Raw genomic sequence first — 57671 nt, forward strand, 5'->3', positions numbered from 1 at the left:
GTTCCGGTTATTCATCGGCGTTACCCTCGCGAATTTCGCGAACGTGGCCTATGTGCTGAAGTTCGGGTTGCGCCAGGATTATTTTATTCCGAACGGCAACGGATTCATGAACATTGTCGCTTTAGCCAACGTCTGCCTTGCTTTGTACGCCGTCTGGTTAGGTTATGAGCTTCTAATCAAGAAGCCGAGCACTGCGGAGAGCGCCGCGCCCGTCGCCAAGTCAAGCGAGAAATCGAGAGCGCAACGATCAAATGAATTAAAGCCTGCTGCGACCCCGTCCGTAACGTCATCCTCGATGAAGCGCAAGGATTACATCGCGATGGCAAGCATTACGGTCGTTTATGCCGCCATCGCCTTATTCCAGCTCGGATCGACCGTCGCGCCGCAAACCTTCTGGAAGTCGGAGCAGGAAGGGGAGATCTCCATTGCCGATTTCGGACAATCGCGGCAAGTGGAATCGATCCTATGGTACGGAGGAATCGGGAACGGCAGCTTTCAAGTGGAAGGATCGGAAGATGCGGATACTTGGACTCCGGTCGCGACGGTCGATTTGAACGATGGAACCGTTTTTCAATGGAAGAAGGCTCAAGCTGCGTTCACTGCTCGATATGTTAAAGTGTTGGCAATCCAACCGGGGGGCTCATTAGGAGAGATGGGATTCCAGGGAACGGATCGACGAATCATTTCCCTGTCCGAAGAGACCAACGTGACGCCGGCTTTCGATGAACAGGGAACGGTTCCGGAACGCGGTTCTTACCGGAATGGGATGTATTTCGACGAAATCTACCATGCCCGAACGGCTTACGAAAGCATTCATCATATGGAACCTTACGAAACGACCCACCCGCCTCTCGGGAAAATAATTATTTCCGCGGGAGTAGCTTTGCTGGGGATGAATCCATTCGGTTGGCGAATCATGGGCGTACTCTTCGGAATAGCGATAGTTCCGCTCTTGTACCTATTCGGCAAACGTTTGTTCAGAGAAACAAGATATGCGGGACTGGCATCGTTTTTGGTTGCCTTCGATTTCTTGCTCTTTACGCAAAGTCGGCTCGCTACCGTCGATACTTTCGCCGTGTTTTTCATATTACTGGCCTACGAGCGCATGCATCGATTCTTTGAAATGAATTTTTACAAAGACAAGCTGCTAAAGACTTTGGCGCCGCTAGCGATTAGCGGGCTCGCATTCGGCCTTGCCACGGCAACCAAATGGATCGGTTTGTACGCGGGTGCGGGACTGGCGATTATATTTTTTCTCTCGCTTTGGCTTAGGTACAAAGAGCATCGGGATAATCGCGAACTGCCTTTCGCGAATCTCGCGCTCCGGTCGATCCTATCGTGCGGTATATTTTTCATCATCGTTCCAATGACGATCTACTTTGCATCGTATATTCCCTTTATGCTCATACCGGGTTCGGGGCATGGCTGGAAGGATGTCATATCCTATCAGAAGTTTATGTACGACTATCACAGCAAGCTTCATGCGACCCACCCATTCTCCTCGACCTGGTGGGAGTGGCCTCTCGTCCGTAAACCGATATGGTACTACGGAGGGTCGGAATTAGCGCCGGGCAAGATGGCTAGCATCGTTGCGATGGGAAATCCGGCAGTGTGGTGGGTGGGTACGATAGCGGTTATCGCTACCTTTCGAATGGCATGGAAGAAACGGGATAACAGCATGACGGTCGTGTTGATCGGAATTTTGGCGGCATACCTCCCGTGGGTACTCGTCTCCAGGCTCACGTTTATTTATCACTTTTTCGCTTGTGTGCCTTTTCTTGTCTTGTGTATCGTGTATTGGATTCGGAAGATGGAGGAAAGAAAACCCGAATATCGGAAATGGACGCATTTGTACGCAGGTGCGGTTCTGCTGCTATTCCTTTTGTTCTATCCGGTCTTATCGGGAACCGAAATATACGTTTCATACTCGGACGGCTTATTGAGATGGTTCAAGAGCTGGGTGTTTCACGGGTAAGCGAATAGGAGCACGGAATGCGGTAAAAGGACCTCGATGAGGTCCTTTTTTGCATATTAAGAAGTAAATTCCGAAAAGTCGGTCAAGACTCATCCATCGGAGAATGCTGCGCCATAGTCGGTTATTCCGACTATGAGAAGAGCGAACCTGCGGAATGCCGTGAGATAGTCGGTTTATCCGACTATGAGGAGAGCGAACCTTGGGAATGCCACGCCATAGTCGGTTTATCCGACTATGAGAAGAGCGAACGTCGGGGAAGCCGCGAGAAAGTCGGTTTAACCGACTGTGGGGAGAGCGAACCGCCGGGAAGCCGCGAGAAAGTCGGCTTTTCCGACTATGAGAAGCGCAAACCTCCTGGACGCCTCGGCATAGTCTGGCTAACCTCAAGTCGACGCGATCACGGGCGACATTGTCACAATCTTGATCGACCTGAATGACGAGGAATTCCAACGATGATGCGCTGGCTAGAACGCGAAAACAGGTATTAAATTCATGATCTTGGAAACGCATACATATTCCGTAGGATTACGTCTTAACTGTTGGTCGCCTTTATTTCTATAATGAGGGTGTATTTACGATGAAAGGAGGGTTTGAAGCCTTTACTTTAGGCGTTTTATGAGAATCGCAGAATTGCCCGCAGTCCACTTTATTGAGGAGGAATATAATGAACAAAAAGGTAGTCGTATGGTCGCTAGTCGTATCCATGCTGTTATCAAGCTTTTTTCTGTCTTTGGGAGCTCCTGAATCGGTTTCCGCCGCAGGAGGAACGAATCTGACTCTGGGTAAATCCGTGACGGCAAGCGGCCAATCCGACGTATACACGCCGAATAACGTGAAGGACGGAAATCAAGCTACGTATTGGGAAAGCACGAACAACGCGTTCCCGCAGTGGATTCAAGTCGATCTTGGTGCAAGTACTAGCATTGACCAGATCGTGCTGAAGCTTCCCGCGGGTTGGGGAACACGGACGCAGACGCTAGCCGTACAAGGTAGCGAGAACGGCACGACGTTCTCGGACATCGTCGCTTCAGCGGCCTACGTGTTCAATCCATCGGTTTCCAACAACTCCGTTACGATTAATTTCACGGCTTCAAGTACGCGCTACGTTCGCTTGAACGTCACGGCAAATACGGGCTGGCAAGCAGCTCAATTTTCAGAATTCGAAATTTACGGAACCGCAGGTCCAACTCCAACTCCAACTCCTACACCAACGCCAACTCCAACGCCAACTCCAACGCCGGGCGCTTACCAGGCTGAGTCGGCTGCATTATCCGGCGGAGCGCAAGCGAACACGGATCATACCGGTTACTCCGGCACGGGATTCGTTGACGGTTATTGGTCGCAAGGCGCCACGACGACCTTCACGGTCAACGTCCCGGCTGCAGGTAATCGCAACGTGACGTTAAAGTACGCCAACGCCAGCGGCAGCGCAAAGACGATAAGCGTCTACGTCAACGGAGCGAAAATTCGCCAATCCTCGTTACCTAACCTTGCGAACTGGGACACTTGGGGAACCAAAGTTGAATCGCTTAACCTGAATGCCGGCAACAATACGATCGCTTACAGATACGACGCCGGCGATTCCGGCAATGTCAATCTTGATCAAATCGTAGTAGAATCGACGACTTCAACGCCAACGCCAACGCCAACACCAACACCAACGCCAACACCAACACCAACACCAACACCAACACCAACACCAACACCAACGCCAACGCCAACACCAACGCCAACACCAACACCAACACCAACACCAACACCAACACCAACACCGACACCGACACCGACACCGACACCGACACCGACACCAACACCGACACCGACACCAACGCCACCTCCGGGCGGCAACATCGCTATCGGTAAGGCGATCGTCGCGTCCTCGACGACGCAATCATTCGTCGCTACGAACGCGAACGATAATAGCACAAGCACGTATTGGGAGGGCGGGGGTAATCCGAGCACGCTAACGCTCGATCTCGCGGCCAACCACGATATTACGTCGATCGTGCTGAAGCTGAACCCTTCTTCGGAATGGGGCACTCGCACGCAAACGATTCAAGTGCTCGGTCATAACCAGAATACGACGACTTTCGGAAATCTGGTAGCGTCTCAAACCTACAGCTTCAATCCGGCAACCGGCAATACCGTGACAATCCCGGTTACGGCAACGGTTAAACGATTGCAGTTGAATATAACATCCAACTCCGGCGCTCCGGCCGGTCAGATCGCAGAGTTCCAAGTGTTCGGGACTCCAGCTCCGAACCCCGACCTGACGATTACCGGCATGTCCTGGACTCCGGCTTCTCCGGTCGAGACCAGCGCGATTACGCTGACCGCCACCGTTAAGAACAACGGTAATGCGGGGTCGGCCGCTTCTACCGTGAACTTCTATCTGAATGACGCGTTGGCGGGCTCCGCTCCGGTTGGAGCGCTTACCGCTGGAGCCTCGGCAACGGTATCGCTGAACGCCGGCACGAAAGTCGCCGCGACATACCCGGTCAGCGCTAAAGTCGACGAGAGCAACGCGATTATCGAACAGAACGATTCGAATAATAGTTTCTCGAATCCTTCGCCTCTAGTCGTTGCACCGATATCAAGCTCCGACTTAGTCGTCGCTACTTCCTGGACGCCTAGTAATCCGGTGGCGAACAATACGGTGAGCTTTAACGTAAATCTGAAGAACCAAGGTAATCTCGCTTCGTCGAGCGGTTCGCACGGCATTACCGTCGTTCTTAAGAATGCCGCAGGCTCGACCATTCAAACCTATAACGGTTCATATAACGGAGCCCTGGCAGCGGGAGCAAACGTCAACGTTGCTATTCCGGGGTCTTGGACGGCAGCTATCGGGAACTTCACGGTAACGGCTACCGTTGCCGCGGATGGGAACGAGGCAGCCGTCAAGCAAACGAACAACGCTACTACGGCAAGCCTAATCGTGTATTCCCCGCGCGGAGCGAGCATGCCTTATACTCGTTACGATACGGATGACGCCACTCGCGGCGGAGGTGCAACTCTGCAGACCGCACCGACATTCGATCAGGCGCTGACGGCGTCGGAAGCTTCCGATCAACGTTACGTGGCTCTTCCGTCGAACGGTTCCAATCTTCAATGGACAGTTAGGCCCGGTGAAGGCGGCGCAGGCGTAACGATGAGATTTACGATGCCCGACTCCGCGAACGGCATGGGTCAGAACGGGTCGCTCGACGTTTACGTGAACGGCGCTAAGGTCAAGACGGTTCCGTTGACGTCCTATTATAACTGGCAGTACTTCTCCAGCGATCAACCCGCCGATACTCCGTCGGGAGGACGTCCGCTATTCCGCTTCGACGAAGTGCACTGGAAGCTGGATACGGCCTTACAGCCCGGCGACACGATCCGCATCCAGAAGTCCAACGCCGATAGTCTCGAGTACGGCGTCGACTTCCTAGAGATCGAGCCCGTTCCGACGGCTCTGGCCCGCCCTGCCAATTCGGTATCCGTAACGGATCACGGAGCGGTCGCGAACGATGGCCAAGACGATCTTGCCGCGTTCGATGCAGCCGTAACGGCAGCGGTTGCCGCCGGGAAGACATTGTATATTCCCGAAGGAACGTTTCACCTAAGCAGCATGTGGAAGATAGGTTCCATCAGCAATATGATCAACGACATCACGATCGTGGGGGCGGGTATCTGGCATACGAATATCCAGTTCACCAACCCTAATGTGTCAGGCGGAGGAATCTCGTTCCGTGTCCAAGGCAAGCTTGATTTCAGCCATATTTATCTGAATTCGAATTTAAGGTCGCGGTATCACGAAGGTGCGATCTACAAAGGATTTATGGACAATTTCGGAGTGAACTCCAAAGTGCACAATGTCTGGGTAGAGCATTTCGAGTGCGGTTTCTGGGTCGGCGATTACGGACACAGCCCTCGGATCTTTGCCAATGGGCTGGTCATCGAGAACAGCCGCATCCGGAATAACCTCGCCGACGGCGTTAACTTCGCTCAAGGGACCAGTAATTCGACCGTTCGCAACAGCAGCGTTCGCAATAACGGCGACGACGGCCTCGCGGTATGGACCAGTAATGATGGCGGCATCTCGGCAGGCGTCAACAATACCTTCTCCTTCAATACGATCGAGAACAACTGGCGCGCGGGAGGCATCGCCTTCTTCGGGGGAAGCGGTCACAAGGCTACCAATAATATTATTAAAGACACCGTCGGAGGTTCGGGTATCCGAATGAACACCGTGTTCCCGGGTTACCATTTCCAGAACAATACCGGCATTCTGTTCTCGGATACGACCATTATCAACAGCGGTACGAGTAAAGACCTGTACAATGGCGAACGAGGCGCAATCGATCTGGAAGCATCCAACGATTCCATTAAGAACGTAACGTTTACCAACATCGATATCATCAATACGCAGAGAAGCGCGATCCAATTCGGATACGGAGGAGGCTTCGAGAATATCGTATTTAACAACATTAACATTAACGGTACCGGTCTTGACGGTATCACGACTTCGCGGTTCACGACGCCGCATCCTGGCGCGGCGATTTACACGTATACGGGTAACGGCTCGGCAACGTTCAACAACTTGACGACCAGCAATATCGCCCACCCGAATGTGTATTTTATTCAAAACGGTTTTAATGCGATCATTCAGTAAGTAGCGGTATCGCACTACTCCAGTGGAGGAGTTCTTAGGAACTCCTCTTTTTTATATGGATTGACTTGGAGTAAACTCCATAAGATACGTTGGGAACAAACTCCGAGCAAGCTAAGTCGACGATTCGAATAGCAGAAAGGAGCAATTTTAGGACCGGTCTTAGCTTCGATACGATAATATACGAAAATTAGGTTCAAAGCTTAATCATCATCAATAAAGGAGCGAAAACGAATGAATGAAAATATAACCGCACAATCGCCGATCCAATCCGGCTTTGGAGCGGATACGACCGCGAAGGAAGTTATCGGCGATATTGATTTGAGGGGAAAGGTCGTCATCGTAACAGGGGGATATTCCGGAATCGGGTTAGAAACTACGCGTATATTGGCTAACGCGGGCGCAAGCGTTCTCGTACCGGTTCGCAACGTCGAGAAAGGTCGGGAAGCGCTTGATTGCATTCCCAACGTATTGATGGATACGATGGACTTGATGGACCCGGCTTCGATCGACGCATTCGCTCAACGCTTTCTTGATACGAAGAAACCGCTGCACATCCTCGTCAATAGCGCCGGAGTCATGGCTACGCCGTTGAGACGTGATTCGCGCGGATATGAATCGCAATTTTCAACGAACCATCTTGGTCATTTCCAGCTGACTGCCAGACTTTGGCCGGCTTTGCAGCAAGCAAACGGGGCGAGAGTCGTCGCGGTTTCCTCGCGGGCTCATCGTCTTGCAAGCAGCGATTTCAAAGATCCGAACTTCGAGCATAGGGAATACGACAAGTGGAAGGCTTATGCCCAATCCAAAAGCGCTAATATTTTGTTCGCGCTCGAGCTGGACAAGCTAGGTAAAACGGAACATGTCAGAGCATTCTCCGTACATCCGGGATTGATTCCCGATACCGCCCTTGGCCGGGATTTAGCGGAGGAGGATGCAGTTCCTCGACCGATCAAAGACGAGAATAACGAACCGACAGTATCCAACCAAACCAAACCGAAGTTCAAGACGGTTGAACAGGGGGCGTCTACTAGCGTATGGTGCGCCGTAAGCGAGCGATTGAACGGACTTGGAGGCGTGTATTGCGAAGATACGGATATTGCGGAAGCCGTCCCCGCAGACAGTCTCAAGGAGTCGGGCGTGCGACCGTGGGCAATCGATCCCGAATTAGCTAACCGACTATGGAAGTTAAGCGAGGAATATACGGGCGTTAATTTCAAGATATAGTCCGTTTCGTTATTTCGACTTATTTTGCACTTGGGGGGTGTCTTAAGGTACAATCTGAGTAGCTAAAGCACGATGCTGGTTTGCTACTTCTAAGGAGGAATTATTTCATGAGCACATTTTCTCAAAGATTGTCCTCAATGCGTCAAGGACTGAAGGATCAGGTAACTAAGTTCAAGAATAAAGACTTTATGGATGCGGTCGTTGCCGGTTGCGCGATCGTGGCTGCGGCCGATGGTAAGATCGACGGCGTCGAGAAACAAAAAATGGCCGGGTATATTAACCACAACGAAGAGCTTAAAGTATTTGAAATGCCGAAGGTCATCGAGAGATTCAACCATTTCACGAGTAATTTCGACTTTGATCATATGATCGGCAAAGCGGAAGCCATGAAATCGGTCACTAAGTTCAAGGACAAACCGGATGTGGCGCGCGTTATCATCAGCGTTTGCTGCGCGATCGGCGCTGCTGACGGGGACTTCGATGAGAAAGAGAAAAACGTCATCAGGGAAATGTGCCGCGAGCTTAAGCTTCCCGCGAGCGATTTCGGACTATAAGCTTTCATTTAATAAACGCGAAAAAATCCAATTCTTTCCGAATTGGATTTTTTTTGCGCTCAGCGCTTGCCTGAAATGATCGCTAGCCGAAAAGTATTGACGATATTCGGGACGTCCGCGTTTACCATTCGTTTCAGCAGACGAATCGGTCTGCCGTATTTTTTGTAATCGTAGTCTTCCTTAGATTCGTTGAGGAAATCGTCGGGAAGCTCGCTCGGCGTACTGTAGGCAAATACGAGACCGCTTCGTTGAGCGAGGAATTGAATGGGCGAGCCTTCGTAATATTCGCGCCATCGTTTCAAAGGCATCCGGTACACGAGTATGGTTAACGCCTCTTCATACACCTTTCCTTTGTATTTGAATAGGAAAAATACGGCATATTTCGCTTCCGAAATTCGCTTTGTTCTCTTCACGACAATATAGTTTCGCCATCGGCAGGGAAGGCGCATAAGGAATCCATACTTAGGATCGCGGTAAAGGAACTTCTTCTTTTTCGGCAAGGTCATATCACGCCCTCTGGAATAATAAATAACGAAAATGATTCGGATAATCGTTAAAATATTCATGTAACCAAGCTAGTGATTGTGCAAAGTGAATTGCCAAATTGGATTTAATGAGATAACTTTTATTTAATTGGAGCTGATCAAAGTGGGAGGGTAAAGCCATGGTAATCATTCCAGGCGGCGAGATCGAATTAAGGGACGATCGGATTAATCGCAAATGGACGGTAGAGATAAAAGCGTATATACTTGCCTCGATTCCCGTAACGACGGAGCTTTACTATGCGACGATCGGAGGATCATCCACGACTCATGTCGGAGATCGCACGCCGGTCGTGAATATTTCTTGGAACGACGCGGTATCGTTTTGTAATCTTCTCTCGCGAAACGCAGGCTTGAAAGAGTGTTATTCCGGAGGCGGAGATGGCGAAGAAGAGATCCAGTGCGACTGGGAAGCCGACGGGTATCGTCTTCCTTCGGAAGCCGAATGGCAATATGCATGCAAAGCGGGAACTAGCGGATATCGATACGGAGAACTTGACCGAATTGCTTGGTATGAGGAAAACTCGGGTGCCGTAATCCATGAAGTCGGAAAGAAAGAACCGAACGCGTGGGGGCTATACGACATGTTAGGAAACGTGTGGGAGTGGTGCTGGGATCTGTACGACGAGAAGGTATACGGCTCCTATCGGATATTCCGAGGCGGAAGTTGGGCTGAAGAAGCCAGGGGTTGCGGGTCGACTTGCCGACGTCGCAGCCATCCGAACTTCAGCATCGACGATCTTGGATTCCGGTTGGCCAGGAGCGCGACCGGATTGGATATTTGAGTATAGATCCGATAAAACTTATACTAGTATAATCATATATAGATTGCGAAGTGATCGTGTTGCATATCAAAATAGATGATTTAACGGGATCCGAAGTGGCTGAATTGTTGGAGGAGCATCTTCGAAGCATGGCCTCGCTTTCGCCGCCGGAGAGTACCCATGCGCTAAATCTCGAGGAATTGAGAAAACCGAATATTACGTTCTGGAGCGTATGGGACCAAGATGAATTAATGGGTTGCGGCGCGTTGAAAGAGCTTGACGGTCAACATGCGGAGATCAAATCCATGCGAACTTCTACGCGCCATCTCAGGAAAGGCGTTGCCAAACGACTGCTTGAACACATGCTGGAGGAAGCCAAGCGACGAGGTTATGTGCGCTTAAGCTTAGAGACGGGTTCAATGGAAGCTTTCGAACCGGCTAAGCGGTTATATGCGGGGCTTGGGTTCATTGAATGCGGACCGTTCGCGAATTACGTAGAGGATCCATACAGCGTATTTATGACCAAGGAGTTGTGATTTTATTTGCGGAGCATTCCTGCCAGTTGGGAATGCTATTTTATTATTGGAGGCGGTATAAACGCATGTTATTTTATGGAATAGCTATCCTTGTCGTTCTCGTCGATCAAATAACCAAAATTTTAATACGCGCAAACCTGAAGCTTGACGATAACTTTACCTTGTGGGGAATTCAAATGACCCATATCGAGAATAGCGGAATGGCCGGCGGTTTACTCGAAGGCTATGCTCGGATTTTTGGAATCGTAGCCGTACTTTTCGTTGTCGGCGTGATCTACTATCGTAGGGCGGGCACGTTTAAGGGGAAGTTAAGCGAGATTAGCTTCGCCTTCTTAGTCGGAGGCGCTATCGGCAACGGAATCGACCGCTTGTTATTCGGGCGGGTTACGGACTTTTTGGTTTCGCGTTCCGGGAACGGCGTGCTTAACTTAGCGGATCATGCCATCCAGATCGGAGTATTGCTGCTAATCGTTAGCTTTGTGCTTCCGTTATTGAAACGCCGAAATTATAGACGATGCTTCTAACGAATAAACTTTAGGCAACTATAAGGATGCAGCATTCGCCGATACGGAATGGATTATATGAATTGGGACATGTATAATGATACAATCACAAGCGACGAGGGTGGAATACGAAATGGATAGAATCGAGACGCAAGAGCAATTTCAAGAGAAAATCGGCCAAGATAAATACACGATAATGAAATTCGATGCCACTTGGTGCTCGGACTGCAAAAATCTGGATCGTTTTATCGGAGACATCGTAACCGAGCATTCGGATAAAAACTTCTTCGCCGTAGATTCGGAGCAATTCGAGAACTTGGCGGAGAAATACGAAGTAAAAGGAATTCCTAGCCTGTTGGTGTTCAAGAATGGTCAGAAGCTGGACCATCTGCACAGTAAATTCGCGAAAACGCCGTCGCAAATTCGGGAGTATCTCGAAAAATTGCAATAGACTTTTGTTGACGATGGGCGATAAGCACCATGTCATTCCAAAGGAGGAGTCCGCATAGACGGGCTCCTTTTTTTTCCATGCGCACATAAAAAGAATCAAGGAAGCTAAAGCTACTTTCGAAGATCCGATTTACATAAATTGGGGGAACGAGAGCGGTGTTTAAACAATTATTCGGAAATAGAAAAAAGCGATCGAACGTCTTCCAAGATAAAACAATCGGATCGACGGAAGGCGAAGATTTGGTCTCGTCCCTTAATGAAAACGAATCCAGGTTAAGGGCTATTTTCAACGGGTGCTCCGACGTTATTTTCCGCTCCTTTCAAATACGCGGTCAACAGAACGCCTTTATTGTATATATCGCTGGACTAGTCGACGAGAAGCAGCTGGAAGAATCATTGCTGAAGCCTCTTATGCTAGGAGATTCAACGGAGTCGTCCGATTCAAACCCAGAGCTTCTCTCCTTTCTTCGAAATCGGTTGATCACGAACAGCCAACTGATCCAATCATCCCGATTTCAAATAATAGAGCAAGAGATACTTAGGGGTTCCGTGGCGATATGTATCGAAGAGCAAATGGAAGCTTTGCTAGTCGGCATTCAAGGCGGCAATATCCGTTCCGTTGAACAGCCTTCCACGGAAAATACGGTTCGCGGACCTCGCGATTCGTTCACGGAAATACTAAGGACGAATACAAGCTTGATTAGAAGAAAAGTCAGATCCTCGCGCTTGAAAATCGAAATGCTTACGATAGGCGAAATTACGCAAACCGAAGTAGCGATCGCCTATATGAAGGGGATTACGAACGAGTCGACCCTGAAAGAAATCCGATCGAGAATTCAGAACATACAGATCGACGTCGTTCTGGAATCCGGCTATATCGAACAATTAATCGAAGAGAAGTCTTATTCGCCGTTCCCGCAGTTTCTCGTAACGGAACGGCCCGATTATTTGGTTGCCGGATTATTGCAAGGCCAAGTGGCGATTATCGTGGACGGCTCCCCCTTCGCGATCAGCGCTCCGATGACCTTCTGGGGTTTCTTGCAAGCGGGGGAAGATTACTATGAACGGGTGCTGTACGCCAATCTAATCCGATTAATTAGGCTATCCTTTGCGATGATCGCTTTGCTTCTGCCCTCCCTATACGTCGCTCTAACGACCTTCCATCAGCAAATGATTCCAACGAACCTTTTACTTAGCATCGCGTCCGCAAGGGAGGGGGTTCCTTTCCCGGCACTGGTAGAAGCGCTCATGATGGAGGCTACCTTCGAAGGATTGCGGGAAGCGGGTGTTCGCCTGCCGAAACAAGTCGGACAAGCGGTCAGCATCGTAGGCGGGTTGGTAGTCGGTCAAGCGGCCGTACAAGCGGGAATTGTATCGGCCCCGATGGTTATCGTCGTTTCACTGACCGGCATCGCATCTTTCACCATTCCACGCTATAATTTTTCCCTCGCTTTTCGGATATTGCGGTTTCCACTGATCCTGCTTGCGGGGATGTTCGGGTTATACGGAATATCGGTGGGACTAATGCTGATTCTGGTCCATCTTTGCTGTTTGAAATCTTTCGGCGTACCGTATTTGTTTCCGACGGCTCCGGTTAGTCTGCAAGGTCTGAAGGACTCCTTATTTCGCGCTCCGTTATGGACGTTATACCTCCATCCTCAACCGACCGGGAAAGAGAAGGGAAGCGGATGAACAAGCTCTACCGGATACTGTCTTTGCTCCTAATAATCCCCTTGCTAAGCGGGTGCTGGGATAGGGTTGAAATGAACGACGTTTCTTTTTTTATGGCGTCCGCATTGGACCTGACAGAGGATGGTCAATTGAAAACATCGATTCTGGTGCCGATCCCTGTCGCCGCGGGAGGAGACAACGGCAAGGTTTCTCCTTCGGGTACGTTGGGAAAGACTTATTTCGTGGTTTCGGCCAAGGGATCGAACATTCACGATGCGGAAAGAAGCATCCAGCAGAAGATTTCGCGCCGGTTTTTCAAAGGCCACCGAAGAGTCGTTTTCATTGGAGAAGCACTCGCCCGAAAGGGAATAAAGGATATATTGGATTACTACTCCAGAGATCCCGGGAGTCGTCTACGAACCTATATTGTCGTTACTAAAGGTAAAGAAGCGATTGAATTTCTTAAAAACGATCATCCCATAGAACGCATTCCCTCCGAAGAAGTTCGCGAGCTCGAACGTTCGGGCGTTGGCGTGTCCGCGACTTTTCGGGATTTCTTAATGATGCAAGCCCGCGATGGAATCGAACCGGTTACGGGAGCCGTTGAGCTGGTTTCACCTACGGGAACGGTAAAAGAAGAAGAAAAGTATAGCCTATATCAGCTTTCTTCGACGGCCGTGTTTAAGAAATATAAGTTAAAGGGCTATTTAAACGACATTGAAACGAGAAGCCTCAGATGGATAAAAGAAGAAGTGAAGCAAGAGATAATATCCGGATCTATAGCCGGAAGCGGCGGGAATGTAGGCGTCGTAATGAACAAAATGAGCAGTACGATCCAAACGACGATGAATGGCGAGAAAGCCAGGATTCGAATTGTGCTTAAAGGGACCGGCGTCTTGAATGAAGCCAACGTCAAATTGGACCTTAATCAGTCGGGAAGTCTAATCTTAATAGAAGACGAGTTGGGAAAATTGGTCGCTGATCAGACTCTTCGCACAATAAGGAAGGCACAAACCGAATGGAAGGCCGACATATTCGGGTTCGGGCTGCAGCTGCATCTCTTTCATTATCGGACATGGCAGAAGATTCGTCCGAAATGGGATGCGATTTTCTCCGATGCCGACGTCACCGTAACGGCACAGATTAGTCTCCGAAGAGCGGGAATTATCACGAATTCACTATCCGAGAACGGAGTCGGGGAATCATGATCATGGAGCGACTAAGCAACAGACATCGTAGAAGGGACGGATGAGATGATTAACTTCGGGCAAAACGATCGGATCTCTAATATGGAGCTGTGGACGCTCATGTTCGTGTATGTGCTCGGCAGTCTGTTGACGCTTCCCGTCGGTTATGCCGCCGGACATGATTCATGGATATCCGCAATCATCGGAACGATCGCGGGGATAGGGATCAACTGGATATACGCATTCCTATGCGCGAAGTACCCGCAAAAGTCGCTCGTGGAAATCGCGCATCTTCTTATGGGTACATGGATTGGTAAAGCGGTCGGGATCATGTACTTCTGGTATAGCTTTTACCTCGGGGCTTACGTACTGCGGAGTTTTACGGACATGACGGGGGCCGTTCTGCTACCGAAGACGCCGACCATCATAGTCGGTGCGATAATGATTGCCGTCGTGGCTTGGACCGCGTTTAAGGGGATCGAGGTCATAAGCAGGTGCTCGCTCATTTTATTTCTGTTCGTCGTGATTTCAACGCTCATGGGTAGTTTTTTATTAATACCCGATATGGAGCTGAACAATTTATTCCCGATACTCGAAAGCGGTTGGTCGCCTATCCTCAAGGGTGCCGGACAGATCGCCTCCGTGCCATTGGGTGAAACGATCGTATTCGCCATGTTGATTCCCTACGTGAATCGGACGGCCGCCGTGAAGAAGACCGTCGTTAGCGTAATCGGAGTTGCCGGCGCCATGCTCGTGTTTACCCACTTCGTCAATATATTCGTATTGGGGGAAATTGCAAGCAAACAGCTGTTTCCATCCTATACATCCGTCATGTATATCGCGGTCGCCGACTTTTTCGAACGGATCGAGCCGCTTGTGTTCACGGTTTGGGTTTTCAATGAATTCACGAAGCTGAGCGTTTGTCTATTGGTATCGGCACTAGCGCTGTCCCAGACGATTGGAAGCCGGAATTTTCGGTTTTATCTCGTACCTATAGGGCTGCTCATGCTCTTGCTGTCTCTGTTCCTACATCCCGACCAGTTGAACCTTATGTCCTTTCTTAAAAATGTATGGCCTCTGTACTCTATCCCGTTTATAATCGTTATTCCTTTGACCCTGCTGGCGTTGTCGATGTTAAAAAGAAAACCGGTAAACCGTCTGAATTGATGTTATCGAATTTACTATTTCATGCGAGCATGATATAAGAGAACTATGAATAATCCAATCGCGGGTTTGGCTAAGGAGATAAGAAATGACGAAGAATAAAGCAATTACGGAAGCAGGATGGAACTTCGACAATAGTTATGCTCGTCTGCCTAAATCGCTTTTTACCATTATAAATCCCACACCCGTAAGTGCACCCAAGCTGATCGTTCTTAACGGTCCGCTGGCAACCTCCCTGGGGTTGAAAGCTCAAGCGCTTCAAGCCGATGATGGCGCGGCGGCGTTTGCCGGTAACGAAATTCCTGAAGGCGCGCTGCCATTAGCGCAAGCCTATGCGGGACATCAATTCGGACATTTCAACAGATTAGGGGATGGTCGGGCCATCCTGCTCGGGGAACAGATCACGCCTACCGGAGAGCGATTCGATATCCAGCTTAAAGGCTCTGGCGCAACGCCGTATTCTCGTCGAGGCGACGGACGTGCGGCGCTTGGACCGATGCTTCGCGAATACATCATCAGCGAAGCTATGTATGCCCTCGGTATCGCCACCACGCGCAGCCTAGCGGTGGCGACGACCGGCGAGTCGATCATCCGCGAAAGCGAGCAGCCCGGCGCAATCATGACCCGGGTGGCCGCCAGCCATTTGCGCGTGGGTACTTTTCAATACGCGGCAAACTGGACAACGGCAGAGGAGTTACGAGCTCTTGCCGATTATACGATAGAGCGACATTATCCGGATGCGGCGGAAGAAGATAACCGCTATCTTTCCCTGCTTCGGAAAGTGATCGAGAGGCAAGCCGCGCTAATCGCTAAATGGCAACTCGTCGGCTTTATTCATGGGGTAATGAATACCGACAACATGGCTATCAGCGGTGAAACGATCGATTACGGTCCTTGCGCATTCATGGATGCGTATGATCCGGCAACGGTATTCAGTTCGATCGACGTTAATGCCCGGTATGCTTTCGGTAACCAACCGAATATCGCCGGTTGGAATCTGGCGAGATTCGCCGAGTCCTTATTGCCGTTGCTCCATGACGACGAAGCGAAAGCTATCGAGATGGCGGAGGGTGCCCTTGCCGGTTATACGGAATCGTATAGCCGGAATTGGCTCTCGGGAATGAGGGCGAAGCTGGGAATCTTTAACGAAGAGCCCGAGGATGAATCCCTTATCGAAAGCTTGCTCGGAATGATGAAGAACAATCGCGCGGATTACACCAACACCTTTCGCGCGTTGACTTTCGATAAACCGGAGGATTCCGTTGTATTCGGCGTTGCGGGATTCGATCAATGGCACGAGTTATGGAAGGTGAGACTTAGCAGGCAAGACGAGCCGAAAGCTTCTTCGCAGCTGTTGATGCGCAATAGCAATCCGGCGGTTATTCCTCGCAACCATCGAGTAGAAGCCGCGCTGGAAGCTGCCGTTAACGGGAATTATGAAGTGATGGATCGGTTGCTGGATGTTCTTTCGAGCCCATATGCCCACACCCCGGAGCAAGTGGAATATTCTAAGCTGCCGGATGATACATCGTTTCCTTACCAGACCTATTGCGGTACGTGATATTGCCTCTAACGAATATGATGTAAGATATGGAAAGAAACAAGCTTCCGCGATAATTTCGATCCTAACGGGTCCAGAAGGAGTGCGTAAACGTGGAAAATAGTCTGAATTGGGCTGGTAACTACAGGTATAGCGCCACTGAAATCCATGTTCCCGACAACATGGAGCAAGTACGGGAGATCGTCGCCCGAAGCGCTCGGTTGAAGGTGCTGGGCACGCGTCATTCGTTTAATGGAATCGCGGATTGTACCCAATCCCAAATCTCTCTTCAGAAGCTTAATCGAGTGACGGAGTTAGACCGTACTCGAAATAGGGTGACGGTAGAAGCAGGAATTCGGTACGGGGAGCTGTGCCAATTTTTACACGCTAACGGATATGCGTTGCACAATCTGGCGTCGTTGCCTCACATTTCGGTCGCAGGGGCTTGCGCGACTGCCACGCATGGTTCCGGCGATCTGAACGGCAATCTAGCTACCGCTGTACACGCAATGGAAGTCGTTAAAGCGGACGGGGAAACGATCCGGTTTTCCCGCGATCAAACGGACGGCTTCATCGACGGAGCGATCGTCGGGCTCGGGGGATTAGGCGTGGTCTCGAGTCTCACTTTGAACGTTGTACCGGATTATCGAATGAGTCAAACCGTTTATGACAACTTGCCATTGGCCCAACTCGAAGACAACTTTGACGACATTTTCTCAAGCGCTTACAGCGTCAGTCTCTTCACGGATTGGAAGGATGCGACTTTCAACCAAGTCTGGTTAAAGCGGAAAATATCGGAGCAATTCGACGATCGGACTGAGCCCGAGTTTTACGGCGCGACGCGGGCAAGCGGACCGCGTCACCCGGTGCCGGGTTACGCAACGGAAAACTGCAACGATCAGATGGGGATACCGGGGCCTTGGTTCGAGAGATTGCCCCACTTTCGGATGAATTTTACTCCAAGCGCCGGGGAGGAACTGCAGAGCGAATACTTCGTGCCGCGACAAGATGCCTATCTCGCATTGTGCGCGATCGAGCGGATACGGGATCGTATAGCTCCGCTCCTCTACGTCTCGGAAGTACGCTCGGTCGCGCAAGACAATCTATGGATGAGCCCTTGCTACGAGCAGGATTCGGTTGCGATACACTTTACTTGGCATGCGGATTGGCCCGCGGTTCAACAAGTATTGCCTATCATTGAACAGCAGCTTGAACCTTTCAACGCCCGACCGCACTGGGGCAAGCTGTTCACGATGCCGTCAACGCGCTTGCGTTCCCTCTATGGGAAACTGCCCGACTTTCAACGACTGCTTCTTCGTTGCGACCCCGGAGGAAAGTTCGTAAATGCCTTTTTGAATGAATATATCATAGACAATTAGTACCTGAGGAAAAGTATAGCTAATATACCGGGCATCATTTAATGAACATATTTTCACTACTTTCGGTTCCGAGTCAGGATTCTTATAATGAAGATGCATAACAATGGAAACCAATTCTTGAAAAGAGGTGCGATTGGATGAAATATCGGCGTTTGGGCGGAAGCGGCTTGAAGGTCAGCGAAATCAGCTTGGGAAGCTGGCTGACGTACGGCGGTTATGTGGAAAGGGAAAACGCGGTGAAATCGATCGAAACCGCTTACGATTTGGGAATCAACTTTTTCGATACGGCAAACGTGTACGAGCGTGGAGAAGCGGAGATCGTCGTCGGGGAAACTCTGAGGGCTTACCCGCGGGAGTCTTACGTATTAGCTACCAAAGTGTTCGGGCAGATGGGCGACGGTCCCAATGACCGCGGACTCTCTCGCAAGCACGTGACGGAACAAGCAAACGCAAGCTTGAAGCGGCTCGGACTCGATTATGTGGATATTTTATATTGCCATCGCCATGATCCAGAGACGCCGGTCGAAGAAACGCTGCGCGCGATCGACGATCTGATTCGCCAAGGCAAGGTGCTCTATGTCGGCATCAGCGAGTGGACGGCAGCGAATATCGCCGAAGGATTGGCCGCGGCAGATCGATATTTGCTGGATCGCATCGTCGTCAATCAGCCGATCTACAATCTGTTCGAGCGTTATATCGAGAAGGAAGTCATTCCTCTAAGTTCTCGTAACGGCATCGGACAAGTCGTCTTCTCTCCTCTGGCGCAAGGCTTATTAACCGGCAAATACAGCTCGGCTACCGATATTCCGGAAGGCAGCCGGGCCGCGAAGCTGGAATGGGTTCGCAAAGGAATCACCGAAGAGAAGATCGAGAAGGTAAAGAAGCTGGGAGCTATCGCTAAGGAGCTAGACCTCACGATCGGTCAGCTCTCGCTGGCTTGGATCCTGCGCCAATCGAATGTCTCCAGTGCCCTGGTCGGAGCGAGCCGTCCGGAGCAAATGACGGAAAACGTCGGCGCCTCGGATGTTACGCTTTCGAACGAAGTGCTGGAAAAGATCGAAGAAATACTAGCATAACGCAAATGCCTCCATCACCGTGTTTAGACGGGATGGAGGCATTTTAGCATTCGTTAAGCCGCAACGTCGCGTTTCGTAAACAACAGCCAAGAGACAAGCTGGAACAGGACATAATAGGCGACAAGCATCATGATCGAGAAGGTGAGCGTCATCTCCGGCCGAATCGGATCGTTGCCGGCTAAATATCGGGTCAGATCGATGTTGGCGAATAACAAGTATTTCACCCAGCCGTAGCTGCTGAAGAGCATCGTTAACGAGTTGCCTACTAGCATGAACAATAGAGAGAAGGCGATGGCCATCGAGGAGCTCCGAAAGGCGGCCGAGATCATGAAAGCGAAAGTTACATACATAAGAAGCGATACGATGGCGAAGCCGTATTGTTGCAACGAGTCCGCGATCATGGAGCTTTCGTGGATGATACCGTCCGCGCTTACCGATAGATGAGGAAGACTTAATCCGCCGAAGCCTTGCAACGCCGCTCCCGCCGCGAAGGCGACCGTAAACGAGAGAATTAGCAACAATAGAGCGAATCCCATCGTCGCGACATACTTGCTGAGCATGACTTTGGTTCGGGAAGCTGGGCCGACCAGCAAGAGCTTGATCGTTCCCCAGGAGAATTCCGCGGCGATCATGTCGGCGGCGACGATAACCGTCAGAATCGTTACTAGCAATATGAGCATGGCTGAAGTGTTGACGTAATCCCACATGGAAAGTTCGTTCGGATTAAGATTGTGCTCCAAGTAATATTCGTTTAACTTTATCTCGTTTTCCATATTTTTTACAAAGTCCGGATCAGCTGTAGCGTTATTTTGAATTTCTTGCTGTAAGACTTGATTTTCCTCTGTTACTTGCTGTTTCCAATCGGAGCTATCGTTACGAACTTCATCGTATTTCATCAAACCGCTCATCAGGAGTAAAGACAGAATGAGGAACCCGATCATTAACCAAGTACGGGGTCGACGGTAAATTTTCATATTTTCGTTTCTCAATAAGTCTCTAAAATTAGACAACCATCTCGCCTCCCGTCATTTCCAGAAATTGATCCTCCAATGATTTATGAGACGAGTGTATGCCATAGATATCAACGTCGGCTTTGACCAATAACCTTGCGATGTCCGGAATAAGCGCTTTGTCCGACTCTATTTCGAGCTGTTTGCCGAGGATGGAGATCTTCAAATCCGAGATGGAATCGGTCAATACTTGATAAGCAAGAGCCGTATTGCCGACATCGATCATAATTCTGGCTTGCGGGGAATCCGTCGTATCTTGCAAAGAGCGGACGTCGATAAGCTTGCCGCCTTGGATAATCGCCACGCGGTCGCACATTAATTCCATCTCGGACAGAAGGTGAGAGGAAACGATAACGGCAATTCCTTCATCCCGAGTTAGCTTTCGCAGATAGTCGCGCAGCTCGCGAATACCCGCGGGGTCGAGTCCGTTCGTCGGTTCGTCCAATATGAGGACGGACGGCCTATGCAAAATAGCCTGAGCGACTCCGAGGCGTTGCCTCATGCCAAGCGAGTACCGTTTGACCTTCTCGTGAATCCGATTCTGAAGGCCGACGAGCTTCACGACTTCATCGATTCGTTCTTTCGCGATCCCGGAATGGCGACGGGCGAAATGAACCAAATTCTGATAACCCGACAGAAATTTGTACATCTCGGGGTTTTCGACGATCGCTCCGATATGCGTCATCGCTTGCGCGAATTGTTTGCGAACGGAAACTCCCTTAACGATAACCTCGCCTTTCGTCATCGAGATCAATCCGACGATCATTCGAATCGTCGTTGTTTTGCCGGCACCGTTCGGGCCTAGAAATCCGAATACTTCTCCCGCGGGGACATCGAAAGAAAGATTGTCGACGATCGTTCGTCCGCCGATTTTCTTGGTGACGTTCCGTAGCTGCAATACGGTTTCCATTGTCGTTGCTTGCATGAACCTTCAGCCTCCTGAAATCACTTGAATAAATGAAGTATACCGTCGCAGGTTCGATCGGATATTGGGCTTGGGGTGAGTATCTAACCTATACTTTGGTCGAGTGTCAACATAGCAAAATCAATGTATAAGCGTAGATGAAATCATCGGAGACGAAAATTAATAATCATAATATGACATACAGTCGTCGTATTACGCGTCGTATAGTAAACCTGTTACCACATTCAATATCAAGGAGAGATAACAGTGGAGAATATACAATCCAAAGTCGTCATCATTACGGGAGCGTCCAGCGGCATCGGAAAAGCTACCGCGAAGCTATTGGCTAAATACGGCGCGAAGGTAGTGTTGGCAGCGAGACGGGAAGAACGGTTGCAAACGATAGCGGGAGAAATCGAAAGAGAAGGGGGAGAAGCCAATTATCTTAAAACAAACGTAGCTTCATTGGAAGAAATGAATCGATTAGCGCAATTCGCGTTAAAGAAATACGGACGAATCGACGTGTTGGTGAATAATGCGGGCGTTATGCCTCTATCGCAATTAAACGAATTAAAAGTCCACGAGTGGGAGCAAATGATCGACATCAATATCAAAGGGGTTTTATATGGAATAGCCTCGGTTATCCCGTCCATGAGGGAGCAAAAGTCGGGTCATATCATTAATATCTCCTCGGTAGCGGGTTACAACGTATCTCCCACCTCTTCCGTATACAGCGCTACGAAATTCGCCGTCCGAGCCATATCGGAAGGACTGCGTCAAGAGGAATCTCCGGCATCCCGTATTCGCTCCACGATCGTTTCTCCGGGTATAACGGATTCGGAGCTGACGAATGGAATCACCAATCCCGACATTAAAGCCATGGTGAGTCAACTGGGCCAAATAGCCATTTCTCCGGACGGTATTGCGAGAGCTATTGTTTATGCGATTAATGAACCAGACGATACCGGAGTGAACGAGATCGTGATTAGACCGACGGTACAGCAGTCATAACTTTTAGTTTCACAATACGGTCGTCCTCGGCGCTGCCTCTTTCGGGCTTGCGGAGGACGATCGTTTTCGTACATGCGAGTTCGCTTAATGTGACTTTGTAATGTCATATTAATGGCGTATACTGTCATTGAGGTGATAGGGATGTCGATTAGCCGCCATTTCGAAATCGTGTATTTGCTGTTGCATAAGAAGACTTTGACCGCATCCGAACTGGCGGAAAGATTCGAGGTTTCTACGAGAACCATATATAGGGACATCGATATATTAAGCGAAGCCGGCATCCCGATCTTCAGCAGCAGAGGGAAAGGCGGAGGTATATCGTTGATGGAGGGTTTTGTCTTCAACGCCTCCTTGCTGTCCGAACGGGAGCAAGACGATATATTGATGGGCCTTCAGAGCCTGACCGCCGCAAGGTTTCCTGAAATAGAAGAAGTATTAGGTAAACTGAGCAGATTGTTCAAGAAAGACGGGAATGGCTGGATCGAAGTGGATTTCTCCCCGTGGGGGAGCGAGGAACGCGAGAGACGGCTTTTTCCGCTCCTTCGCAAAGCGATTGCTACGAATCGCGTCATTACGTTTCGATATTACAATACGTTCGGGAACCAGAGCAACAGAAGCGTCGAACCGGCGACATTGCTGTTCAAGAGCAAAGCTTGGTATTTAATGGGTTATTGCCTGACAAGTAACGGGAACCGCACCTTCAAGATAAGCCGAATGAAAGACATAGTCGCCACCGACACTAAATTCGAATCCAGGCAGGCGATAAGTTTCTCGGAGGCTGAGGACAACGTCATGGTCGAATCACTTGACGTCACTCTGACGATCACCGCAGCGGGAGCTTATCGGGTTTACGACGAATTCGACGAAAAGACGATCACGCTTAATCCGGACGGTTCTTACGTAGTCAAAGCGAAGTTTCCCGAAGGCGCCTGGCTGGAAAGCTATTTGCTTTCGTTCGGGACCCTTCTTGTGAACGTTGAACCCGAGCATTTGCGCGCGAAAATTTTGACGAACATAGACGCGATCCGTAGAAAATTGGAGCAACGCTCGGATTAAGGATTGCTCTATATTGGATGGATTATTTCGTTACCGTGGCGACGGCCGGAAGTTATACATGTATAAGATGGGCGCGTGGAGAGGAGTACGGATCTATTCCTTTGCTCCTCTCTTTGCCGTTGACATTTCTGATTATCCTTACTATAATATAAAAATGAACGGTCGGTATTATTTATTATCACATATCAATTGAGGAGTGATCGACATGGAAAGATTAAACGGAAAAGTAGCCTTCATTACAGGTGGAAATAGCGGTATCGGACTGGCGACCGCGAGATTGTTCATTGCCGAAGGTGCGAAGGTTGTTATTACTGGTCGTAACGAAAGTAAATTGGCAGCCGCGGTTGAAGAGCTAGGCGTCAATTCATTTGCCGTGCGGATGGATACAAGCGATCCGGCAAGCATGGATGCTGCGGTTGCCGCAGCTATCGATAAATTCGGCAAATTAGACGTCATATTCGCGAATGCGGGTATTGCAGGGAGTACGCCATTAGGCAAAACGACGATGGAAGCTTTCGATGAAATTATGAAGACCAACGTTACGGGGGCATTCTTTACCGTTCAAGCTGCATTGCCTCAGCTGAAATCGGGAGCTTCGGTCATCTTGAACGGTTCAGTGCTTGCATCGCTGGGATTATCCGGAAATGCTGCTTACGCGGCCAGCAAGGGGGCTGTTAGAAGTATGGTAAGAGCGTTGGCTTCCGAGCTGTCTCCTCGCGGAATCCGAGTAAATATGGTAGTTCCCGGCGCGACCGTCACGCCGATCTGGGGGGAAACGACAGGAGATGCCTTGACTAAATTGGAAGCCTCGCTCGCTCCCAGCATACCGTTGAATAGAATGGGAAACCCGGATGAAATCGCCAATGCGGTCTTGTTCCTTGCCTCGGACGAGTCTTCTTTCGTCCATGGAACCGAAATCGTAGTGGATGGAGGCGCGACTTCTTCTCCTATGGGAGCTCCTATCTATCGCCAAGAAGTAGCGGGTTGATTAGCGTGCAACAATGAAGTTGAATTCGATAATCAGCAACCGAGAGCATTAACTTCTCGGTTGCTGTTTCGGCATGCATTCCGGCTCGCAGCGCCAATCGCGGTATATTGACAGATGTACCCGAAACGTCTAAAATAAATGAACGGTCTGTCCTAAAATGCAAAGAGGGGGTGGGTACGATTAGAAAAGGCGAAATTACAAAAAAGCATATTATCGAGCAATCCGCGAAATTGATGAATCAACACGGATTTTTGTCTACTTCGCTTTCGGAAATCGTGGAAGCAACCGGAATGCAGAAAGGCGGCTTGTATAACCATTTTAAAGACAAGGAAGAGTTGGCTCTTCAAGCATTCGATTATTGCTGCGACTCCATTGGACAATATTTAGAAGAGTCGATTAGGTTGAAATCCTCCGCAGAGGATCGAATTTTGGCTTATATAGAAGCGTATCTGAGTTTCACGGAGAACCCCAGGATGCCGGGAGGCTGTCCGATTATGAACGCGACCATTGAAGCGGACGACGGTCGGTCGGAGAAACTACTGGATCGAGCGCAATCCGCCATGCGCGTGTTCATTCAATCTCTTGAGGACGAAATCGCCAAAGGAATTCAAAACGGAGAAATTCGTTCCGATACGGATCCTCGTAAGACGGCGACCATGATGATGGCGACGACCGAAGGCGGTATACTATTAAGTAAGATGTTCACCGACCTGTCCTATATCGCCATGATTAAAGGTCAATTGAATCAATACGTGAAAAACGAGCTCTGCTTGAGATAAGTTCTAAATAAAATACCCCTTATGCGGTGTTATAGTCCGCATAAGGGGTATTTTTCCGTTTTGACCTGTAAGATTGGATCACCGAGCGTATACGTCATGTTTTTCGAATAGCTTCCATAGTTGCTCGGCCATGTATTGCGGAGAGTGCGGCATATGATTACGAATCCACCACTCCGTCGTGCCGACGAAAGCCGAAGCCGTAAATTGAACGATCAGCTCCTTATTCATGCTCCGATGAATATCCCGTTGGTCTAGCTTTTCATTTAAGTTGGCTACGACGATTTGAAGCATGCGCTCCCGGAATACCGATGTTCTTTGAGTGGATATCATGGCGGAGAAGAACAGAAAGTTGGCTTCGAAATAGTCGAATACCGACGTCAGCTCGTCGATCAGATCTATTTTATCCCGATTAAAATCGATGGAGACGGAGCAAGCAACGAACATATTGCTTAAATGATCTTCGATGCATTTATCGAGCAAGTCGTATTTGTCGGTGTAATGGAGGTAGATCGTTCCGCGGTTTACGTTAGCTCGTTCGGAGATGTCGTTAATCGTGATTTGCTCGAGCTCCTTCTCGGTAAATAGTTCGAGAAATGCTTTGTTTATGGCTTCCTTCGTTCTCAGAATTCGTCTATCCGTTTTCGTTTCGGTAACCATTCCGGAATTCCCTCCCCAGTTATTGAACATTCGCGGCGAAGTTGTCGCATATGGAACAAAACCGCGCGTATTAACGATTGAATAAATCGCCTTATAATATATGATAATAATCAACAACTGTTAAATAAGCAACTTCAGTTGAATAATATTATTAGGGGCGATAACATTGGACAACGTAAAATCCAAAGTAGTCGTAATTACCGGAGCATCCAGCGGAATCGGAGAAGCTACGGCGAAGTTATTGGCTGAGAACGGGGCGAAGATCGTTCTGGCGGCAAGAAGAGAAGATCGTCTGCAAACCATCGCGCAAGAAATCGAACAGAACGGAGGCGAAGCGGTTTATCTACCGACGGATGTCGCTTCCAGGGATGATATGCAGAAGCTGGCGCAATTCGCGTTGCAGCAATACGGTCGCATCGACGTTCTAGTGAATAATGCCGGAATTATGCCCGCTTCGTCGCTTCATGAGCTTAAGGTCGACGATTGGGATCAAATGATCGACGTCAACATCAAAGGAGTGCTGTACGGAATCGCCGCGGTATTGCCGACCATGAGAGAACAGCAATCGGGACATATCATCAATATTTCTTCGGTTGCAGGGTATCATGTTAGTCCGACTTCGGCCGTATATAGCGCAACGAAGTTCGCGGTTAGAGCGATTTCGGATGGGCTTCGCCAAGAGGAATCCCCTACCTCCGGTATTCGATCGACGATCGTCTCGCCGGGATTGACCGATTCCGAATTGGTCCATACGATCAGCAATCCGGAAATCAAAGCTTTCGCAAGTCAGTTGTACAATAGTATGGCAATATCGCCATATAGCATAGCCAGAGCGATCGCATTCGCCATTAACGAACCCGATGATGTCGGCGTGAACGAGATCGTGGTTAGACCGACCGCATTGGCATAAACCATCGTCATAGTCCAAATAGAGAGGAGATTAGGATGATGAATAATTGGACAACCGATCAGATGCCGAGTCAGCAGGGCAAAAGGGTCGTCATTACGGGGGCGAGCAGCGGAATCGGTTATGAAACCGCTCGGGCTTTTGCCGATAAGGGTGCGGAAGTAGTAATGGCAATCCGGAATATTGAAAAAGGGGAGGAGGTCGCTAGACAACTGAAGAAAGAGTTTCCCGGTGCCGGGATCAAATTAATGAAGCTAGATCTAAGCGATCTCGCCAGCGTTCGTAAGTTTGCCCAGGAGTACCGGCAGTCTTATGATTCGCTCGACTTATTAATTAACAATGCTGGGGTTATGACGCCTCCGTTTCAACAAACCAAGGACGGTTTCGAGCTCCAGTTCGGGAGCAATCATCTCGGCCATTTCGCGCTTACGGGACTTCTATTGCCTGCGCTTAATAATGCCCCGTCTTCGCGTGTCGTTACTTTAAGCAGTACGGTTATGAACGGAGCCCGAATTCAATTCGATAATCTGGATGGCGGCAAAGGCTATAAGAGGGTGAAATTCTACGGTCAAAGCAAGCTGGCCAATTTCTTGTTCGCCATGGAGCTGAATGCGCGGCTGAAGGCTAGCGGATCCTCTGCGATAAGCCTTGGGAGCCATCCCGGCAGAGCCAATACGAATCTGTTCTCGCTCGGTTCCGGCAAACAAACCAGCCTGCCGATGAAAATAGTTATGAAACTGATTGGAACGCAATCCGCGGCGATGGGAGCTTTACCTTCTCTGTACGCGGCGACTTTTCCAATACTCAAAGGCGGGGAATACATCGGACCGGATGGGAAAGGCGGCAACAAGGGTTATCCTAAAGTAGATAAGTCCGTATTAAAAGTATACGATCCGCAAGTCGCCAAGCGGTTATGGGACGTCTCGGAGACTTTGACGGGAATATCGTATTTATCGTAAACATCCTGGTCTTATTTTGAAGTCCGCGTAGACCGCGGACTTCTTTTTTTATCGAATTAATTCAATGAATCGGCTTGCGGCGCTCGTTAGAGGCATGTTACGCATCGTCATGATTCCCACGTGGGAAGGGGGCAACGGCACGTCCAATCGTATCTCGAAGAGGGATTCGTCTTCGAGCTCTTTGGAAACGAATTCCCTGGTCACGTAAGAAATACCGAGTCCCCTGCGAGCGAACTCAATAAGAAGATCCACGCTTCCGACTTCGATTTCCGGTTTAATCGTATAGCCGTAGCTCTGGAACAGCTCCGTTATCGTCATACGTGCCCGGCTATTCCTAGAGAAGAGGATGATGGGGTATTGAAGCAGCATTTCCAGCGATATCACCGAGTTCTTAAGTTTCGCGTAACGCGCACCCGCAACGAAACAATCCTGCAATTGAAAGCTCTCTTTTACTTCAAGCTGCGAATCGACGATCGGCATTCTAACGACTCCTAGATCGATTCGGCCTTCCTTAAGGAAGGTGATGACTTCCGGAGTCGTTCCGTGATTCAGATGCAGCTTGATGGCGGGATGTCTTTCGTGGAATTCTTCCAAATACGGTAGTACGTAATGTTTGAACAAAGAATCGCTTCCCCCGATTCTAAGCTCGCCGTTGTCCAGGTTTTTGAGCGCGGTCATTTTCTCTTCCGCCAACGAAATCATGATCTGCGACTGCTCGATATAGGAATACAGCACGGACCCTTCTTGCGTTAGCTCGACCCCTTTGGAATTTCGATAAAACAACACGAGACCGAAGCTATCTTCAAGCTGTTTGATGGCGTGACTGACGCTGGGCTGAGTGAGGAACAATACCTTGGCGGCCTGGGTCAGGCTACCCATTTTCGCTGCCCAATAAAAAACCTTATATAACTCGTAGTTATTGTTCATAGATGTGGTCTATAGCTCCTGTTAAATATATTAATTACTTGTATGACCTCTAAACGTATTATAGTGGAACTACGAAACAGAAACCAGAGTTATGCTGGAAAGGAGAAAGGATTATGGACTCTACTACGTTTGTCTTATTTGGAGCCACCGGGGATTTAGCCAAAAGAAAAATATACCCTGCCCTTTACAATTTATTTATCGACCGAAAGCTTGTGCCAACCTTCTCCTTGATCGGTCTTGGAAGAAGAGAGCTGTCGGATGAAACCTTTCAGGCCAACGTCGAGCAATCTCTCCGTATGTTTTCCAGACGGCAAGCGGAAGATCCCGTCTTGATGAATAGCTTCTTGAGCGCATTCCGTTACCGCGTTCTGGACGTAGGCCGTAAAGACGACTATAAAAAGCTACTTAACCAAATAGAGCTACGCGAAGAAGAGCTTGGCATTTCGCCGAATCGATTGTTTTATTTGTCGGTCGGACCCGAATTTTTCGAAACGATCGCCGCCAACATCCAAGAAAGCGGGCTCGGTTCCGCGAATGGCTGGAAGCGTCTCGTGATCGAGAAACCGTTCGGACATGATCTGCAATCCGCCCGGGACTTAAACGAGAAATTGAGCAAAGCTTTCGCGGAAGACGAAATTTTCCGGATCGATCATTATCTCGGCAAGCCTATGGTGCAGAAACTTGAGGTGCTGCAACAGACGAATCCGGTTCTTCGGGCATTATGGACCAATCGTTACATCGCCAACGTACAGATTACGGCGAACGAAACGGTCGGAGTCGAAGAGCGCGCGGGTTATTACGACCATGTCGGCGCCGTAAGGGATATGTTCCAGAACCATATGCTGCAATTGCTGATGATGCTGGCGATCCACCTTCCGAGCGACAGCACATCCTCCGAGAACGTGCGCTATAAGAAAAAGAAGATCATGGAAGCTCTCGAGCCGCTGCAGAAACAATCCGTCGGCGCTAACGTCGTTCGGGCTCAGTACACGGCGGGAGTCATCAATGGAAAACCGGTTGTCGACTATACTTCCGAGCCGGGTATTGCCGCTACTTCCATGAACGATACGTTTATTGCCGCCAAATTGCAGATCGACGATTTCTTCTGGCGGGGAGTACCTTTCTATATCCGTACCGGTAAAAGAATGAAGGAGAAATCGACGCGGATCGTGATCGAATTCAAAGGTCCGTTGAAACAGCCGAGCTCGACGCCGGAGGATAGCAAAGTCCCGAATCTTCTCGTATTCGAAATCAGTCCGAACGAAGGTATCACCCTTCAATTGAACACGAGAGATCCTGATCATAAAGAGGAATTCAAGCCGATTCTTATCGACTTCCATTCCAAGAAGGATGACGTTCCGGAAGCTTACGAAAATTTGATTCACGACGCCTTGCACGGCGACCCCACATTCTTCGCGCACTGGGACGAAGTAGAATTATCCTGGCAGTGGGTGCAGCCTATCTTGGAAGCCTTCGAAGAGAACGTCGTTCCGCTTCGCAAATACGCAGCCGGATCATACGGTCCGACCGAATCCGATGCGTTATTAGCCGAGGATGGTTATCATTGGTGGTTCGACGCAAAGACGGAACAAGACACAGACACGGATACGAAAGAAGGAGAACAATATGCCTATCACGCAAACGCAAACCATTGATCAATTATCTATCGACACGATCCGCACATTGTCCATCGATGCCATTAACAGCGCCAATTCCGGTCATCCCGGGCTTCCTATGGGAGCGGCGCCTATGGCATATGCTCTCTGGTCCAAGCTGTTAAATCATAATCCCGGCCATGCGAAATGGTTCAACCGCGACCGATTCGTTCTGTCTGCGGGTCATGGATCGGCCTTGCTCTATAGCCTCCTGCATTTGTCCGGCTACCAAGTGTCCCTAGACGATCTGAAACAGTTCCGCAAGCTGAACAGCAAGACGCCCGGACATCCCGAATATGGTCATACGGACGGCGTTGACGCGACGACCGGACCTCTAGGTCAAGGAATCGCAATGGCGGTCGGAATGGCGATGGCGGAAGCTCATTTGGCCTCGAAATTCAATCAAAACGGCTTCCCGGTAGTCGATCATCATACTTACGCGCTTGTCGGCGACGGTTGTTTGATGGAAGGGATCTCTTACGAGGCGATGTCCATGGCAGGCCATATGAAGCTTGGCAAATTAATCGTATTGTATGATTCCAACGACATTTCATTGGACGGGGACTTAAACCTTTCCTTCGGTGAAAACATTCAAAAAAGAGCGGAATCGGCCAACTGGGAATATCTTCGGGTGGAAGACGGCAACGACGTATCGAAAATCACCGAAGCGATCGCCGCAGCTAAGCAAAACGCTTCGCAACCAACGATTATCGAAATCCGGACGATTATCGGCTTCGGCAGCAAGGTAGCGGGAACGAACAAAGCGCACGGCAACCCGCTCGGCAAAGAAGAAGCGAAAGCAACGAAAGAAGTTTACGGCTGGAAGCATGAAGAAGAATTCACCGTTCCGGATGAAGTGAGAGCTCATTTCGAAGAGCTTAAACGGAATGGCGCGGCTAAAGAAGAACAGTGGAACAAACTGTTCGCTTCTTACAAATCGCAACACCCGGCGCAAGGCAAGGAGCTTGAGCAAGTCATCGAGGGTTCCGTGGTGATCAATGCGGCGGACGTTCTTACTTTCGATTCGTCCAAAACCGTGTCGACCCGCGTCGCAAGCGGTCAAGCGATCAATCATTTCGTGAAATCCGTTCCGTCCATCTTCGGAGGCAGCGCCGATCTATCCCATTCGACGATGACGGACATTAACGGGGAGCAGACTTTCGCCGTCGAGTCATATTCGGGACGAAATATCTACTTCGGCGTTCGCGAGCATGCCATGGGAGCAGCCGGTAACGGTATGGCTCTACACGGAGGAGTTAAGTCTTTCGTAAGCACCTTCTTCGTATTCAGCGATTATTTGCGGCCTTCGATCCGTTTGGCCGCCATTCAGAAGCTGCCCGTTATTTACGTATTTACCCATGATTCCATTGCCGTCGGAGAGGACGGACCTACGCACGAACCCGTCGAGCATCTAGCCGCGTTACGCACCATCCCGGGTCTTACGGTCATTAGACCGACCGATGCCAATGAAACGGCAAGCGCATGGGCATACGCCTTGCAGCAAAAAGAAGGTCCGGTAGCTCTCGTGCTGAGCAGACAGAATTTGCCGATCTACGAAGCGACCAAATCGAACGTCGAAGAGGTAGCCAAAGGAGCTTACGTCCTGACGGAAACAAACGACAAACCGGATATCATCCTGATCGGAACGGGCTCGGAAGTTTCCCTGGCCGTGAATGCAAAAGCCGAGTTAGAGAAAGCTAAGGTTTCAGTTAGAGTCGTAGCTATGCCTAGCAGGGAGCTATTCGAACGTCAGCCCGCAGCTTACAAAGAATCCGTTCTTCCTTCCGCCGTCAGCCGGCGCGTTTCCATCGAAGCCGGAATTTCGCTGGGCTGGGACCGGTACGTGGGTCCGCAAGGTCAAGCGATCGCTATCGATACGTTCGGAGCTTCCGGATCCGGTGCCGAAGTCATGGATTATTTCGGCTTCTCCGTCGACAATGTCGTTCGGATATCGAAAGATGTACTCGCGTCAAAATGAACCGATGCATAAAATAAATACCGCATAATTAATCACATTAAACTTATGGAGGTAATTCAAAATGAAATTTTTCATCGACAGCGCGAACGTAACGGATATCAAAAAAGCTTATCAAGTAGGTGTACTAGCCGGCGTAACGACGAATCCTTCCTTAGTGGCTAAAGAAGGCGTGAAATTCGAAGATCGTATCGAGGAGATCTTGAAATTAGTGCCCGATGTGGAATCCGTTTCGGCTGAAGTTACGCCCGATGCGGTAACCGCGCAAGAAATGATCGCCCAAGCGGAAGAGCTAATCAAAATCAACAATAGCGACAAGAACATAACGATCAAGCTGCCGATGACGTTGGCTGGTCTGGAAGCGTGCCGTTATTTAACTAAAAAAGGCGTCAAGACGAACGTAACCCTCATCTTCACCGTAAACCAAGCCTTGTTGGCTGCTCGTGCCGGAGCCACTTATGTCTCCCCGTTCCTAGGCCGGTTAGACGATATCTCGGAAGACGGCGTGTTATTAGTTACCAAGATCGCGGAATTGTTCCGCGTCCACAACTTGGATGCCCAAATCATCGCCGCATCGGTTCGTCACCCCGATCACGTCACTCGCGTAGCCATGGCGGGAGCTCATATCGCGACTGTGCCGTTCAGCGTAATCGAGCAAATCTCCAAGCACCCTTTAACGGAACAAGGCCTGGAGAAATTCGCGGCGGATTGGGAAAAAGCGGTTAAGAACTAAACGAGACAAAGCAACATGACAGGAATGACAGGGAGGAAATCGTCTTGAGTAAACAGCAAATCGGCGTAGTAGGATTAGCCGTAATGGGGAAAAATTTAGCTTTGAATATCGAGAGCAAAGGGTTCTCGGTCGCTCTATATAACCGTTCTCCGGACAAAACGAAAGAACTTGTGGCGGAATCGCAAGGAAAGAATCTTGTTGGCACCTACAGTGTCGAAGATTTCGTCCAGTCTTTGGAAGTCCCGCGTAAAATTTTAATTATGGTTAAAGCAGGTCAGCCGACGGACGATACGATTAATCAGCTTGTGCCGCACCTCAGTCAAGGAGATATTCTGATCGACGGAGGAAACGCCTTTTTCCCCGACACGCAGAGAAGAAATAAAGAACTGCAGGCCAAAGGGTTCCGCTTTATCGGCGCTGGCGTTTCAGGCGGCGAAGAGGGCGCCTTGAACGGTCCAGCGATTATGCCAGGAGGTCAAAGAGACGCATACGAGCTGGTTGAACCGATCTTGACCGCCATTTCCGCCAAAGTGAACGGAGACGCTTGTTCGACCTATATCGGAGAAGACGGCGCCGGTCATTACGTTAAAATGGTGCACAACGGCATCGAATACGGCGACATGCAGCTGATCGGCGAAGCGTATCACTTGCTGAAGGATGTACTGAAATTAAACACGAACGAGCTGCACGACATTTTCTCCGAATGGAACAAAGGCGAGCTCGATAGTTATTTGATCGAGATCACGGCCGATATTTTCGCGAAGACGGATCCGGATACCGGTAAACCGATGGTGGACGTCATTCTGGATTCCGCGGGACAGAAGGGAACCGGCAAATGGACGAGCCAAAGCTCGCTGGATCTTGGCGTTCCGTTGTCCATTATTACCGAATCGGTGTTCGCGCGGTTTATCTCGGCGATGAAGGAAGAACGCGTGGCTGCAAGCAAGCGTCTTACGGGTCCTGCTGCATCCCGTTACGACGGGGACCCTAAAGAATTCATCGAAGCCGTTCGCAAGGCTTTGTATACGAGCAAAATCGCATCGTACGCGCAAGGCTTCGCTCAAATGAGAGCCGCATCCGACGAGTATGGTTGGAATTTGAATTATGGCAGCATCGCTATGATATTCCGCGGAGGATGTATTATTCGCGCAAGGTTTTTACAGAATATCAAAGATGCTTATGACCGGGATCCGGCTTTGAAAAACCTGTTGTTGGACGAATATTTCGGCGAAATCGTTAAAAACTATCAGGATGCTTGGAGAAAAGTCATCTCGATTGCCGTAACCAGAGGTATTCCGGTTCCTGCGTTCGCATCCGCTCTGGCGTATTACGACAGCTATCGTACGGAAAGACTGCCTGCGAATTTACTTCAAGCGCAACGGGATTATTTCGGGGCGCATACGTTCGAGCGACTCGATCAAAAGGGCAGCTTTCACTTTCAGTGGATGGATAATTAACGAGTAATCGATCACTGAATGACAAGAAGGCTGTTCGAAAGAAGTCCGCGAAACAACGCGGGCTTCTTTCTGTTTAAACGTTATTTATCACCAGAGCTGTAAATCCTCGACTATCAATTGAACCTTCGGTTATTCCAGATGGAGCTAAGGCAATAATCGTAAACGTATAATTATAAATTCCCGGGCCTGGGTTATCCACCCAAGTCAGACTGGTCGTGACGATGATCTGTTCGAAATTCGGCTGGTTTGGATCTTGAAAGATCGCGTCGTTATCAGTCGTGACAAAGTCTCCAGGGTTTCGGGATATGAAGCTATTCACCGAATAGCTTTGAACGCTGCTGAAACTAATATTAGAAAAGGCATCTAATTTCACGACTTGATTCGCTACTAGAGTGATAGGGGGGAGCGTTAGTTCCACCATAGCAAACGGTATTTCATCGGGGTTACTAACGAACGGAACAGGATCGTTGCTTCCTGCAAATCTAACGACCACAATTCCAGCAGGTCCAACTGGACCTGCTGGACCTATCGCTCCCGCAAGACCAGCTGCCCCAAGTGCTCCCGCAAGACCTGCCAGACCTGCAGGCCCAGCTGCTCCAAGCGCACCCGCAAGTCCCGCAAGTCCCGCTGGTCCAAGCGCTCCCGCAAGTCCAGCTGGTCCAGCTGCCCCAATTGCGCCTGCGAGTTCTTGAAGTAATTGCGGTCCCGCAGCAGGTGGGCCTGGCGGACCTGGAGGCCCTTGCGGTCCTACTGGTCCGGGAGGACCGGGAGGACCGCTTAATTTACCCATAAGGTCAGCTCCTTAGCAGTGATTAATCGGTAACGGTAGTTGGCAGTTAAATAACAACCGCCGTTACTTAACGAATGCCAGCATTCCTATTATGGAGAGGGATATCATTCCGAACAGGATGTGCTATTAAAGAGGAGTATAAGAAAGGCTGGCGCTGAACGAGAGTTGAGTGATATCCGCTGCCGAAGCATCTGTCGATTGAAGAGTTCTTACGCGAATACCGATTCGATCCCCCGCAGCAACGACTAACGATCCACCGACATTTAAATTCGTTGCGGTTCGGAAGGTACCCGCTGTAATGATATTATTCGGAAACCCGAATCTTACCGAACTAGTTAGCGGAGTTGTCAGATAGGCTGACGAAATATGATCAATCCCGTTATTAGGAACTGACGGTGCGCGGAAAACCGTAAAATCATATTGAAGACCAAGAGTATTAATGGACACTACGGAAGCAACCAATAGATCTGCGCTTATCTGTAAGTTTTGAACGATACCCGGGAAGGGAATCGGGAAAGCAAAACCGCCTGCTTCAGGAGGGCTTGTCGATTCACCCGAACCATCGATCACTTCAACCGTGCGATTACCGAAACCCATTAAAATGGGAGCGGCTGAAACCACAGCAGCACCACTGAGGATGATTCCCGTCGAAAATGGGATGATTCCTCCAGCGCCAGGAGGACCGATTGGGCCAGTTGGCCCCAATGCTCCCGTAGCTCCGGCAGGACCAGGCGGCCCCGCTGGTCCGGCAAGTCCAGCAGCACCGAGTGCTCCCGCAAGTCCTGTAAGTCCTGTAGGTCCAGCAGCACCGAGTGCTCCTGCAAGACCTGCGAGCCCGGCTGGTCCTAGTATTCCCGCTAGACCAACGGGTCCTGCAGCGGCAATTGCTCCTGCGAGTTCTTGAAGTAATTGCTGTCCTTGCAATGGGGGGCCGGGCGGTCCTTGCGGTCCCCCTGGACCAGGAGGACCGGGAGGGCCTGGAGGACACTTAAATTTTCCCACATTATCATCTCCTTCGTTTGATCGCAATCTATAATCTGTACCTTATCAACAGCACCTATGTTGTGTGTATATTTTAAGTTATGTAGTGATGCAAAAAAATAATGCATGATTTATCCCCATCCAATAGAAGAGAGGGGCTTCGTTGTGTTGGATCTACCTGATCGGTAAACGAGAGCGCGATTCCAGAAAGGAGGACCTTGAAGCTGCGACAAGGACAAATGGTGGATTACGAACAACTATCGTCGCTGTTACGACAGGCATCCTCGACGCTGTAACCAAGACGGAACACGGGATATTCATTTGAAGCAAAAGGGGTGCTACGCGGCACACCTTTGCTTATGATTGCTACTTCCTCTAATTTAAAAATAGGCGTTCACCTATGGTTCTCTTGTTGCGTATATTATTAGAGCTACCACTATAATTAATGGGGGAGATATCATGGAATACTATGTTACTGTTGAGCCCGGCGTAAGGATTTTCGTAGAGGATCTAAACCCGGACTCGAAAAAGGTAATTTTATTTATACACGGATGGCCATTAAACCATAATCAATATGAATATCAGTATAATGTTCTTCCATCCATGGGATTTCGGTGCATAGGCATGGATTGGAGAGGTTTCGGTAATTCCGATAAGCCCTACACGGGGTATCATTTGGATAGATTGGCCGATGACATCCGAGCCGTAGTCGAGGCATTGCAGTTAAAAGATTTCACACTCGTGGGGCACTCCGCTGGCGGAGCGATCGCGATTCGATACGTAGCAAGACATCAAGGTTACGGCGTATCTAAGCTTGTTCTTGTTGATGCTCAGTCTCCCCATTCCGTACCGCAAGCAGCCGCAAATCAATTCATTACAGAAACGCTAAACGACCGCCCTAATATGCTGCGGGGATTAGGGGATCAATTCTTCTTCCAGTACAAGACTATTCCGTTCATGGATTGGTTTTTTCAGCTTGGCCTACAAGCGGCAGGATGGTCGACGGCAGCGATCATGGTTACTTTAAGGGACGAGAACGTTTACGGCGATCTGGGTAAAATAGCGGTACCTACGTTAATCGTTCATGGCATCCATGATAAAATCGTTCCGTACGTTAATGCTCAGGAAACCAATAAGCTAATCAAAAATTCGGTGCTAGTTCCCTTTCAATACAGCGGACATGGCTCTTTCTATGAAGAACGCGACAAATTTAATCACTTATTAATGCAATTTATAGGTTGAAGGGATATACTTATTTATCGTTAAGCAACCGGATGGACAAGTTATAGAATATATGGAACCATCTTCGAACTAAAAAGGAGAATTAATTCATGAGAGCGATCGTATTGAACGCACCCGGCGAGCCGCATACGTTAACCTTGCAGGAGCTCCCGATCCCCGAACCGGGATATGGAGAAATCAGAGTTCGCATTAAGGCTGCCAGCTTAAATCCGGTAGATTATAAAATGGCGATGAACGGACATCCCGATTGGGTTTATCCATTCGTTCCGGGCGTAGACGCGGCCGGCATCGTGGACCTGGTAGGGGAAGGGGTTACGCAGTGGAGTAAGGGAGACCGCGTCGTGTATCACGGCAGCTTCGTTAGGCCGGGTAGCTTCGAAGAATATAATATCGCCAAAGCTCATGCGGTTGGCCGTATCGCGGATGGCATTTCATTCGAAGAAGCAGCGGCGTTTCCGTGTGCGGGATTGACGGCATATCAGGTATTAAATCGGAAAATGAATATGAAAGCCGGAAGCAGCATTCTTATCCATGCAGGTGCGGGTGGAGTCGGCGGATATGCGATTCAACTGGCTAAGGCGTATGGAGCTTCCCAAATTCTAACGATTGCGTCTCCCGACAATTTTGATTACGTTAAATCATTAGGCGCGGACATTGTCATTGATTATAACGTCGGGAACATACACGAAAGAGTCATGGAGTTAACGAATGGACTTGGCGTGGATTATATTCTGAATTCCATCAACCGCAAGTCGGCACAGGAGGATCTGCCGATGCTGTCTTTCGGAGGCCAGCTTGCCTGCATTGCAGGCGCACCCGAGATCGTAGCGGATTTCCAACCCTCCCACAAAACCTTCACGATTCACAAAATGATGCTAGCGGGAGCTCATTTATCGAACGATAAGAGAGCGGAAAGCGAATTAGGCGTAATGGCGGAAGAATTTATGGAATTGATGGTTGCCGGTAAAATACGGTCGACGATAAGCAAGCGAATTTCGCTAGATGAAGTACCGCAGGAACTTACACGGTTGAAGCAGCGACATGTGATGGGTAAAATCGTGGTGAGCTTATAGAAAATGTAAAACAGGTATGATAAAATAGTCGCTAACAATGAAGTTAATCGTCAGTATGATAAGGAGGGATAAAGCGATGATCGAGGTTGTAGATGTTAACGTGAACCTGTCTTTTCAAATGATCTTAGACACGGTTCACCAAATAACAACGCAGCTATCGGAGCTTTATCCTTCTATATATAGGAACGCTTAGCGAAGCAATGGCTGTAATATTGCTTTGCGCTTCTTATTGTATAGCTTGGTTAATGTAAAACGCAGAAAAGCGCCGATACGTCTGGTGCTTTTCTGCGTTTTTTCTCCGTGCTAAGAGGAGAAAAATAATGAAGCCAATATCGAAATACGATAAGATTCGGCAAATCATAACGAGCCTGAAACAGCCGGGTTATAGATATCTTCAAATCATTGACGCTATTTTTAAGCAAAAGATCGCTGAATATGATCAAATGACCATGATACCAAAGATATTGCGTGAGGAGCTGATCAAGGAGCTTGGAAATCGCGTGTCGAGCATTACCCCGGTTGTAGAAAAGAAATCCAATCAGGTCAGCAAGATCCTGTTTGCAATAGCTGGCGATGAGCGCGTTGAGACAGTTAGGTTAAGCTACAAACGCGGATGGGAATCCTATTGCATTTCCTCTCAGTGCGGATGCGGGTTTGGTTGTCGCTTCTGCGCGACAGGCACGATAGGCTTGAAGAGAAATCTTACGCCAGATGAAATAACCGACCAATTGCTGTACTTTAACTTGAACGGCTATCCCCTGGACAGCGTATCTTTTATGGGGATGGGAGAGGCGCTTGCGAATCCGCATCTCTTTGACGCGTTAACGATACTGACGGACCCGCAATTGTTCGGATTAGGTCATCGAAGAATTACCGTTTCAACTATCGGAATATTACCTGGAATACACAGACTGATGACGGACTTCCCGCAGGTTAATTTAACATTTTCGTTGCATTCGCCATTCGATGATCAGAGAAGCGAACTCATGCCCATAAATAATCGATTCCCGCTGCGCGAGGTGATGAAATCGTTGGATAATCATATTCAGCATACGGGTAGAAAAGTGTATATCGCTTATATTTTGTTGAAAGGGATAACCGATACATCGGAACACGCGGAAGCTGTCGCCGATTTGCTGCGGGGAAGGGGAGAATGGGAACATCTCTATCATGTTAACTTGATTCCTTACAATTCAACGGATGAGACGCCCCAAAGCTATGGGCAATCCGATCGAAACAGCGTCGCGACGTTCGTTCGAATATTACAGGCTAAGGGAATCAATGTCACCGTTAGAACTCAATTCGGGACGGATATCGATGCAGCCTGCGGCCAGTTATATGGATCCAAGTAATTCAATGGACTACAATGGAGGAATACGATAGTCAGGAGGAACAAGGATGCAGATTATCGCCATGCTGACCATGTTGATAGATCACGTTGGCGTGTTATATTTTCCGGAATCGGAAATATGGAGAATTATCGGACGTATCGCGTTTCCGTTGTACGCTTACGGTATCGTCCAGGGCTTCGTTCATACAAAGAACCGTCGAAAATATTTTAACCGTCTATTGATGCTTGCCAGCATTTCGCAGTTACCCTTCATGTTCGGCCTTCAGGTCATCGGAATCAACGTGATAGCCACATTTGTAGTATGCCTAGGCATACTCATCGTTTGGGAAGTCGTACCATCCAAATGGGCTAATCTCGGGATCATTGCCGTGGCATTCGTAGTTCTAGAAGCGCTGCCGTTCGACTATGGAGCGTACGCGTTGCTACTCATCCTGACGTACCGATTTATTCCTCGAAATTATTGGATAGCGACTCATATGGCTTTGAACGCGGCTATTTTCTTCTATCAGGGCTGGGAGATTCAAATCTTTAGCATTGTACCGACGGTGTTCCTGGTCTATGCCAAGCATCTCAGAGGAATCGGGATGGAGATTCGGGTTCCCCGGTGGTTATGGAGAGGGTTCTACCCAGGACATTTATTCATACTAGCAATGGTAACCGCGATAACGGAAGTGAGCTTGAGCGTGGAGTAATATCATTATTCCTATAGAAATGCAAAGAACCCTTCGCAGGGTTCTTTTGCATACAGGATTAAGGAAGTTTGGATATTAACTCAATCCTGCTTTCGTTAGTCCGAAGGCAACGTCAGCGGAACCCGGCACGTATTTAAAGCCGATGTTGACGCGGTTCCACGCATTGATCGCCATGACGGAGAAGGTGAGGTCGGACAATTCCTTTTCCGATAATTGCCCGCGAACGCGATCGTATACTTCGTCTGGAACGCCATGCTCGGGAATCTTGGTCAGGATTTCGGTCCATGCCAGCGCTGCGCGTTCGCGCGGCGTGAATAGATTCGATTCCCGCCATATCGGAAGATGATAGAGGCGAAGCTCGCCCTCTCCGTGGATCTTGGCTTGCTTGATGTGCATATCGAGGCAGAATCCGCAGCCGTTCATTTGCGAAGCTCTAATATGAACGAGATGGAGGATCTTTTGTTCGATCGAACTATCATTCTCGGCGTTGCTTAACCCCATCATTGCTTTGAAGAACTCCGGCGATTGCTGCATATAGTTGATACGTTGCGACATTGTTTATTACCTCCAATAGTGTTTTTGTTTCACATACATATAACGACGCTAGGGTTCAATCTGTGACATTGTCTCCGAGAACAAGGGAGTTAACCGATACTTTTCGCTTTACCGCGCTGTCTTATACTGCTTATCATCCATAGGATCAAGGGCATGACAATATAGATAAAGGGATAGAAGAATCCGATAAGCAACGAGTTCTTGAGAGTAAACGAAATCCGAATGTTATACGAGCTATAAAGCACGTACGATAGCCAGAGGCAAGTCGTTAACCAGGCGATGAGCTTCCAATTCTTGAAGCCGGTCCACTCGGATAAACCATAGCTAAGGATGAACAAGCAAACCGCTAATTTAATAAAGGCGCCAAAAAGCCATAGCGGGATATAAAAAGCGTCGATATTCTGTACGAAGTTCAGGATAGATACGAATTTCGTAAGAGTATATACAGGAACTACTAGATTAGCGGCCATCTGAGGTCCGGTTACGAACAGAAGCACCAGTGTTGCCAAGATGCCCCAAAGCATAGAAGTCGCCGTTCCCCATAAGATAGCTCGCGAAGCGGTTCGCTTGTTCTCGGCGAAAAAGAACAGCATGAGAATGATCGAAGGATCAACCAAATAATTAAACGATATAAAAGTACCTTTCAGTATGTGAATCCAGCCTGAGTCCGTATAGATGGGCAAAATTCGCTTAATATCCATGTCCTGAGGGTTCAGGAATAGCTGAACGAATAAGATGACCACGAAAAAGGGACCAATAACCTCAGCGCACCTGCTAATTGCCGTAATTCCGCCTTTATATACAGCGTAAGCAACGAGGAATAACAGGCATATTAAGATGACGATCATAGGCGTGTTATGGAGCATAACTAGATTTTGAAATTCCACGGTTCCTTTAGATATCAAAGACAACTGCATGAACCAATTCAGGAAATAAACCGCGACGATGATCTTGCCCAGCACGGTACCTAGAAGGTCTTTAATGAAGTTTACTAACGTTTTGTCTTTATTTTGCTTACATACCCGGAGAATGACCCAAGTGGCGATCATCATAATCATGCTTCCAAGCACAATGCAAATCCATGCGTCTTGGTGCGATATCTCAGCGGCTAACCTGATGGGGAGGTAGGATACTATGATCATGGAAGAGATGTTAATCAACCAAAACATTTGATAGTTGCTTACTTTCATGATTAGCCGCAGCTCCTTGCCGATTTCATTTGATTTGCCCGCCGCTCGTTCCGACTGATTTTAGTCGAATATTCGACTTGACAGTAACTTGGACTTTCTTAAAATTATCATCCCAATCGTCTTTTTGCGCCTTCCACCAATAAGGATATTTGCGATGAAGATGCTCTCCGATACCGATTACGTCGGTTTCCCATTGCTGGACTTTATTCATCGTTATCTGAAATTCCTTTTGAATTTCCTCGTTAACGTACTTTTGAACTTCAATCATGTTATCTACTTCGGACATGTCCAACGACGTCGTATTTTCAATCAAATAGGCTTGCGCCTTAACGGTTAATATAATCCTTTTTAGATCATTGCCATGAACGGATCGAATCCTTCTTTGAAGATGGGTTAATCTAAAAGCTAAGATTCCTTTGCCGTTTTTCCATGGGATCGTTATTGCATGGAAAGAGCCCTTACCCGCCATCCAGATGACTGCGGAGCTTTCGTCAACGTCCAGAATACCTTTGACTTTAAGCTTCTTGTTCAATGCGGCAAAGCCGGATAACACGGCAATCGGGTCCGTTTTTTTGTCGTTCTCCTTGAAATCTTTGATTTCAAGAACCGGCAACAGCGGTCTAATTCCTTCGGAGAGACTGTCGAGAATGAATTGCCTCGTCGAGAAGCGCCTCAACCCGTTGATCTGCAGCTCCTTGCCGGAAGAAATGCTAGAGAGGCGTTCAATGGGATGCTTAAGCATAAGGTAGTCTTTAGCGCTTCTTCCTTTAATTAAAACGGTTATATCCCGTAGATTATTCGCAGGATCCCTGTTTAGCTTGTCGAATAACTTTCTTCCATCGTTTTTAATGAGAAATTCCTCGCTAATGGCGTTCAGTATTCGATGGCTGGTCATCACTCTGCGGGACATTTTCTTTTGGATTTTCTGACTGGCTTCGAAAATGCCTCTACCTTTCGCCGACATGACGACGAAACTATTCGAATTGCCGGAGCTTTCTGCCTGACCGCTAAGCTGAGAGGGGATTACGATCTGTTGGCTGACTTCCATCGTCCCGTCCTCGACATGATCAACACCCGTCCCTATGACAAAAGCCAGTTGATTCGGTTCGACAAAATCCGTGCAGCCGGAGGAGGACAATACAAGGAGTAGGAAGACGATCGTTAGGAGGACGCTTCGGGTCATCTCTGACGCCATTTCTTGTTGCGGCCATTCTTGATCCAAAATGGATAGCGGATGATCATGTCTTTGATTCGCCTGCCGTCGAAAGGCGCTACAGGACTCAAGTACGGCGTTCCGAAGGATTCCAGCATGACCAAATGGATCAACAAAAAAATGATGCCGAACGCAAAGCCGACGAAGCCGAGCATACCGCTTATGAACATCAAGAGATACCGGACTAATCGAAAGGGAAGGGTGGCGCTATATCTCGGAATCGTGTAAGCCGCGATGCCCGTCAACGAAATGACGATGATGATCGGCGTGGATATAATTCCGGCCTCCACGGCGGCTTGTCCGATGACCAGCGCCCCGATAATGCTCACGACCGGTCCGAGTTGATTAGGAAGATGAACGCCGGCTTCCTGCAACCCGTCGAAGATGAACATCATAATAAATACCTCCATGACGGAAGGAAACGGGGAGTTTTCCCTTGCGGTCGCGATACCGATCATGAGAGAACTGGGGATCATCTCCGGATGAAAAGTCGAAAGCGCAACGTATAAAGCTGGCAGCGCTAAGGAAATGAAAGTCATGACGTATCGGATAAACCGATTTAGAATAACGAAGACGAACCTCTCGAAATAGTCGTCCGCCGATTGAAGTCCCGACCAGAAGGTAATGGGAAGGATGAGGGCAAACGGAGTTCCATTTGTGAGGAGTGCGACCTTCCCTTCTATTAAAGAAGCGGCTACGATATCCGGACGCTCCGTATTCTGGATCTGCGAGAAGATGGAGAAGGAGTTATTCTCGAGCCATTCTTCGATATAGGCGGATTCGATAACCCCGTTCAGTTCGATCTTGCCGAGCTTTCCCCTAACTTCCGATAACACCTTTTCGTCCGCAATACCTTGCATATAGGCTAGAATAACTTCCGTTTGGGTGAATTTCCCTATCGTATAGGATTCCATCTTTAGATCCGGATGAATTATCCTTCTTCTTATCAATGACGTATTCGTGCGGATATTCTCTACGAAGCCTTCCTTGGATCCGCGCAAGGTTGATTCCTTCTTCGGCTCTTGGATGCCTCTCGTCTCGTAGCCATGGACCTGAGCGATGAGCGCGGATGCATCGCCGTCCACCAGAATCCCCAAGTTCCCTTGCAGAATATGCTGGACTAGATCTTCCTGGGTTTCGTCCGTAAATAAGTTCGTTAAGGGGAGCCATTCGCGCCTGAACGTCTCGGCCAGCGTGGATAAGCGGTCTATACCTTGCGGAAGTCCGTTGAAGATTAGAGGTTTCAGAATATTGTCCTCAATGCCTTGCAATCGGGTCATTCCATCCAAATACACGAGTAAGAGCACGTTCTCGTCGTTTAGCGCAAAGGAACGAAAGACGATGTCGGAGCAATTGAAGAATCGTTCTCTAAGAAAGGCTTCATTCTCTTTGAGGTTCCGGCTTATGGCACTCATGGATGTCGCCCCCGCTGCGAATAAATATGGATAGGTTCATGGGATATTATGGGCAAAGCGAGGATCAACTATGCAGAATTCGGATAGGGATAAGGCGTTGTCACAAATGAACCCCGTATCTCGTTTTATTTATAAGGCAAACTATGCTGTAAAACAAAGCGATAATAAGATAAGGATGGTTGCGAACAGATGCAGGAGTTGTATAAGAAATATAAAGCGTTGCTATTTAAGCTTGCTTATCAATTAACCGGTTCGGTTTCCGATGCGGAGGATGTCGTTCAGGACGTATTTCTGAAAATATACGACGTTCCTCCGGAGAAGCTAGCAGAACCGAAAGCTTATCTTTGCAAAATGGTCACGAATCGCTGCCGGGACTTACATAAAGCCGCGCGCAAGAAACGCGAAGAATATTTCGGAGAATGGCTTCCCGAGCCTTTTCTTAATTCGGGAGAGGACGCCATGGAATCCGTTGTCCGCGACGACCTCTTGTCGTATGGAATGCTGGTGCTATTGGAACGATTGTCGCCTTCGGAACGGATCGTTTTTGTTCTACGAGAAGCGCTCGACTTTGAGTATCGGGAGATAGCCGAGCTTATCGAGAAAAGCGAAGTGAATTGCCGTAAGCTATTCAGCAGAGCAAGCGCGAAGATGGGGCTTGATCCCGAGGAGACCGTTCAGCCGGAAGCCGCTAACCAAGAGTGGGTTAATGGCTTTCTTGATGCTCTTAAGCAGGGGAACATGAATCAAATCTTATCCATGCTCGATCAAGACGTCGTACTGGTCACCGATGGGGGAGGCAAAGTACAAGCTGCGGTTAATCCGATTAAGACGCGAGAATTCGTGGCGCGGTTTCTTCTTGGTCCTATACGCCAAGCCGCTACGATTAATGGAGAAGTTGCCATTGAAATACTTCGAATCAACGGACAACCCGCCTTTGTTCTTCGTTCGGAACAGGGAATTCATACGATTGGAATGTTTCATCTCGAAGGAGATTCGATTCGCAATTTATATGTTGTTAGAAACCCGGATAAGCTGAAGCATTTAAAAGAGCTTTAAAACATAAAAAAATATCCGGAATAGGCAAGCCGGATATCCTATACTGAACTACCCACGCGATGAACTCATGCACAAATACCGCGCATATTGCATCGGCCGCTTGTAAATAACAGCCATTCATAGCAAGTCGACTAAAGACATTCGTAATGGACCATAAGATTTTCCCGTTTTTTTATTGTAAAAGCACTCTGAAGTCGAAATTTTGATTGTTCAATTGCTGCACTTGAACTCCTCCGGATTTAGTTAACTAAAGCCCTCATATAGACAGGGTATTTAACGGAAAAGGAAATGCATGGACAACATTTCAGCCGACGAGAAATAATAATTTAATGCTCATGAAGGTTCTACCTATTAAAGACGCACGACGCTTCTAGCAGAATCACGCCTGTTGCATTGGAAATGTTCTCGTAAGACGCCAAGCAGGCCTCTTCGGTTGACGTGAAAGAGTACGCATAACGGCTAGCCGAACGAAAAAGCCGCCAGGGATATCTTCCTGGCGGCTTTATTTATTCAATGATCAGTCACGCCCGGCTGACGAATTCAGGTAATATATATGGGTTCTTTAGCGAGATAGGAGTCTATAAATCTAGTTATCCGTCTAATACATGTCCTGCACAGGGATCATATGATAAGGCAACACTTTAAGGAGGTACATGAATGAGCTGTCCCGTTCCCGTTAGCAAGAAAAAGCATAGAAACTGTCGAAAGCTCACTCGTCGCAAGGGATCCGCCGTTAAGCTCGCTCGTGGCAAGCTGAAATTCATTGTCGTTTCACCACAAGGTGCGGCGGGGTTAGAAGGCCCGCAAGGTCCTCGTGGCTTAGTGGGACCGCAAGGCCCTACCGGCGCTATCGGACCGCAAGGTCCTGCCGGACCGCAGGGGATTCCAGGAATTTCAGGTGCCGGATTGCTAGCCTTCTACAATTTCTTCGAACTTCCCGACCCGATGGTCCCTGGAGGCCCGAGCATTACTACGCTTACGCTGCCCGTTTTACCCGCGACACTTGGACCCGAACAGCAAGTCAGCGGGCAATTCCTATCTCTAAGCGGTATTGATGCGAGCTCCAGGATTGCACTGACGGTTACATTGGTGTGGAGTTTTACATTCATAACCGAGGTAGCGCCGCAAGTTAGTGTAGCGAGTCAGATCATGGAATTCAGCATCTTTCGCGACGCTCCGCTTACAGGGATTCGGATTTGCACGGTCAGGGATGCCGGAAGCGTAACCCAGATTAACAACGAAGGCGTAGCGACGACGTTCGTGACTGGTACGTTTACGACCGCTTTCGATTACACGGATGTTGCCGTACCCGGACCGACGACCAGGTATTACTTGACTGCTGCAGCGGGAGCGGCTGCAGGATTCGGAGCGCCGCAAAACAATTTCCCCGTACCTATTACTAATTTCACCAATCCGACCATCAATGAAGTTTTCTTTAGCGGTAAAGTGATAAGACGTTAGTTCGACTAATCTGCGGGAGATGAAATGAAATGAAAAAACTGAAATGCGCTCCTCCCCATCCTAAACGTAAGGCAACCAAAAAGATCTCTCGCAAAGAAGAGGTCGTGGAAGTCGTTGCCAATCCGGGTCCTATTGGGGTGATTGGTCCTATCGGTCCTATTGGCCCTCAAGGACCTGCAGGACTTGTCGGGCCAATTGGTCCGCAGGGAATTGTTGGTCCACAAGGTGTCCAAGGCGCACCGGGAGTGGGACTTCTTGATTTTTATAGCTTTATCTCTGCTCCCGATCCGATGGTCCCAAGCGGTCCGGCCATTACGACTGTTACGTTACCAGTACCTCCGGCAACGCTCGGTCCCGAGCTCCAGCTCAGCAATCGGTTCTTGACCGTGAGTAACGTCATTCCGGCAAGCCGGGTCGCCTTAAAGGCAACCGTCGTCTGGGGTTTTACATTCATCAGCGGGACTGCTCCGCAACTTGCAGTAGCAAGTCAAATCATGCGTTTCGGGATTTTCCGAGACGCTCCGCTAGTAGGCATTCGCTTATGTACCGTCATAGATGCCGGAAGCGTCACACAGATTAATCTTGTAGGTAGTGAAACAACATTTGTAAGCGGGAATTTCACGACGACTTTCGAGTATACCGATAGGGGTATCGCCGGTCCGAGCGTGAATTATTTTCTCACCGTCGCCGCAGGTCCGGCTTCCGGCTTCGGGGTTGGCGGTGATGGCGGACCGACGCCGATTACGAATTTCACCAATCCGGTCGTAAACGAGTTTCACTTCAGCGCCGAGGTCATCGGTCCCAACGTTCCCTAAATCAACTTGACCAAAGAGAAATCCATATCCCAAATTTCACCAACTGCTTGAAAAAACAAAACGACTATGATAAAGTTTTTTTAGTTTAAGGAATGGAGCTGAAGAGAATAATGTGATTTTTCTTGCTAATAATAAAACGACAAAAGCGATATTTTTTTCGTATGTTTTATTTAATAGGCAAGAAAGTTACTTATTCTTTTTACTCAAACAATATATCCTTGTCTAACTCCGCTTGCGGGTTAGATTAACTGTATTTATTTGAGCTACGAGAAAGTAACTTTCTTGTAGCTCTTATTTATTTGCGGGAGGATTATTTCATGTCATTAATTAACGTAACAAATCTAACCTTCGCCTATGACGGAAGCTACGATAACATATTCGAGAATGCGAGCTTCCAAATCGATACCGATTGGAAATTAGGATTTACGGGAAGAAACGGTAGAGGGAAGACGACGTTTCTCAACTTACTGCTCGGTAAATACGAATACGGCGGACATATTTCCGCGAGTGTCCGTTTTGAATATTTCCCTTTCCATGTCGAGAACATGGAAAATCATACTCTGGACGTCATCAACGATATAAATCCGGACTATGTTCACTGGGAATTATTACGCGAGCTTTCGTTGCTTAAAGTTTCCGAGGATGTTTTATATCGCCCTTATGATTCATTATCCAACGGAGAGCAAACGAAAGTTATGTTGGCTGCTTTATTTCTGAAAGAAAACAGTTTTCTGTTAATCGATGAGCCGACCAATCATCTGGATAGTCATGCAAGAAAGCTTGTCAGCGATTATTTAAGAGCCAAAAGCGGATTTATACTGGTGTCTCACGACAGATCCTTTCTGGACAACTGCGTAGACCATATCCTGTCGATCAACAAGTCCAACATAGAAATTCAAAGAGGTAACTTCTCCGAATGGTGGGAAAATAAACAAAGACAAGATAACTACGAGCTTGCCGAGAACGAGAAGCTGAGGAAAGACATTAAACGGTTGTCGGATGCTGCGACGAGAACGAGTAACTGGTCGCACGAGGTGGAAAAAACCAAAAACGGTACAAGAAATTCCGGCTCTAAAGTAGATAAAGGATATGTCGGCCATAAAGCAGCAAAAATGATGAAACGCTCTAAAGGAATCGAGCAAAGACAGCAATCCGCTATCGAAGACAGGTCGATGCTTCTAAAAAATATCGAGAACTCCGAAAGCTTGAAAATTTCTCAGCTTGCTTATCACAAAAAACAACTCGCCGAACTGGAAAACGTTTCGATCTATTACGGAGAGAAGGCGGTTTGCTCGGATATCAGCTTTACTATCGAGCAAGGAGATCGTATTGCGCTATCTGGCAAGAACGGCTCGGGAAAATCAAGTATCATCAAGCTCATTTTCGGCGAGGATATCGATTATACCGGCACCTTTAGAAAGGGAAGTCAGCTTAAAATCTCCTATGTTTCGCAGGACACTTCGCATTTGCGGGGAAATTTAACGGACTACGCGAATAGTAATGGCATTGACGAAAGTCTATTCAAATCCATTCTAAGAAAGCTTGATTTCTCCAGGGTTCAATTCGAAAAGGATATTTCGTCGTTCAGCGGCGGTCAAAAGAAGAAAGTGCTGATCGCAAAAAGCCTTTGCGAGAAAGCGCATTTGCAAATCTGGGATGAGCCGCTCAATTTCATCGATGTTATTTCACGCATTCAAATCGAAGAATTATTACTTGAATATTCGCCGACCATTCTTTTCGTGGAACACGACAGCGAATTTTGCAATCATATTGCTACGAAGATTATCGAACTCTAATTTCATTTTGAAGTATCAAATAGAGGTAAACTCAAAAGTGATCTACTTTTGAGTTTGCCTCTTTAATTACTTGTAAAAGCAAGGCGATGCTTATGATGCGCTAAGTAATTTGATTTATATCGAATTGAGCTTTAGAATAACGTCATAAATCAACTAAGGAGAGAGATCAGTATGGCAAATATAGATTCCGCATTTTCGTTGAAAGGTCTGCATCTTAAAAACCGAATCGTCATGCCGCCTATGTGCCAATATTCGGTTGACGCTGAAGACGGTACGCCGAACGAATGGCACTATGTTCACTATGTATCCCGGGCTATCGGCGGAGCAGGACTCATCATTGTGGAAATGACCGACGTGGAGCCTGACGGCCGGATTACAAACCGCGATTTGGGCTTATGGTCGGATGAACAGGTCGCTGCATATCAGAGGATCGTGTCCGAAGTACATAAATACGGAACTAAGATCGGCATCCAAATTGCGCATGCAGGACGTAAAGCTACGGATGCCGAGCAACCCGTCAGCTCTTCGTCGAGCCCGCCCTCGGAAAAAGGATTAAAACCTTCGCGTGCTCTTACTACCGAGGAAGTCAAAGCTATGGTAATCAAATACAAAGATGCCGCAAGGAGAGCCGTTGCTGCAGGTTTTGATACAATCGAGTTGCACGGAGCCCATGGATATTTAATCCACCAGTTTCAATCGCCCGGTATTAATAATCGAACGGACGAGTACGGGAAAGATTTGTCTCTATTCGGAGTTCAGATTGTCCAAGCGGTCCGTGAAGTTATGCCTCCGGATATGCCGCTGATCATGAGGATTTCAGCCGTTGAATACATGGATGGCGGCTATGGGATGGAGCATTCCATAGCTATCGCCAAGAAATACAAAGCGGCTGGAGTTGATATGTTCCATGTATCCAGCGGCGGGGAGGGTCCTGCTGGGAAGGTGAAGCCCGGTAACCATCCGGGTTACCAGGTTCCATTAGCCAGAGCGTATAGACAAGCGCTAGAGGTTCCGGTCATTGCGGTCGGTAAACTAGAGGATCCCTTCCTGGCAGAGGCTACGCTAGCCAATGATGATGCGGATCTTGTAGCCGTTGGGCGCGGCATGCTTAACGATCCTTATTGGGCTTTACATGCGATACAATCCGTCGTCAGAAAAGTCGATCCTCCGGTTCAGTATGCAAGGGGAATTTTCGTTCAATAATTGTTTTATATCCCGGGACTGAAGAATATATCCGAAACCTCCACAAGCGTGGAGGTTTCTTCGTTATGTACTGAAGGCGTCTATTGCCGACGAATGCGTCTTGAGCTTTTTTCTCGTTTACGAGGACGGTTGACAAACAAGTCGACTAGAGGTAAGATAGCCACATGAATGAACGTTCACTTCGACGTCGAAAATGGAGGATACAGGCATGTTCGAACAATATAGCAGCGCTCAGAGAGCCATTCTGGAAACGGTCTTGAAGCTAATTAGTCACAAGGACCTGCAGGCTACGTCTATGTCGATCATTTCAAAAGAATCCGGAATTCCGATCGGTACTATATATAACAATTTCGGAAGCAAGGAAGAAATTATCAACGAGCTTTTCAAGGGGATTGCCGACCATTTCACATATGCCGTTTTACAAGGATTCGATGAAGATCTAAGTGTTCGAGATCGCTTCAGTCGCGTATGGAATAACTTATTCGAGGCTAGTATCGAGAATCTCGAGGCGTTTCAGTTTTTGGAGCAATACTCGTTCTCGCCTTATATTAACGAAGAAACGAAACAGGCCGTGTATGAGAGAAATTGGTGTTTCAATGTAGGGTTGATGTATCAGAAGGAGATGGAGGAAGGACTTTTTATTGGAAAGTCTCCTCGTTTAACGGTGCAGATGCATTACGGGATGGTTGTTTTTTTAATAAAGAGTCGACTTTACAACATTAACGAGCTGACTGACGAGGTTATGCAGACCGCTATTCAATCCTGTTGGAACTCCGTAAGTATAGATATGTGGCTACCTTTTGCCAAGTCAAAGGCTTAACCTAAGAGTCAATGCCTTGGACTTTTTTTTCGACAATAGTGAATGAACGTTCAATCGGACATATAGGGAACAATAATCGAAATACTGAGTTAAGTGCGAAACTAACACTACTCAATAATTGGAGGATTTCAAATGACTAAAACCATTTTTATTACGGGAACAAGCTCTGGTTTGGGTAAATTAACGGCCATCCATTTTGCTAAATTGGGCTGGAACGTTGCGGCAACGATGCGTACTCCCGAGAAGGAAACGGAATTAACGAACTATCCCAATATTCGAATCTTCAAGCTGGACGTAACGAATCTGGAGCAGGTGCAATCGTCGGTGGACCAAGCTATCAGCGCCTTTGGCCGAATTGACGTAGTTGTAAATAATGCGGGAATGGGATCTTACGGAGCACTGGAGCTCGCAGCGGAGGAAACGATCGACTGGCAGTTCGCCGTTAACGCTCGCGGACCGATCAACGTCATTCGGAAGTTTTTACCACATTCCAGAACGAATGGCGGCGGTATGTTCATCAATATTAGCTCTTTCATGGGAGTAACGACTGCCGTACCGCTGGGGTCGCTTTATAATATGTCCAAGTTTGCCTTAGAAGGGTTAACGGAAGGACTGTATTACGAATTAAAACCGTTGAATATCGAGCTTCGCTTGATTGAGCAAGGAGGTTCGTCGGGCAATAACTTCGTGAATAGCATCATTTGGAATAAGGATGAAAAGATAACGGCTTATGACAAACAAATGGACAACCTTAAGAATATGATGACAAACCGCGATAACGCTCAATTAGACGATCCGCAGACGATCGTGGATGCCATTGCGGCGCAAGCTACGGGAGAGAGCAAGCAATTCCGGACGGTCATCGGCGAAGCAGGCAATGGACTCCTGGCTCTTAGGAACTCCGTTCCGATTGAGCAGTACTTGGATACGATAGCTAATAATTATAAATGACGAGGATCCATGCCGATAATCAAAATCCCATTATCAAGCCCGCGAAGCTCGCGGGCTTTTTCGTTTTTGATATTCCATATTGGTTTGGCACGTGTAAAATAATAATTTAAATTTAATATTAGTTTTTATTCACAATAGTGTGTGTCGTACAGTATAATGAATTCAGGAGTTGATAATATGCCAGATGTCAATGAAACGATTAACGGTTTATTGAACGAGCTGAGGCGCGGAACGATAGTTATCGGCGTGCTCAGTCAATTGTACAAACCGCAATATGGATACTCGCTTGTTCCCGTTTTGGAGGAGAAGGGGTTGTCCGTCGATCCAGGCACCTTGTATCCGTTGCTACGCAGGCTGGAGAAACAAGAACTGCTGGAGAGCAAATGGGATACGAATGAAGCGCGTCCGCGGAAATATTATTTGCTTAGCCCCTTTGGACAGGAAGTTTACACGGGATTATGTCGGGAATGGCGTAAGTTGATTATCAGTATGGAGGCCGTCATGAAAGATTCCGAAGGAGGAGAATCGAATGGAAATGATTGAACGTTACATTTATGCGGTTACTCAGCGTCTGCCCGAACAACAACGGGCAGACATCAAGCAAGAGCTGCAAAGCTTAATCGAGGATATGTTGGAGGAGAGGGCTCCTGCGGGTCAGGCTTCCAGCGAGGATGTGGAAAGCGTGCTGTCGGAGCTTGGTCATCCGAATACGTTGGCTTCGAAATATCGCGGATACGACCGTTATCTTATCGGTCCCGTCGTGTTCGAGCCGTATATGACCACTCTCAAGATCGTGCTGATTTCAATAGCCATCGGCTTGACCTGCATATTTACGATTGAAACGATTTTCGCGCCAATCGAAGTGCTGGAAAATTTCGTCGATTATATCGTTTCCCTGATTTCCGTTGGCGCCCAAGGCTTAGGAGTGGTGACTATCATATTCGCCTTGATCGATTATAGCCAGCGGAAAAACGCGGTCGTCAACGGCGAAAAGACTAAGGGATGGAAACCGTCCGATTTGCCGCAAATTCCCGACAGGAATAAGCAGATCAAATTGAGCGAGCCGATTACCAGTATCATTTTCACGGTGTTGTTTACGGTGATTTGCCTGTATTCGGTCGATTTGCTAGGCGTTTGGAGGTCCCACGACGGAGACCGTTCGGTTATACCTTTTCTGAATGCCGATATCTTCCGTCATTACTTGCCGATCGTCTGGGGCCTAGCGGCTCTTGTCATCTTGAAGGAAAGCATCCGAATCATCATCCGCAAGAGAACGGGTAAATTGCTCTCATTCCATATTGCGATAACGGTCGTAACCACTGTATTGGTATGCGTTATGTTAGCGGATCCCGCTATCTGGAATCACGATTTCATACAGCAGTTGGAAGCTTCGGGGATCTTGACTCCCGGCGGAGAAGGTCATGAAACGGTAGTATCGATATGGGACGGAATAAGCGAATGGCTTATCATGATTGTCGGATTGTTCGCTCTGGTCGAAATCGCATCCGAAACTTACAAGTGGTACCGGGTAAAAACAACCGCTTGACGAAACGAAACAAATTAAGTTCAATTGAGGTCCGCGTGCATTCGCGGGCTATTTTTTTTGGATCTTATTCGCATTATTCTATTGCCGGTTAGTTTTGGAATAGGCGTTCACCTTTATTCCTTCGGTGAGTATCTTATTGATAAATGTTACTTTCATATTGATAAATGTTACTTTCATAATCGGAGGTATAGACGTGGGATACTTTGTAAACTTTGAGCCGGGAGTAAAATTATTCCTGGAAGACCTTAATCCAGGAGGACGTAAAACCATCGTGTTCTGGATAGATTGAAATCCAAGGAGTGAATCAATTGATCAAGCTTACATTGGAAATAGCAAAACAATTGCTTGCGGTTGCGGAGCAAAAAGCCCGACAGATGGAGACTCTTTCCAATATTGCTATCGTCGATGAAGGAGGAAACCTAATCGCCTTCCACCGAATGGACAATGCCCGGTTCGCCGGTATCGAGATCTCGAAGGGCAAAGCATGGACGAGCGTAACCATGCAGATGCCGACGGCCAATCTTGCTCAATCCGCGCTTCCAGGTAGTCCATCATACGGAATCAACACGACCAATGAGGGGAAGATTACCGTCTTAGGCGGAGGCATTCCTTTAGTTTCGGAAGGCAAGGTCGTCGGAGGTATCGGCGTGAGCGGGGGGACGAGCGCACAAGACACGGAAGTGGCCAACGCTGCCGTTCAAGCCTTCTCGAACTTTCAAGGAACAAGAGCGGACTGGAGCGTAAACGCACGTATCGGCACGAACCATTCCTATAGATAAGCCAACAGCAAGTCGTATCATTTAAGTCTGCGTTATTTTAAGCGCGGGCTTTTTTGGATTGTCGGGTCACATTGCTGCCGGCAACTTCGATTGGAAGTATGACATTCCTCATGGGCTAGTTACGGAAGTATGTGAAGATAGTCATTCTATTTACATGAATAATGATACTAATCCGCCAAATTGTACCGTGGTAAGATCAGTACATAAGAAAAACGAAGGAGTGTTCTGAATGATCGGAAAAGCGGGAATGATTTGCGGATTAATGTTTATTGTTGGTGGAGAAATCGGCGGCTTATTGGGAGAAAGACAACTTGGATACGAGTTAAGTACGGTTGTATGTATCGTCGTTATGGGCGTGGCAATCTTATTGAATCAAAAGCTTCATCAAGGGAATCGCCAACGCAACCGTAACCGTAATCGGAATCGCGTATAAACTTGGGTTCCAATCCGCTGTAATTTTAGTAATGATCGTATAACGACCACAGGCTCCCGGAGGTAACGGGAGCCTGTGGTCGTTAGTTATGCCATCATTGAACCTTCATCGACAACGGCAGGCTTATTAGCAGCGTCATCGGGTGCAGGGCGCTTAAGCGTTGTGGCTAATAATACTCCTGCCAAAGCAAGTACGGCTAGCATAAGGTAGGTGTTATGAAAAGCATGCGACATCGCATCGGGTATTGCGGTTTCTCCCTTGCTTACATAATGACTTGTACGGCTAACGAGGAAAGTCGTGATCCCGGCTATCGCGAAGGAAGTGACAACTTGTTGCGTCGCGCTCGTTAAGGAGGTAACCCGACTAACTAAGTCTCGCGGTGCCGATTGGATCAGATGAGTGTTCAAAGCAAGGAACGACAAGCCCATTCCCATGCCCACCAATGCACGCGGTATTAGAAACGTCCAAGGGCTATCGCTTGGATCGATTAAGGAAATTAGAAACGCGCCGATAGTCACTAGGATTAATCCGCCGATCACTAAAGGTCTAGCGCCTATTCGATCGAATAAACGTCCTCCGAACGGCATGGCGATTCCGGCCGCAAGGGCTTGAGGAAGCGTCCACAAGCCTGCTTCGAATGCGCTCATACCCATTAATCGCTGCATGAAATACGGCACGGCGAAGACAATGCCGAACATGGTGAATTGTAAAATCCATTGAACAAGAATGCCTCGGGTAAATTGCGAAGAACGGAATACTTTGAGTTCAAGTAAAGGTTCTTTTTTACGCGTTAGCTCAACGATAACGAACAAAATCAGGGCAACCGCGCCAACAGATATACCGAGTATCGTTTTCGCGGAAGTCCAGCTGGTCCCGCCTTCGCTTAGCCCGTATGATAGACCTCCGAAGGCAATCGGCGCTAGTAAAATACCTAAGAAATCCAATGAAGTCGATGCTTTCTTCGGCATGTTCGGCAGTACCGCGATACACATAATAACTCCTAAGATGCCGATAGGTACATTGATCAAGAATATCCATTGCCAGTTCACGTAATCGATCAAATATCCGGATACGACCGGCCCTAGAGCGGGTGCAAGTAAAACGGGAATACCCATTAAACCCATTATTCTGCCTACTTTATCGGGAGGGCTGAGGCGATACGTCATGGAAAAGGCGATTGGCATGACCATACCGCCGCCTAACCCTTGTAATATCCTGAAGAAAATGAGCTGATCGGCAGTAGTGGCAAATGCGCACAATATGGAACCAATCGTGAACAAAATGATGGAAATGATGAAAATACGCTTGGCGCCGAACCGATCCGATAACCATCCTGCCAACGGAATGACCGCGGCTTGCGCGAGCGCATATCCGGTAATCGTCCATTGAATGATGCTTAATGTACTGTTGAAATCGACCGCGAGCACCGGAATAGCGACATTGACTGCTGTGGTATCAAGAATAACCATGAACATCCCAATTATGATGGCTATAAGCGGTCCAATGAGCGCGCGTATAGACGTCGTCGAATTAGGAAGGGCGGCTTCTGAATTTACGGACATCGTGATCTCTCCTTGAGGTCTCTAATTTGTTTTCCTGAAAATAAGGTAGCACACAAAATAAACGAAGTAAACTAAAAAAGCTAAAATAGTTTAGTTTATATAATTTATTGTTTTAAAACAAAGAAAATTACGCTATACTTGATCTGTAGGCAGGAGGCGTAGCAGATATGGAATGCGAGCTTGATCAAAAGGAAGAAAAAAGGAAATCGATTAGAGATAAGCTTGTCCTAAAGCTGCTTCCGTATATTCAAAGAAACGGAATCGTCTTGTTGAAAATGGACGATGTCGCCAAATATATGGACATCAGCAAAGCAACCATGTATAAATATTTCGTTTCGAAAGATGAAATCATAGAATGCTTGGTTGAGCAATGCGTGAATTACACCAACACGCAAACGTTGGAGGAAGCCCCTCAGAAATTAACGTTGGAACAACTATCGCACCCTTCGCATGAAGATCGGATGAATTTTGGCGAAACGTTTGCCAAAGCGTTCAAGCTTTCCGTAAAGATGG

At 48.3% G+C, this 57671-nt stretch carries 52 protein-coding genes (2 of these 52 running past the window's edge); 40 read left to right on the forward strand and 12 right to left on the reverse strand.

Annotated features, from left to right (window positions below):
* The 4 genes from DFP95_RS14350 to DFP95_RS14365 form a co-directional block, all read left to right on the forward strand.
* A protein-coding gene (locus DFP95_RS14350) for a phospholipid carrier-dependent glycosyltransferase (protein WP_181907424.1) crosses the window boundary here: on the forward strand, positions 1-1975 show its 3' portion. The gene continues 1736 nt to the left of window position 1, outside the view; only the last 1975 of its 3711 coding nucleotides appear in the window; its start codon lies off the left edge, out of view; its stop codon occupies positions 1973-1975.
* A gap of 664 nt (positions 1976-2639) precedes the next feature.
* Positions 2640-6626 carry a discoidin domain-containing protein gene (locus DFP95_RS14355; protein ID WP_115993328.1) on the forward strand — a complete coding sequence of 1329 codons (3987 nt, stop codon included), beginning with the start codon at positions 2640-2642 and terminating at the stop codon, positions 6624-6626.
* A gap of 231 nt (positions 6627-6857) precedes the next feature.
* The gene (locus tag DFP95_RS14360; RefSeq protein WP_115993329.1) at positions 6858-7850 is read left to right on the forward strand and encodes an oxidoreductase; all 993 of its coding nucleotides are present in this window, start codon (positions 6858-6860) and stop codon (positions 7848-7850) included.
* A gap of 107 nt (positions 7851-7957) precedes the next feature.
* Positions 7958-8404 (forward strand): tellurite resistance TerB family protein, encoded by a 447-nt coding sequence (locus tag DFP95_RS14365; protein ID WP_115993330.1) that lies wholly within the window; start codon positions 7958-7960, stop codon positions 8402-8404.
* Positions 8405-8463: 59 nt separating this feature from the next.
* Here DFP95_RS14365 and DFP95_RS14370 read toward each other — a convergent pair whose 3' ends face one another.
* Positions 8464-8910, reverse strand: coding sequence for a hypothetical protein (locus DFP95_RS14370; protein ID WP_115993331.1), 447 nt, complete (start codon positions 8908-8910; stop codon positions 8464-8466).
* Positions 8911-9068: 158 nt separating this feature from the next.
* On the opposite strand from DFP95_RS14370, the gene DFP95_RS14375 reads away from it, so the two are divergent.
* The 10 genes from DFP95_RS14375 to DFP95_RS14420 all read left to right on the forward strand — a co-directional run bounded on the left by DFP95_RS14375 (position 9069) and on the right by DFP95_RS14420 (position 19216).
* Positions 9069-9731: a formylglycine-generating enzyme family protein gene (locus DFP95_RS14375; RefSeq protein WP_115993332.1), complete on the forward strand. Its 663-nt coding sequence runs from the start codon at positions 9069-9071 to the stop codon at positions 9729-9731.
* 59 nt (positions 9732-9790) lie between these two features.
* Positions 9791-10246, forward strand: coding sequence for a GNAT family N-acetyltransferase (locus DFP95_RS14380; protein WP_115993333.1), 456 nt, complete (start codon positions 9791-9793; stop codon positions 10244-10246).
* 65 nt (positions 10247-10311) lie between these two features.
* Positions 10312-10770 carry a signal peptidase II gene (gene lspA, locus DFP95_RS14385; protein WP_115993334.1) on the forward strand — a complete coding sequence of 153 codons (459 nt, stop codon included), beginning with the start codon at positions 10312-10314 and terminating at the stop codon, positions 10768-10770.
* A gap of 112 nt (positions 10771-10882) precedes the next feature.
* Positions 10883-11200 (forward strand): thioredoxin family protein, encoded by a 318-nt coding sequence (locus DFP95_RS14390; protein WP_115993335.1) that lies wholly within the window; start codon positions 10883-10885, stop codon positions 11198-11200.
* 155 nt (positions 11201-11355) lie between these two features.
* Complete coding sequence (locus DFP95_RS14395; RefSeq protein ID WP_181907426.1) at positions 11356-12891, forward strand: spore germination protein; 1536 nt, start codon at positions 11356-11358, stop codon at positions 12889-12891.
* Complete coding sequence (locus DFP95_RS14400; RefSeq protein WP_181907427.1) at positions 12888-14078, forward strand: Ger(x)C family spore germination protein; 1191 nt, start codon at positions 12888-12890, stop codon at positions 14076-14078. The genes DFP95_RS14395 and DFP95_RS14400 overlap by 4 nt, the downstream gene beginning before the upstream one ends.
* Before the next feature lie 45 nt (positions 14079-14123).
* Complete coding sequence (locus tag DFP95_RS14405; RefSeq protein ID WP_115993338.1) at positions 14124-15224, forward strand: GerAB/ArcD/ProY family transporter; 1101 nt, start codon at positions 14124-14126, stop codon at positions 15222-15224.
* Positions 15225-15309: 85 nt separating this feature from the next.
* Positions 15310-16782, forward strand: coding sequence for a protein adenylyltransferase SelO (locus DFP95_RS14410; protein WP_115993339.1), 1473 nt, complete (start codon positions 15310-15312; stop codon positions 16780-16782).
* A gap of 92 nt (positions 16783-16874) precedes the next feature.
* Entirely contained in the window at positions 16875-18140 is a 1266-nt protein-coding gene (locus DFP95_RS14415) for an FAD-binding protein (RefSeq protein WP_115993340.1), read from the forward strand.
* A 137-nt stretch (positions 18141-18277) separates the two neighbouring features.
* Positions 18278-19216, forward strand: coding sequence for an aldo/keto reductase family protein (locus DFP95_RS14420; RefSeq protein ID WP_115993341.1), 939 nt, complete (start codon positions 18278-18280; stop codon positions 19214-19216).
* A gap of 53 nt (positions 19217-19269) precedes the next feature.
* On the opposite strand, the gene DFP95_RS14425 is transcribed toward DFP95_RS14420, so the two are convergent.
* Both DFP95_RS14425 and DFP95_RS14430 read right to left on the reverse strand, forming a co-directional pair.
* Positions 19270-20226 carry an ABC transporter permease gene (locus DFP95_RS14425; RefSeq protein ID WP_115993342.1) on the reverse strand — a complete coding sequence of 319 codons (957 nt, stop codon included), beginning with the start codon at positions 20224-20226 and terminating at the stop codon, positions 19270-19272.
* Positions 20219-21136 carry an ABC transporter ATP-binding protein gene (locus DFP95_RS14430; protein ID WP_115993462.1) on the reverse strand — a complete coding sequence of 306 codons (918 nt, stop codon included), beginning with the start codon at positions 21134-21136 and terminating at the stop codon, positions 20219-20221. The genes DFP95_RS14425 and DFP95_RS14430 overlap by 8 nt, the downstream gene beginning before the upstream one ends.
* Positions 21137-21397: 261 nt before the next feature.
* On the opposite strand from DFP95_RS14430, the gene DFP95_RS14435 reads away from it, so the two are divergent.
* From DFP95_RS14435 to DFP95_RS14450, 4 genes are all read left to right on the forward strand, one after another.
* Positions 21398-22141 carry an SDR family oxidoreductase gene (locus DFP95_RS14435; protein WP_115993343.1) on the forward strand — a complete coding sequence of 248 codons (744 nt, stop codon included), beginning with the start codon at positions 21398-21400 and terminating at the stop codon, positions 22139-22141.
* Between the two features lie 141 nt (positions 22142-22282).
* Positions 22283-23197 (forward strand): helix-turn-helix transcriptional regulator, encoded by a 915-nt coding sequence (locus DFP95_RS14440; protein ID WP_115993344.1) that lies wholly within the window; start codon positions 22283-22285, stop codon positions 23195-23197.
* Between the two features lie 205 nt (positions 23198-23402).
* The gene (locus DFP95_RS14445; RefSeq protein WP_115993345.1) at positions 23403-24185 is read left to right on the forward strand and encodes a glucose 1-dehydrogenase; all 783 of its coding nucleotides are present in this window, start codon (positions 23403-23405) and stop codon (positions 24183-24185) included.
* A 170-nt stretch (positions 24186-24355) separates the two neighbouring features.
* Complete coding sequence (locus tag DFP95_RS14450; protein ID WP_115993346.1) at positions 24356-24964, forward strand: TetR/AcrR family transcriptional regulator; 609 nt, start codon at positions 24356-24358, stop codon at positions 24962-24964.
* A gap of 78 nt (positions 24965-25042) precedes the next feature.
* Here DFP95_RS14450 and DFP95_RS14455 read toward each other — a convergent pair whose 3' ends face one another.
* Entirely contained in the window at positions 25043-25621 is a 579-nt protein-coding gene (locus DFP95_RS14455; protein WP_115993347.1) for a TetR/AcrR family transcriptional regulator, read from the reverse strand.
* Positions 25622-25787: 166 nt separating this feature from the next.
* On the opposite strand from DFP95_RS14455, the gene DFP95_RS14460 reads away from it, so the two are divergent.
* Both DFP95_RS14460 and DFP95_RS14465 read left to right on the forward strand, forming a co-directional pair.
* Positions 25788-26531 carry an SDR family oxidoreductase gene (locus DFP95_RS14460; protein ID WP_115993348.1) on the forward strand — a complete coding sequence of 248 codons (744 nt, stop codon included), beginning with the start codon at positions 25788-25790 and terminating at the stop codon, positions 26529-26531.
* Positions 26532-26566: 35 nt separating this feature from the next.
* Positions 26567-27487 carry an oxidoreductase gene (locus DFP95_RS14465; RefSeq protein WP_115993349.1) on the forward strand — a complete coding sequence of 307 codons (921 nt, stop codon included), beginning with the start codon at positions 26567-26569 and terminating at the stop codon, positions 27485-27487.
* Positions 27488-27535: 48 nt separating this feature from the next.
* On the opposite strand, the gene DFP95_RS14470 is transcribed toward DFP95_RS14465, so the two are convergent.
* A complete protein-coding gene (locus DFP95_RS14470; RefSeq protein WP_115993350.1) occupies positions 27536-28414 on the reverse strand; it encodes a LysR family transcriptional regulator in 879 nt (292 codons plus the stop codon).
* A gap of 113 nt (positions 28415-28527) precedes the next feature.
* On the opposite strand from DFP95_RS14470, the gene zwf reads away from it, so the two are divergent.
* From zwf to gndA, 4 genes are all read left to right on the forward strand, one after another.
* Positions 28528-30069: a glucose-6-phosphate dehydrogenase gene (zwf, locus tag DFP95_RS14475; RefSeq protein ID WP_115993351.1), complete on the forward strand. Its 1542-nt coding sequence runs from the start codon at positions 28528-28530 to the stop codon at positions 30067-30069.
* The gene (tkt, locus tag DFP95_RS14480) at positions 30041-32047 is read left to right on the forward strand and encodes a transketolase (protein WP_115993352.1); all 2007 of its coding nucleotides are present in this window, start codon (positions 30041-30043) and stop codon (positions 32045-32047) included. The genes zwf and tkt overlap by 29 nt, the downstream gene beginning before the upstream one ends.
* Positions 32048-32108: 61 nt before the next feature.
* Complete coding sequence (gene fsa, locus DFP95_RS14485) at positions 32109-32777, forward strand: fructose-6-phosphate aldolase (RefSeq protein ID WP_115993353.1); 669 nt, start codon at positions 32109-32111, stop codon at positions 32775-32777.
* Positions 32778-32821: 44 nt separating this feature from the next.
* Entirely contained in the window at positions 32822-34234 is a 1413-nt protein-coding gene (gene gndA, locus DFP95_RS14490) for an NADP-dependent phosphogluconate dehydrogenase (RefSeq protein ID WP_115993354.1), read from the forward strand.
* A 73-nt stretch (positions 34235-34307) separates the two neighbouring features.
* Here the strand turns inward: gndA and DFP95_RS28905 are convergent, their stop codons facing one another.
* Both DFP95_RS28905 and DFP95_RS28655 read right to left on the reverse strand, forming a co-directional pair.
* Positions 34308-35024, reverse strand: coding sequence for a hypothetical protein (locus DFP95_RS28905; protein ID WP_181907429.1), 717 nt, complete (start codon positions 35022-35024; stop codon positions 34308-34310).
* A 126-nt stretch (positions 35025-35150) separates the two neighbouring features.
* Positions 35151-35729, reverse strand: coding sequence for a hypothetical protein (locus DFP95_RS28655; protein WP_147304165.1), 579 nt, complete (start codon positions 35727-35729; stop codon positions 35151-35153).
* Between the two features lie 735 nt (positions 35730-36464).
* Between DFP95_RS28655 and DFP95_RS14515 the strand changes: the two genes are divergently transcribed.
* The 4 genes from DFP95_RS14515 (at position 36465) to DFP95_RS14530 (ending at position 40363) form a co-directional block, all read left to right on the forward strand.
* A complete protein-coding gene (locus DFP95_RS14515) occupies positions 36465-37247 on the forward strand; it encodes an alpha/beta fold hydrolase (protein WP_115993358.1) in 783 nt (260 codons plus the stop codon).
* 89 nt (positions 37248-37336) lie between these two features.
* Positions 37337-38320 (forward strand): zinc-binding dehydrogenase, encoded by a 984-nt coding sequence (locus tag DFP95_RS14520; RefSeq protein ID WP_115993359.1) that lies wholly within the window; start codon positions 37337-37339, stop codon positions 38318-38320.
* A gap of 320 nt (positions 38321-38640) precedes the next feature.
* Positions 38641-39672, forward strand: a complete 1032-nt coding sequence (locus DFP95_RS14525; protein ID WP_115993360.1) for a Cfr family 23S rRNA (adenine(2503)-C(8))-methyltransferase — start codon at positions 38641-38643, stop codon at positions 39670-39672.
* A 46-nt stretch (positions 39673-39718) separates the two neighbouring features.
* Positions 39719-40363 carry a TraX family protein gene (locus DFP95_RS14530; RefSeq protein WP_115993361.1) on the forward strand — a complete coding sequence of 215 codons (645 nt, stop codon included), beginning with the start codon at positions 39719-39721 and terminating at the stop codon, positions 40361-40363.
* 75 nt (positions 40364-40438) lie between these two features.
* Here DFP95_RS14530 and DFP95_RS14535 read toward each other — a convergent pair whose 3' ends face one another.
* From DFP95_RS14535 to DFP95_RS14550, 4 genes are all read right to left on the reverse strand, one after another.
* Entirely contained in the window at positions 40439-40918 is a 480-nt protein-coding gene (locus DFP95_RS14535; RefSeq protein WP_115993362.1) for a carboxymuconolactone decarboxylase family protein, read from the reverse strand.
* Positions 40919-41007: 89 nt separating this feature from the next.
* Positions 41008-42108, reverse strand: a complete 1101-nt coding sequence (locus tag DFP95_RS14540; RefSeq protein WP_115993363.1) for a GerAB/ArcD/ProY family transporter — start codon at positions 42106-42108, stop codon at positions 41008-41010.
* Positions 42109-42133: 25 nt separating this feature from the next.
* Complete coding sequence (locus tag DFP95_RS14545) at positions 42134-43291, reverse strand: Ger(x)C family spore germination protein (protein ID WP_181907432.1); 1158 nt, start codon at positions 43289-43291, stop codon at positions 42134-42136.
* Positions 43288-44736: a spore germination protein gene (locus tag DFP95_RS14550; RefSeq protein WP_115993365.1), complete on the reverse strand. Its 1449-nt coding sequence runs from the start codon at positions 44734-44736 to the stop codon at positions 43288-43290. The genes DFP95_RS14545 and DFP95_RS14550 overlap by 4 nt, the downstream gene beginning before the upstream one ends.
* A 189-nt stretch (positions 44737-44925) precedes the next feature.
* On the opposite strand from DFP95_RS14550, the gene sigJ reads away from it, so the two are divergent.
* From sigJ to DFP95_RS14610, 11 genes are all read left to right on the forward strand, one after another.
* Entirely contained in the window at positions 44926-45792 is an 867-nt protein-coding gene (sigJ, locus tag DFP95_RS14555; RefSeq protein WP_115993366.1) for an RNA polymerase sigma factor SigJ, read from the forward strand.
* Between the two features lie 657 nt (positions 45793-46449).
* Positions 46450-47253 (forward strand): collagen-like protein, encoded by an 804-nt coding sequence (locus DFP95_RS29400; RefSeq protein WP_115993367.1) that lies wholly within the window; start codon positions 46450-46452, stop codon positions 47251-47253.
* Between the two features lie 29 nt (positions 47254-47282).
* Complete coding sequence (locus DFP95_RS29145; RefSeq protein WP_115993368.1) at positions 47283-48068, forward strand: collagen-like protein; 786 nt, start codon at positions 47283-47285, stop codon at positions 48066-48068.
* A gap of 317 nt (positions 48069-48385) precedes the next feature.
* Positions 48386-49864, forward strand: a complete 1479-nt coding sequence (locus DFP95_RS14570) for an Lsa family ABC-F type ribosomal protection protein (protein WP_115993369.1) — start codon at positions 48386-48388, stop codon at positions 49862-49864.
* Positions 49865-50035: 171 nt separating this feature from the next.
* The gene (locus tag DFP95_RS14575) at positions 50036-51067 is read left to right on the forward strand and encodes an NADH:flavin oxidoreductase/NADH oxidase (RefSeq protein WP_115993370.1); all 1032 of its coding nucleotides are present in this window, start codon (positions 50036-50038) and stop codon (positions 51065-51067) included.
* Positions 51068-51275: 208 nt separating this feature from the next.
* On the forward strand, positions 51276-51887 hold the full coding sequence (locus DFP95_RS14580; RefSeq protein WP_181907433.1) for a TetR/AcrR family transcriptional regulator: 612 nt from the start codon (positions 51276-51278) through the stop codon (positions 51885-51887).
* A 132-nt stretch (positions 51888-52019) separates the two neighbouring features.
* Positions 52020-52838 carry an SDR family oxidoreductase gene (locus DFP95_RS14585; RefSeq protein ID WP_115993372.1) on the forward strand — a complete coding sequence of 273 codons (819 nt, stop codon included), beginning with the start codon at positions 52020-52022 and terminating at the stop codon, positions 52836-52838.
* Positions 52839-53015: 177 nt separating this feature from the next.
* The gene (locus DFP95_RS14590) at positions 53016-53381 is read left to right on the forward strand and encodes a PadR family transcriptional regulator (RefSeq protein ID WP_115993373.1); all 366 of its coding nucleotides are present in this window, start codon (positions 53016-53018) and stop codon (positions 53379-53381) included.
* On the forward strand, positions 53368-54384 hold the full coding sequence (locus DFP95_RS14595; protein WP_115993374.1) for an HAAS signaling domain-containing protein: 1017 nt from the start codon (positions 53368-53370) through the stop codon (positions 54382-54384). The genes DFP95_RS14590 and DFP95_RS14595 overlap by 14 nt, the downstream gene beginning before the upstream one ends.
* 308 nt (positions 54385-54692) lie before the next feature.
* On the forward strand, positions 54693-55163 hold the full coding sequence (locus DFP95_RS14605; protein WP_115993375.1) for a GlcG/HbpS family heme-binding protein: 471 nt from the start codon (positions 54693-54695) through the stop codon (positions 55161-55163).
* A gap of 229 nt (positions 55164-55392) precedes the next feature.
* Positions 55393-55596: a hypothetical protein gene (locus tag DFP95_RS14610; RefSeq protein ID WP_115993376.1), complete on the forward strand. Its 204-nt coding sequence runs from the start codon at positions 55393-55395 to the stop codon at positions 55594-55596.
* Positions 55597-55682: 86 nt separating this feature from the next.
* On the opposite strand, the gene DFP95_RS14615 is transcribed toward DFP95_RS14610, so the two are convergent.
* A complete protein-coding gene (locus DFP95_RS14615) occupies positions 55683-57158 on the reverse strand; it encodes a DHA2 family efflux MFS transporter permease subunit (RefSeq protein WP_115993377.1) in 1476 nt (491 codons plus the stop codon).
* Between the two features lie 167 nt (positions 57159-57325).
* On the opposite strand from DFP95_RS14615, the gene DFP95_RS14620 reads away from it, so the two are divergent.
* Positions 57326-57671 carry the 5' end (the start) of a TetR/AcrR family transcriptional regulator gene (locus DFP95_RS14620; protein WP_115993378.1) on the forward strand. It continues 368 nt past the right edge of the window, so the window shows 346 of its 714 coding nt (coding positions 1-346); the start codon lies at positions 57326-57328; the stop codon falls past the right edge of the window.

Origin of the sequence: Cohnella lupini, assembly GCF_003386205.1 — a bacterium.
GTDB classification, from domain to species: domain Bacteria; phylum Bacillota; class Bacilli; order Paenibacillales; family Paenibacillaceae; genus Cohnella; species Cohnella lupini.

Coding starts and splice junctions, on each gene's coding strand:
- DFP95_RS14535 (WP_115993362.1), bottom strand. CDS start 40,918: ATGTCGCAACGTATCAACTATATGCAGCAATCGCCGGAGTTCTTCAAA.
- lspA (WP_115993334.1), top strand. CDS start 10,312: ATGTTATTTTATGGAATAGCTATCCTTGTCGTTCTCGTCGATCAAATA.
- DFP95_RS14540 (WP_115993363.1), bottom strand. CDS start 42,108: ATGAAAGTAAGCAACTATCAAATGTTTTGGTTGATTAACATCTCTTCC.
- DFP95_RS14525 (WP_115993360.1), top strand. CDS start 38,641: ATGAAGCCAATATCGAAATACGATAAGATTCGGCAAATCATAACGAGC.
- DFP95_RS14570 (WP_115993369.1), top strand. CDS start 48,386: ATGTCATTAATTAACGTAACAAATCTAACCTTCGCCTATGACGGAAGC.
- zwf (WP_115993351.1), top strand. CDS start 28,528: ATGGACTCTACTACGTTTGTCTTATTTGGAGCCACCGGGGATTTAGCC.
- DFP95_RS14530 (WP_115993361.1), top strand. CDS start 39,719: ATGCAGATTATCGCCATGCTGACCATGTTGATAGATCACGTTGGCGTG.
- DFP95_RS29400 (WP_115993367.1), top strand. CDS start 46,450: ATGAGCTGTCCCGTTCCCGTTAGCAAGAAAAAGCATAGAAACTGTCGA.
- DFP95_RS14520 (WP_115993359.1), top strand. CDS start 37,337: ATGAGAGCGATCGTATTGAACGCACCCGGCGAGCCGCATACGTTAACC.
- DFP95_RS14615 (WP_115993377.1), bottom strand. CDS start 57,158: ATGTCCGTAAATTCAGAAGCCGCCCTTCCTAATTCGACGACGTCTATA.
- DFP95_RS14370 (WP_115993331.1), bottom strand. CDS start 8,910: ATGACCTTGCCGAAAAAGAAGAAGTTCCTTTACCGCGATCCTAAGTAT.
- tkt (WP_115993352.1), top strand. CDS start 30,041: ATGCCTATCACGCAAACGCAAACCATTGATCAATTATCTATCGACACG.
- DFP95_RS14580 (WP_181907433.1), top strand. CDS start 51,276: ATGTTCGAACAATATAGCAGCGCTCAGAGAGCCATTCTGGAAACGGTC.
- DFP95_RS14355 (WP_115993328.1), top strand. CDS start 2,640: ATGAACAAAAAGGTAGTCGTATGGTCGCTAGTCGTATCCATGCTGTTA.
- DFP95_RS14420 (WP_115993341.1), top strand. CDS start 18,278: ATGAAATATCGGCGTTTGGGCGGAAGCGGCTTGAAGGTCAGCGAAATC.
- DFP95_RS14590 (WP_115993373.1), top strand. CDS start 53,016: ATGCCAGATGTCAATGAAACGATTAACGGTTTATTGAACGAGCTGAGG.
- DFP95_RS14455 (WP_115993347.1), bottom strand. CDS start 25,621: ATGGTTACCGAAACGAAAACGGATAGACGAATTCTGAGAACGAAGGAA.
- DFP95_RS14585 (WP_115993372.1), top strand. CDS start 52,020: ATGACTAAAACCATTTTTATTACGGGAACAAGCTCTGGTTTGGGTAAA.
- DFP95_RS14575 (WP_115993370.1), top strand. CDS start 50,036: ATGGCAAATATAGATTCCGCATTTTCGTTGAAAGGTCTGCATCTTAAA.
- fsa (WP_115993353.1), top strand. CDS start 32,109: ATGAAATTTTTCATCGACAGCGCGAACGTAACGGATATCAAAAAAGCT.
- DFP95_RS14410 (WP_115993339.1), top strand. CDS start 15,310: ATGACGAAGAATAAAGCAATTACGGAAGCAGGATGGAACTTCGACAAT.
- DFP95_RS14595 (WP_115993374.1), top strand. CDS start 53,368: ATGGAAATGATTGAACGTTACATTTATGCGGTTACTCAGCGTCTGCCC.
- DFP95_RS14400 (WP_181907427.1), top strand. CDS start 12,888: ATGAACAAGCTCTACCGGATACTGTCTTTGCTCCTAATAATCCCCTTG.
- DFP95_RS29145 (WP_115993368.1), top strand. CDS start 47,283: ATGAAAAAACTGAAATGCGCTCCTCCCCATCCTAAACGTAAGGCAACC.
- DFP95_RS28905 (WP_181907429.1), bottom strand. CDS start 35,024: ATGGGTAAATTAAGCGGTCCTCCCGGTCCTCCCGGACCAGTAGGACCG.
- DFP95_RS14440 (WP_115993344.1), top strand. CDS start 22,283: ATGTCGATTAGCCGCCATTTCGAAATCGTGTATTTGCTGTTGCATAAG.
- DFP95_RS14465 (WP_115993349.1), top strand. CDS start 26,567: ATGATGAATAATTGGACAACCGATCAGATGCCGAGTCAGCAGGGCAAA.
- DFP95_RS14545 (WP_181907432.1), bottom strand. CDS start 43,291: ATGACCCGAAGCGTCCTCCTAACGATCGTCTTCCTACTCCTTGTATTG.
- DFP95_RS14375 (WP_115993332.1), top strand. CDS start 9,069: ATGGTAATCATTCCAGGCGGCGAGATCGAATTAAGGGACGATCGGATT.
- sigJ (WP_115993366.1), top strand. CDS start 44,926: ATGCAGGAGTTGTATAAGAAATATAAAGCGTTGCTATTTAAGCTTGCT.
- DFP95_RS14405 (WP_115993338.1), top strand. CDS start 14,124: ATGATTAACTTCGGGCAAAACGATCGGATCTCTAATATGGAGCTGTGG.
- DFP95_RS14470 (WP_115993350.1), bottom strand. CDS start 28,414: ATGAACAATAACTACGAGTTATATAAGGTTTTTTATTGGGCAGCGAAA.
- DFP95_RS14390 (WP_115993335.1), top strand. CDS start 10,883: ATGGATAGAATCGAGACGCAAGAGCAATTTCAAGAGAAAATCGGCCAA.
- DFP95_RS14550 (WP_115993365.1), bottom strand. CDS start 44,736: ATGAGTGCCATAAGCCGGAACCTCAAAGAGAATGAAGCCTTTCTTAGA.
- DFP95_RS14610 (WP_115993376.1), top strand. CDS start 55,393: ATGATCGGAAAAGCGGGAATGATTTGCGGATTAATGTTTATTGTTGGT.
- DFP95_RS14365 (WP_115993330.1), top strand. CDS start 7,958: ATGAGCACATTTTCTCAAAGATTGTCCTCAATGCGTCAAGGACTGAAG.
- DFP95_RS14430 (WP_115993462.1), bottom strand. CDS start 21,136: ATGGAAACCGTATTGCAGCTACGGAACGTCACCAAGAAAATCGGCGGA.
- DFP95_RS14515 (WP_115993358.1), top strand. CDS start 36,465: ATGGAATACTATGTTACTGTTGAGCCCGGCGTAAGGATTTTCGTAGAG.
- DFP95_RS14445 (WP_115993345.1), top strand. CDS start 23,403: ATGGAAAGATTAAACGGAAAAGTAGCCTTCATTACAGGTGGAAATAGC.
- DFP95_RS14360 (WP_115993329.1), top strand. CDS start 6,858: ATGAATGAAAATATAACCGCACAATCGCCGATCCAATCCGGCTTTGGA.